This window comes from Bradyrhizobium sp. USDA 4341 (assembly GCF_054063755.1).
This window is the reverse complement of the sequence record NZ_JBSSGO010000002.1, coordinates 4,722,010-4,777,085: the sequence shown is the minus strand read 5'-3', so window position 1 is coordinate 4,777,085 and position 55,076 is coordinate 4,722,010. Positions and strand designations below refer to the sequence as shown.

At 64.9% G+C, this 55,076-nt stretch carries 55 protein-coding genes (1 of these 55 running past the window's edge); 31 read left to right on the top strand and 24 right to left on the bottom strand.

The window, feature by feature from the left end; all coding sequences use genetic code 11:
• Positions 1-1,126 carry the 3' portion of an amidase gene (locus ACVIGB_RS28685; RefSeq protein ID WP_456720123.1) on the top strand. The gene continues 287 nt to the left of window position 1, outside the view, so only the last 1,126 of its 1,413 coding nucleotides appear in the window; its start codon lies off the left edge, out of view; the stop codon is at positions 1,124-1,126.
• Positions 1,123-2,100, top strand: a complete 978-nt coding sequence (locus tag ACVIGB_RS28680; protein ID WP_456720124.1) for an ABC transporter ATP-binding protein — start codon at positions 1,123-1,125, stop codon at positions 2,098-2,100. The genes ACVIGB_RS28685 and ACVIGB_RS28680 overlap by 4 nt, the downstream gene beginning before the upstream one ends.
• Before the next feature lie 208 nt (positions 2,101-2,308).
• On the opposite strand, the gene ACVIGB_RS28675 is transcribed toward ACVIGB_RS28680, so the two are convergent.
• A complete protein-coding gene (locus ACVIGB_RS28675; RefSeq protein ID WP_456720125.1) occupies positions 2,309-3,217 on the bottom strand; it encodes a LysR substrate-binding domain-containing protein in 909 nt (302 codons plus the stop codon).
• A gap of 112 nt (positions 3,218-3,329) precedes the next feature.
• On the opposite strand from ACVIGB_RS28675, the gene ACVIGB_RS28670 reads away from it, so the two are divergent.
• From ACVIGB_RS28670 to ACVIGB_RS28660, 3 genes are all read left to right on the top strand, one after another.
• Positions 3,330-4,124 carry an acyl-CoA thioesterase domain-containing protein gene (locus ACVIGB_RS28670; protein ID WP_456720126.1) on the top strand — a complete coding sequence of 265 codons (795 nt, stop codon included), beginning with the start codon at positions 3,330-3,332 and terminating at the stop codon, positions 4,122-4,124.
• Between the two features lie 149 nt (positions 4,125-4,273).
• Entirely contained in the window at positions 4,274-6,025 is a 1,752-nt protein-coding gene (locus tag ACVIGB_RS28665) for a type I secretion system permease/ATPase (RefSeq protein WP_092119651.1), read from the top strand.
• Positions 6,022-7,344 carry an HlyD family type I secretion periplasmic adaptor subunit gene (locus ACVIGB_RS28660; RefSeq protein WP_456720127.1) on the top strand — a complete coding sequence of 441 codons (1,323 nt, stop codon included), beginning with the start codon at positions 6,022-6,024 and terminating at the stop codon, positions 7,342-7,344. Before ACVIGB_RS28665 ends, ACVIGB_RS28660 begins: the two co-directional genes overlap by 4 nt.
• Before the next feature lie 316 nt (positions 7,345-7,660).
• Here the strand turns inward: ACVIGB_RS28660 and ACVIGB_RS28655 are convergent, their stop codons facing one another.
• The gene (locus ACVIGB_RS28655; RefSeq protein WP_207834716.1) at positions 7,661-8,137 is read right to left on the bottom strand and encodes a CinA family protein; all 477 of its coding nucleotides are present in this window, start codon (positions 8,135-8,137) and stop codon (positions 7,661-7,663) included.
• A 173-nt stretch (positions 8,138-8,310) separates the two neighbouring features.
• On the opposite strand from ACVIGB_RS28655, the gene ACVIGB_RS28650 reads away from it, so the two are divergent.
• From ACVIGB_RS28650 to ACVIGB_RS28640, 3 genes are read left to right on the top strand one after another with little or no spacing between them, the layout of a single operon-like run.
• Positions 8,311-9,387 (top strand): amidohydrolase family protein, encoded by a 1,077-nt coding sequence (locus ACVIGB_RS28650; protein WP_456720128.1) that lies wholly within the window; start codon positions 8,311-8,313, stop codon positions 9,385-9,387.
• Complete coding sequence (locus ACVIGB_RS28645) at positions 9,384-10,493, top strand: amidohydrolase family protein (RefSeq protein WP_456720129.1); 1,110 nt, start codon at positions 9,384-9,386, stop codon at positions 10,491-10,493. The genes ACVIGB_RS28650 and ACVIGB_RS28645 overlap by 4 nt, the downstream gene beginning before the upstream one ends.
• Complete coding sequence (locus ACVIGB_RS28640) at positions 10,493-10,906, top strand: Rieske (2Fe-2S) protein (RefSeq protein ID WP_016846808.1); 414 nt, start codon at positions 10,493-10,495, stop codon at positions 10,904-10,906. Before ACVIGB_RS28645 ends, ACVIGB_RS28640 begins: the two co-directional genes overlap by 1 nt.
• A 147-nt stretch (positions 10,907-11,053) precedes the next feature.
• On the opposite strand, the gene tcuB is transcribed toward ACVIGB_RS28640, so the two are convergent.
• The 4 genes from tcuB to ACVIGB_RS28620 all read right to left on the bottom strand — a co-directional run bounded on the left by tcuB (position 11,054) and on the right by ACVIGB_RS28620 (position 16,173).
• Complete coding sequence (gene tcuB / locus ACVIGB_RS28635; protein ID WP_456725055.1) at positions 11,054-12,157, bottom strand: tricarballylate utilization 4Fe-4S protein TcuB; 1,104 nt, start codon at positions 12,155-12,157, stop codon at positions 11,054-11,056.
• 16 nt (positions 12,158-12,173) lie between these two features.
• Positions 12,174-13,574: an FAD-dependent tricarballylate dehydrogenase TcuA gene (gene tcuA / locus ACVIGB_RS28630; RefSeq protein WP_456720130.1), complete on the bottom strand. Its 1,401-nt coding sequence runs from the start codon at positions 13,572-13,574 to the stop codon at positions 12,174-12,176.
• Between the two features lie 132 nt (positions 13,575-13,706).
• Complete coding sequence (tcuC, locus tag ACVIGB_RS28625; RefSeq protein WP_456720131.1) at positions 13,707-15,035, bottom strand: tricarballylate/proton symporter TcuC; 1,329 nt, start codon at positions 15,033-15,035, stop codon at positions 13,707-13,709.
• Between the two features lie 241 nt (positions 15,036-15,276).
• On the bottom strand, positions 15,277-16,173 hold the full coding sequence (locus tag ACVIGB_RS28620; RefSeq protein ID WP_456720132.1) for a transcriptional regulator GcvA: 897 nt from the start codon (positions 16,171-16,173) through the stop codon (positions 15,277-15,279).
• A gap of 118 nt (positions 16,174-16,291) precedes the next feature.
• Here ACVIGB_RS28620 and ACVIGB_RS28615 point away from each other — a divergent pair, with 118 nt between their 5' ends.
• Positions 16,292-16,495: a DUF1127 domain-containing protein gene (locus tag ACVIGB_RS28615; protein ID WP_207834731.1), complete on the top strand. Its 204-nt coding sequence runs from the start codon at positions 16,292-16,294 to the stop codon at positions 16,493-16,495.
• A gap of 69 nt (positions 16,496-16,564) precedes the next feature.
• Positions 16,565-17,188 (top strand): N-acetyltransferase family protein, encoded by a 624-nt coding sequence (locus tag ACVIGB_RS28610; RefSeq protein WP_456720133.1) that lies wholly within the window; start codon positions 16,565-16,567, stop codon positions 17,186-17,188.
• Positions 17,189-17,504: 316 nt separating this feature from the next.
• On the opposite strand, the gene ACVIGB_RS28605 is transcribed toward ACVIGB_RS28610, so the two are convergent.
• Together ACVIGB_RS28605 and ACVIGB_RS28600 are read right to left on the bottom strand one after the other, a co-directional pair.
• Positions 17,505-18,335: an enoyl-CoA hydratase gene (locus ACVIGB_RS28605; protein WP_092126296.1), complete on the bottom strand. Its 831-nt coding sequence runs from the start codon at positions 18,333-18,335 to the stop codon at positions 17,505-17,507.
• Between the two features lie 161 nt (positions 18,336-18,496).
• Positions 18,497-19,198 carry an SDR family NAD(P)-dependent oxidoreductase gene (locus ACVIGB_RS28600; RefSeq protein ID WP_456720134.1) on the bottom strand — a complete coding sequence of 234 codons (702 nt, stop codon included), beginning with the start codon at positions 19,196-19,198 and terminating at the stop codon, positions 18,497-18,499.
• 71 nt (positions 19,199-19,269) lie between these two features.
• Between ACVIGB_RS28600 and ACVIGB_RS28595 the strand changes: the two genes are divergently transcribed.
• Both ACVIGB_RS28595 and ACVIGB_RS28590 read left to right on the top strand, forming a co-directional pair.
• Positions 19,270-21,051 carry an acyl-CoA dehydrogenase family protein gene (locus ACVIGB_RS28595; protein ID WP_456725056.1) on the top strand — a complete coding sequence of 594 codons (1,782 nt, stop codon included), beginning with the start codon at positions 19,270-19,272 and terminating at the stop codon, positions 21,049-21,051.
• 195 nt (positions 21,052-21,246) lie between these two features.
• Positions 21,247-22,335 carry a Zn-dependent alcohol dehydrogenase gene (locus ACVIGB_RS28590; protein WP_176528693.1) on the top strand — a complete coding sequence of 363 codons (1,089 nt, stop codon included), beginning with the start codon at positions 21,247-21,249 and terminating at the stop codon, positions 22,333-22,335.
• A 139-nt stretch (positions 22,336-22,474) separates the two neighbouring features.
• On the opposite strand, the gene ACVIGB_RS28585 is transcribed toward ACVIGB_RS28590, so the two are convergent.
• The 4 genes from ACVIGB_RS28585 to mbfA form a co-directional block, all read right to left on the bottom strand.
• Positions 22,475-22,828 carry a nuclear transport factor 2 family protein gene (locus ACVIGB_RS28585; RefSeq protein ID WP_092119613.1) on the bottom strand — a complete coding sequence of 118 codons (354 nt, stop codon included), beginning with the start codon at positions 22,826-22,828 and terminating at the stop codon, positions 22,475-22,477.
• Between the two features lie 117 nt (positions 22,829-22,945).
• A complete protein-coding gene (locus tag ACVIGB_RS28580) occupies positions 22,946-24,418 on the bottom strand; it encodes an amidase (RefSeq protein WP_456720135.1) in 1,473 nt (490 codons plus the stop codon).
• Positions 24,419-24,579: 161 nt separating this feature from the next.
• Positions 24,580-25,419, bottom strand: a complete 840-nt coding sequence (locus tag ACVIGB_RS28575; RefSeq protein WP_456720136.1) for a hypothetical protein — start codon at positions 25,417-25,419, stop codon at positions 24,580-24,582.
• A 44-nt stretch (positions 25,420-25,463) separates the two neighbouring features.
• Complete coding sequence (gene mbfA, locus ACVIGB_RS28570; RefSeq protein WP_456720137.1) at positions 25,464-26,435, bottom strand: iron exporter MbfA; 972 nt, start codon at positions 26,433-26,435, stop codon at positions 25,464-25,466.
• Positions 26,436-26,600: 165 nt separating this feature from the next.
• Here mbfA and ACVIGB_RS28565 point away from each other — a divergent pair, with 165 nt between their 5' ends.
• Positions 26,601-27,323 carry a hypothetical protein gene (locus ACVIGB_RS28565; RefSeq protein ID WP_176528698.1) on the top strand — a complete coding sequence of 241 codons (723 nt, stop codon included), beginning with the start codon at positions 26,601-26,603 and terminating at the stop codon, positions 27,321-27,323.
• 78 nt (positions 27,324-27,401) lie between these two features.
• Here ACVIGB_RS28565 and ACVIGB_RS28560 read toward each other — a convergent pair whose 3' ends face one another.
• Both ACVIGB_RS28560 and ACVIGB_RS28555 read right to left on the bottom strand, forming a co-directional pair.
• Complete coding sequence (locus ACVIGB_RS28560; RefSeq protein WP_456720138.1) at positions 27,402-27,770, bottom strand: hypothetical protein; 369 nt, start codon at positions 27,768-27,770, stop codon at positions 27,402-27,404.
• Positions 27,771-27,982: 212 nt separating this feature from the next.
• Positions 27,983-29,128 carry an alpha/beta fold hydrolase gene (locus ACVIGB_RS28555; RefSeq protein ID WP_456725057.1) on the bottom strand — a complete coding sequence of 382 codons (1,146 nt, stop codon included), beginning with the start codon at positions 29,126-29,128 and terminating at the stop codon, positions 27,983-27,985.
• A 104-nt stretch (positions 29,129-29,232) separates the two neighbouring features.
• On the opposite strand from ACVIGB_RS28555, the gene ACVIGB_RS28550 reads away from it, so the two are divergent.
• On the top strand, positions 29,233-29,739 hold the full coding sequence (locus ACVIGB_RS28550) for a hypothetical protein (protein WP_456720139.1): 507 nt from the start codon (positions 29,233-29,235) through the stop codon (positions 29,737-29,739).
• A gap of 88 nt (positions 29,740-29,827) precedes the next feature.
• On the opposite strand, the gene ACVIGB_RS28545 is transcribed toward ACVIGB_RS28550, so the two are convergent.
• Both ACVIGB_RS28545 and ACVIGB_RS28540 read right to left on the bottom strand, forming a co-directional pair.
• A complete protein-coding gene (locus ACVIGB_RS28545) occupies positions 29,828-31,372 on the bottom strand; it encodes an acyl-CoA synthetase (protein WP_456720140.1) in 1,545 nt (514 codons plus the stop codon).
• A gap of 200 nt (positions 31,373-31,572) precedes the next feature.
• The gene (locus tag ACVIGB_RS28540; protein WP_456720141.1) at positions 31,573-32,745 is read right to left on the bottom strand and encodes an acetyl-CoA C-acetyltransferase; all 1,173 of its coding nucleotides are present in this window, start codon (positions 32,743-32,745) and stop codon (positions 31,573-31,575) included.
• A gap of 186 nt (positions 32,746-32,931) precedes the next feature.
• On the opposite strand from ACVIGB_RS28540, the gene ACVIGB_RS28535 reads away from it, so the two are divergent.
• From ACVIGB_RS28535 to ACVIGB_RS28495, 9 genes are all read left to right on the top strand, one after another.
• Positions 32,932-33,594, top strand: coding sequence for a TetR family transcriptional regulator (locus ACVIGB_RS28535; protein ID WP_092119591.1), 663 nt, complete (start codon positions 32,932-32,934; stop codon positions 33,592-33,594).
• A gap of 96 nt (positions 33,595-33,690) precedes the next feature.
• Positions 33,691-34,449, top strand: a complete 759-nt coding sequence (locus tag ACVIGB_RS28530) for an SDR family NAD(P)-dependent oxidoreductase (RefSeq protein ID WP_066513200.1) — start codon at positions 33,691-33,693, stop codon at positions 34,447-34,449.
• Positions 34,450-34,630: 181 nt separating this feature from the next.
• Positions 34,631-35,437 (top strand): enoyl-CoA hydratase/isomerase family protein, encoded by an 807-nt coding sequence (locus ACVIGB_RS28525; protein WP_456720142.1) that lies wholly within the window; start codon positions 34,631-34,633, stop codon positions 35,435-35,437.
• A 41-nt stretch (positions 35,438-35,478) separates the two neighbouring features.
• On the top strand, positions 35,479-37,344 hold the full coding sequence (locus ACVIGB_RS28520) for an AMP-binding protein (protein WP_456720143.1): 1,866 nt from the start codon (positions 35,479-35,481) through the stop codon (positions 37,342-37,344).
• A gap of 168 nt (positions 37,345-37,512) precedes the next feature.
• A complete protein-coding gene (locus ACVIGB_RS28515) occupies positions 37,513-38,640 on the top strand; it encodes an acyl-CoA dehydrogenase family protein (protein WP_456720144.1) in 1,128 nt (375 codons plus the stop codon).
• A gap of 119 nt (positions 38,641-38,759) precedes the next feature.
• Positions 38,760-40,007: an acyl-CoA dehydrogenase gene (locus tag ACVIGB_RS28510; RefSeq protein WP_456749244.1), complete on the top strand. Its 1,248-nt coding sequence runs from the start codon at positions 38,760-38,762 to the stop codon at positions 40,005-40,007.
• A gap of 28 nt (positions 40,008-40,035) precedes the next feature.
• Entirely contained in the window at positions 40,036-41,280 is a 1,245-nt protein-coding gene (locus ACVIGB_RS28505; protein WP_456720145.1) for an acyl-CoA dehydrogenase, read from the top strand.
• Between the two features lie 2 nt (positions 41,281-41,282).
• Positions 41,283-41,993, top strand: a complete 711-nt coding sequence (locus ACVIGB_RS28500) for a nitroreductase (RefSeq protein ID WP_456720146.1) — start codon at positions 41,283-41,285, stop codon at positions 41,991-41,993.
• Positions 41,994-42,071: 78 nt separating this feature from the next.
• Entirely contained in the window at positions 42,072-42,482 is a 411-nt protein-coding gene (locus tag ACVIGB_RS28495) for a hypothetical protein (protein WP_456720147.1), read from the top strand.
• Between the two features lie 15 nt (positions 42,483-42,497).
• On the opposite strand, the gene ACVIGB_RS28490 is transcribed toward ACVIGB_RS28495, so the two are convergent.
• Complete coding sequence (locus tag ACVIGB_RS28490) at positions 42,498-43,502, bottom strand: helix-turn-helix transcriptional regulator (protein WP_456720148.1); 1,005 nt, start codon at positions 43,500-43,502, stop codon at positions 42,498-42,500.
• Positions 43,503-43,585: 83 nt separating this feature from the next.
• Here ACVIGB_RS28490 and ACVIGB_RS28485 point away from each other — a divergent pair, with 83 nt between their 5' ends.
• Together ACVIGB_RS28485 and ACVIGB_RS28480 are read left to right on the top strand one after the other, a co-directional pair.
• Positions 43,586-44,239, top strand: coding sequence for a glutathione S-transferase family protein (locus ACVIGB_RS28485; protein ID WP_456720149.1), 654 nt, complete (start codon positions 43,586-43,588; stop codon positions 44,237-44,239).
• Positions 44,240-44,253: 14 nt separating this feature from the next.
• Entirely contained in the window at positions 44,254-44,688 is a 435-nt protein-coding gene (locus tag ACVIGB_RS28480) for a DUF6157 family protein (RefSeq protein ID WP_456749243.1), read from the top strand.
• Positions 44,689-44,851: 163 nt separating this feature from the next.
• On the opposite strand, the gene ACVIGB_RS28475 is transcribed toward ACVIGB_RS28480, so the two are convergent.
• The 3 genes from ACVIGB_RS28475 to ACVIGB_RS28465 form a co-directional block, all read right to left on the bottom strand.
• Positions 44,852-45,949 carry an ISAs1 family transposase gene (locus ACVIGB_RS28475; protein ID WP_456718630.1) on the bottom strand — a complete coding sequence of 366 codons (1,098 nt, stop codon included), beginning with the start codon at positions 45,947-45,949 and terminating at the stop codon, positions 44,852-44,854.
• 265 nt (positions 45,950-46,214) lie between these two features.
• Complete coding sequence (locus ACVIGB_RS28470; RefSeq protein ID WP_092126288.1) at positions 46,215-47,000, bottom strand: enoyl-CoA hydratase/isomerase family protein; 786 nt, start codon at positions 46,998-47,000, stop codon at positions 46,215-46,217.
• A gap of 11 nt (positions 47,001-47,011) precedes the next feature.
• Entirely contained in the window at positions 47,012-48,124 is a 1,113-nt protein-coding gene (locus ACVIGB_RS28465) for a cyclic nucleotide-gated ion channel (protein ID WP_456720151.1), read from the bottom strand.
• Between the two features lie 317 nt (positions 48,125-48,441).
• Here ACVIGB_RS28465 and ACVIGB_RS28460 point away from each other — a divergent pair, with 317 nt between their 5' ends.
• Together ACVIGB_RS28460 and ACVIGB_RS28455 are read left to right on the top strand one after the other, a co-directional pair.
• Positions 48,442-49,110, top strand: coding sequence for a Crp/Fnr family transcriptional regulator (locus ACVIGB_RS28460; RefSeq protein WP_176528717.1), 669 nt, complete (start codon positions 48,442-48,444; stop codon positions 49,108-49,110).
• Positions 49,107-50,009 (top strand): DUF6537 domain-containing protein, encoded by a 903-nt coding sequence (locus ACVIGB_RS28455; protein WP_456720152.1) that lies wholly within the window; start codon positions 49,107-49,109, stop codon positions 50,007-50,009. Before ACVIGB_RS28460 ends, ACVIGB_RS28455 begins: the two co-directional genes overlap by 4 nt.
• A gap of 116 nt (positions 50,010-50,125) precedes the next feature.
• Here the strand turns inward: ACVIGB_RS28455 and ACVIGB_RS28450 are convergent, their stop codons facing one another.
• Genes ACVIGB_RS28450 through ACVIGB_RS28440 form a run of 3 tightly spaced genes read right to left on the bottom strand, consistent with a single transcriptional unit; the run spans position 50,126 to position 50,836 of the window.
• Positions 50,126-50,347, bottom strand: coding sequence for a hypothetical protein (locus ACVIGB_RS28450; RefSeq protein ID WP_456720153.1), 222 nt, complete (start codon positions 50,345-50,347; stop codon positions 50,126-50,128).
• A gap of 47 nt (positions 50,348-50,394) precedes the next feature.
• Entirely contained in the window at positions 50,395-50,610 is a 216-nt protein-coding gene (locus ACVIGB_RS28445; RefSeq protein WP_092119549.1) for a hypothetical protein, read from the bottom strand.
• 34 nt (positions 50,611-50,644) lie between these two features.
• Entirely contained in the window at positions 50,645-50,836 is a 192-nt protein-coding gene (locus ACVIGB_RS28440) for a hypothetical protein (RefSeq protein ID WP_456720154.1), read from the bottom strand.
• 60 nt (positions 50,837-50,896) lie between these two features.
• Here ACVIGB_RS28440 and ACVIGB_RS28435 point away from each other — a divergent pair, with 60 nt between their 5' ends.
• The 4 genes from ACVIGB_RS28435 to ACVIGB_RS28420 all read left to right on the top strand — a co-directional run bounded on the left by ACVIGB_RS28435 (position 50,897) and on the right by ACVIGB_RS28420 (position 53,078).
• Positions 50,897-51,310, top strand: a complete 414-nt coding sequence (locus ACVIGB_RS28435) for a hypothetical protein (protein ID WP_456720155.1) — start codon at positions 50,897-50,899, stop codon at positions 51,308-51,310.
• A 100-nt stretch (positions 51,311-51,410) separates the two neighbouring features.
• Positions 51,411-51,773 carry a PRC-barrel domain-containing protein gene (locus ACVIGB_RS28430; protein WP_092119543.1) on the top strand — a complete coding sequence of 121 codons (363 nt, stop codon included), beginning with the start codon at positions 51,411-51,413 and terminating at the stop codon, positions 51,771-51,773.
• Between the two features lie 202 nt (positions 51,774-51,975).
• Positions 51,976-52,734 (top strand): Crp/Fnr family transcriptional regulator, encoded by a 759-nt coding sequence (locus tag ACVIGB_RS28425; RefSeq protein WP_456720156.1) that lies wholly within the window; start codon positions 51,976-51,978, stop codon positions 52,732-52,734.
• Between the two features lie 101 nt (positions 52,735-52,835).
• Positions 52,836-53,078, top strand: coding sequence for a hypothetical protein (locus ACVIGB_RS28420; protein ID WP_176528724.1), 243 nt, complete (start codon positions 52,836-52,838; stop codon positions 53,076-53,078).
• 324 nt (positions 53,079-53,402) lie between these two features.
• Here ACVIGB_RS28420 and ACVIGB_RS28415 read toward each other — a convergent pair whose 3' ends face one another.
• Positions 53,403-54,803 (bottom strand): TAXI family TRAP transporter solute-binding subunit, encoded by a 1,401-nt coding sequence (locus ACVIGB_RS28415; RefSeq protein WP_456720157.1) that lies wholly within the window; start codon positions 54,801-54,803, stop codon positions 53,403-53,405.
• Positions 54,804-55,076: the final 273 nt, after the last annotated feature.

Sequence of the window (55,076 nt, the reverse complement as noted above, 5' to 3'; positions counted from 1 at the left end):
GATCCGCCGTGACTTCGTGCCGAAGACGACCGCGACGGCATTGCAGCGGCTGAAGGATGCCGGGCAGGTCCGGCTCGGTTCGCTGCAGATGGTCGAGTTCGCCTATGGGCCGACCGGCCACAACGTGCATTACGGCGCGGTGCGCAATCCCTGGAACGTCGCGCACATCACCGGCGGCTCGTCGTCGGGTTCGGGCTCGGCGGTCGCCGCGCGGCTCACCTTTGCCGCGCTGGGTTCCGACACCGGCGGCTCGGTGCGCATGCCCGCGCATTTCTGCGGCGTCACCGGCCTCAAGACGACGGTCGGCCGCGTCAGCCGCGCCGGCGCGATGCCGCTGTCGCAGTCGCTCGATACCGTCGGTCCGCTGGCGCAAACCGCGGAGGACTGCGCGCTGCTGCTCGGCCTGATGGCCGGCGCCGACCCTGAGGATCTGACGGCGTCGACGCAGCCGGTGCCCGATTATCTGGCCGCGACAAGACAGTCGCTGAAGGGTCTCAAGATCGGCGTGCCGACGGCGTTCTATGTCGACGACCTCGATCCCGAGGTCGCGCACATCCTCGACGAGACGGTGGCCACCTTGAAAAAAGAGGGCGCCGAGATCGTCAAGGTCGAGCTGCCCGATCAGCGCCAGCTCAGCGCCGCGTCGCAACTCGTGCTCGCGGCCGAGGCCGCGGCCTACCACAAACGCTGGATGATCGAGCGGCCGCAGGATTACGGCGCACAGGTCCTGATGCGGCTGCAGAACGGCCTCACCATTCCCGCGGTCACCTATCTCGAGGCGATGCGCTGGCGTGGCCCCGCGCTCGCCGCGCACAACGCGGCGGTCAGCGGTGTCGATGCGGTGATCGCGCCGTCGGCCCCGGTGCCGGCACCGACGATCGCCGAGAGCGACGTCGGCAACGGTCCGGGCGCGGAGGCGGTGATCCAGCGGCTGACGCGGTTCACCCGCCCGGTCAACTATCTCGGCCTGCCGTCGCTCTCGATCCCCTCGGGCTTCACCAAGGCGGGTCTGCCGGTCGGCATGCAGCTGATCGGCCGCTCCTTCGAGGAAGCGGTGTTGCTCCGGGTCGGCGCCGCCTTCCAGCGCGCGACCGACTTCCACGCCAGGGTCCCCAAGCTCGCATGACCAGTCTCGTCGAGATCAACAACCTCAACATCCGCTTCACCGGAGATCGCACGGTCCATGCCGTGAACGATCTCAGCCTACAGCTCGGTGAGGGCGAGGTGTTGGGGCTGCTCGGCGAGTCCGGCTCGGGCAAGAGCGTGACGCTGCGCGCGCTGATGCGGCTGTTGCCGAGGAAGCGCACGCAGATCTCCGGCAGCGTCAAGGTACTCGGCCGGGACGTGCTGGCGATGGATGACGAGGCGCTGTCCGCGTTCCGCGGCCAGACCGTCTCGATGATCTTCCAGGAGCCTGCGCTGGCGCTCGATCCGGTCTACGCCATCGGCCGCCAGATCGCGGAGACGGTGATGCGCCACGAGGGCAAGAGCGAGCGCGACGCCACGGCACGCGCGCTCGAGATGCTCGAAGTGGTGCGGATCCCCTCCGCAAGACGAAGGCTCGACTCCTATCCGCACGAGATGTCGGGCGGCATGCGCCAGCGTGCGATGATCGCGCTGGCGCTGGCCTGCAAGCCGAAGATCCTGCTCGCGGACGAGCCGACCACGGCGCTCGACGCCACCGTGCAGATCCAGATCCTGCTGCTGCTGCGCGAGCTGCAGCGCGAATTCGGGATGTCGGTCATCTTCGTCACCCACGACATCGGCGTCGCCATCGAGATCTGCGACCGGGTCGCGGTGATGTATGCCGGTCAGATCGTGGAGCAGGGCGCCCTGCGCGATATCGTACGCACGCCGGTTCATCCCTATGCGAAGGGCTTGCTGGCCTCGACCATTCACGGCGCGATGCGCGGTCAGCGGCTCGAGACCATTCCGGGCACGCCGCCCTCGCTCGATCGCGCGCCGGCCAGTTGCTCGTTTGCGCCGCGCTGCAAGTTCGCCGAGCCGCGCTGCAGCGAACAATTGCCGCCCAGCGTGCAAACCGCGCCCGGGCATCTGGCGCGCTGCGTTCTCGCAGAACCGGCAGTCGCCGCGATCTAAAACGCGAAGCTTTTTGGCTGAATTAGTCGGACCGCAGACTCGTTTCGCCTCTCCCGCTTGCGGGGGAGGCCGACGCGCGTAGCGCGGCGGGTGGGGGTTCTCTCCACGATATGGCTCGCGGATAGACCCCACCCCAGCCCTCCCCCGCAAGCGGGAGAGGGAGCGCAACGTCTTTGCGGTCGCAGGTTCGACCTGGCTTCATCACACTTTAGCTCGCCCGCGCCACCGCGTCGGCGATCCAGCGCCGCACCGCCGCGATCCGCCGGTCCCGCGCCTGCTCGGTGCGGGAGACCAGGTAGATCGTCTCGTGATGCGCGGCCTCGAACGCAAACGGCGCCACCAGCCGCTTGCCGAAGCCCGGCCGCGCCTTGATCAGGGGCGCCATTGCGAGCGCCACGCCGAGCCCGTGTTCGGCGGCCTCCAGCATCGCCGGCACGCTGTCGAGCCACAGATGCCCGCGCGGGGCGAGATGCGGCAGCCCGGCCTCCTTCAGCCAGGCCGGCCATGCCCGCGGTTGCGTCGTGACATGGATCAGCACCTCGCGGGACAGGTCCGCAGGGCTCAGAAGCCCCGCCTTGACCAGCGCCGGCGTGCAGACCGGCAATCCCTTGACCTGGACCAGCGGCTCGACCTTCAGCCCGGCGGCATGTTCCCGCCCGTAGCGGATCGCGACATCGACGCGCGAGCCGTTGAAATCGGCATATTGGTGCGTGGCCTCGATCCGCAGCGTCAGTTGCGGATAACTCCGCTTGAACTCCGGCAGCGCCGGCAGCAGCACGGCGCTGGTGAAGAACGGCAGTGAGCTGATCCACAGCTCGCTACTGGTCTCGCCGCGTTGCCGCAGCATGTCGCGGCTTGCTTCCTGCAGCGTCGCCAACGCGGCCGACACCTTTGCAAGGTAGCGTTCGCCGTCCGCGGTCAGCCGCACCGAGCGCGCGCCGCGGATGAACAGCTTGGCGCCGAACTGCTGCTCCAGTCCGCGGATCTGATGGCTGATCGCCGACGGGCTCAGCGACAGGTCGCGCGCGGCGCGGCGGAAGCTGAGCTGGGTTGCCGCGCGCTCGAAGGCGAGCAGCGCCGGCAGCGGTGGGATGGCCCGTGGATCCGGGGCATCCAATGGGTGAATCCTGTTCACCTGAAGTGATGAATGGCCTTTTGTCATGTCCGCTATTCTTGGATCAGATTGCTCCCACGCTCAATCCTGCTCATCTCAGGAGATCGCATCCGCCTTGGCCATCTTCGAACCGCTCGCCACGCCGCATCACTGGAAGCCCGCCGCGCTGGCGGCGGGGCCGTTCGCTGGCCTCCAGGGCGGAGCGGTCGCAAGTCTCTTGACCGCCGAGGTCGAGGCGATGGCAGGTCCGCGCAACTGGGGCACCGCGATATCGGCGTCGGCCTGGTTCCTGCGGCCGACGCCGATGGCGGAATTGCGCACGCAAGTCGCCGTCGTGACCGAGGGCGGCCGGGTCAGCGTCGTCGACAACACGCTGTGGCCGGCCGGCGAGGAGCAGCCCTGTGCGACGGTGCGCGTGACACTGTCGCGCGAACGTGCGGTCGAGGTCCCCGGCTTTCACGGCAGCGCAGCCGCCCCGGTGGATCCCACGCGCTTTCCGTTGCACAGCCCGCACGCGGTCCATGGCCGCAGTTGGTTCATGGACGCGATGGAGGCCCGTGCCGGCGGCGACGTCGCCTGGTTTCGCATGCATCATAGCGTGACGGCGGATGCCGGCCCGCTGGCGCGCGTGCTCGGTCCCGCCGACTGGACCCACGGCATCGTGCGTCCGGTGCAGAACGTGGTGGCCGACCCCAATCCGAACCTTGCGGTGCAGCTGTTCAGGCCGCCACGGAGCGCGTGGATCGGTATTCGCGCCGAGGCCCGCTGGCGCCCGGAGGCCGGGCTTGGCGTCGGCAGCGGGGTATTGCTCGATGTGGATGGCGAGATCGGCCGGGTCTCAATGTCGGTCATTCTCGTGCCCTTTCCAAGAAGCGCACCCGCCTCAAGCCCGGGTTCCGCGGCCGATTAACGCAAATTATTCCGTCAACTGTCTGTAGAGTCACAAAAATAGGCCGCGAACCATGCTTTGGTTGGCGCGACTTGAAATGGACGGTGGTCGCAAACGTCTATACAACGTGGTGATCACGTAACTCTTTTGATTTGCAGAGATCGGTTTTTATGGCAGTCGCGCCCGCTGTCCGGCGTTCCGAACTGGCTGAGGCGCTGCGCGCATGCCGCAGTGCCTTCATCGGCGTTGGCCTTATCAGCTGCATGATCAACCTGCTCTATCTGACAGGCTCGATGTTCATGCTGCAGGTCTACGACCGCGTGCTGCCGAGCCGCAGCGTTCCGACCCTGGTCGGCCTCGTCGTCATTGCCGCGGTCCTCTACATGGCCCAGGGCGTGCTCGATCTGTTGCGCGGACGGATCCTCGGCCGCGTCGGCACCTCGCTCGACGAAGCGCTCAATGCGCGGGTGTTCGACACCATCGTGCGGCTGCCGCTGATGGCCGGCAACCGCAGCGAGGGCCTGCAGCCGCTGCGCGACCTCGACAATGTGCGCTCCTTCCTCGGCAGCATGGGTCCCGGGGCGTTCTTCGACCTGCCCTGGCTGCCGTTCTACATGTTGATCTGCTTCGCGTTCCATTGGCTGCTCGGCGTCACGGCGCTGGTCGGCGCCGTCATCCTGGTCACGCTGACGTTGATCACCGAATACATGTCGCGCACGCCGGCCAGGGAAGCGATGTCGCTCGCGGCGCGGCGCAACGATCTCGCCGCTTCCAGCCGCCGCAACGCCGAAGTGCTCGTGGCGATGGGCATGGCCGGGCGGATGAACAAGCGCTGGAACGAAGCCAACGAGGAGTATCTGTCCGGCAACCAGCGTGCGAGCGACGTGAGCGGCGGGCTCGGTGCGGTCGCCAAGGTGCTGCGCATGATGCTGCAGTCCGCCGTGCTCGCGGTCGGTGCCTATCTCGTGATCCACCAGGAGGCCACCGGCGGCATCATCATCGCCGGTTCGATCCTGAGCGCGCGGGCGCTCGCGCCGGTCGATCTCGCGATCGCGCATTGGAAGAGCTTCGTCGCCGCGCGGCAGAGCTGGCAGCGCCTCAACCGCCTGCTGCAGCAGATTCCGGCGCGGCCGGAGCAGACGCTGCTGCAGGCGCCGCAGAAGAAACTCTCGGTCGAGGCGGTGACCATGGTTGCGCCGGGCGACCAGCGCCCCATCGTGCAGGATGTCACCTTCGCCGTCGAAGCCGGCAGCGGCGTCGGCGTGATCGGCCCGAGCGGTTCTGGCAAGTCGTCGCTGATCCGGGCGCTGGTCGGCGTCTGGGTGCCGGCGCGCGGCAAGGTACGGCTCGACGGTGCCGCGCTGGATCAGTGGTCGTCGGACCAACTCGGCCGCCATGTCGGCTATTTGCCGCAGGACGTCGAATTGTTCGCCGGCACGGTCGCGCAGAACATCTGCCGGTTCGATCCCGACGCCAAGTCCGACGGCATCATCGCGGCGGCCAAGGAGGCCGGCGTGCATGAGATGATCATCAAGATGCGCGAGGGCTACGACACCCAGGTCGGCGAGCAGGGCACCGCGCTTTCCGCAGGTCAAGCGCAGCGCGTCGCGCTGGCGCGCGCGCTCTACGGCAATCCGTTCCTGATCGTGCTGGACGAGCCGAACTCCAATCTCGACAGCGAAGGCGACGAGGCGCTGACCCGCGCGGTGCGTGGCGCCCGCGAGCGCGGCGCCGTTGTCATCGTGGTCGCACACCGGCCGATCGGCATCGAGGGCGTCGACCAGCTGCTGGTGCTCAAGGACGGCCGCATGCAGACCTTCGGGCCGAAGGAGACCGTGCTCGCGCAGGTGCTGCAGCGCGTCGCGCCGCCGGCGCCCACGCCGATCAAGATCGTCGCCGATGCGGGGGCGACCAAGTCATGAGCGACCGCATGACCGATCAGCCGCGCGACGCACATGCTTCGATCAGAAAGCACCTCGTGGTCGGCCTCGTCGTGGTCCTGGTGCTGGGCGGCGGCGTCGGCGGCTGGGCCGCGACGGTGCCGATCTCGGGCGCGCTGATCGCGCCGGGCTCGGTGGTGGTCGATACCAACGTCAAGAAGGTGCAGCATCCGACCGGCGGCGTGGTCGGCGAAATCCTGGCGCGCGACGGCGACACGGTCAAGGCGGGCGATGTCGTCGTGCGTCTCGACGAGACCGTCGTGAAGGCGAGCCTTGCGATCGTGGTCAAGACGCTGAACGGTCTCTATGCGCGTGCGGCCCGGCTGCAGGCCGAGCAGCAGGGCCTCGACAAGATCGCGTTTCCGCCGCAGCTCACCGAGCAGGCGAAGGATCCCGACGTCCGCGATATCATGGCGAGCGAAACCAAGCTGTTCGAGGTCCGGGTTAACGGCCGCGCCGGCCAGAAGGCGCAGCTGCGCGAACGCGTCACCCAGCTCAACGAGGAAATCGCCGGCCTGCAGGCGCAGGAAACCTCCAAGGACAAGGAGATCGCGCTGGTGCAGCAGGAGCTGGTCGGCGTCCGCCAGCTGTATGAGCAGCATCTGGTGCAGCTCACCCGCCTTACCACGCTGGAGCGCGACGCGGCACGGCTCTCCGGCGAGCGCGCGCAGTACATTGCCTCGCGCGCCCAGGCCAAGGGCAAGATCACCGAGACCGAGCTGCAGATCATCCAGGTCGACAAGGACATGCTGTCGGAAGTCTCGAAGGACCTGCGCGAGGCCAACGACAAGATCGGCGAGTTCGTCGAGCGCAAGGTGACCGCCGAAGACCAGCTCCGCCGCATCGACATCCGCGCCCCGCAGGACGGCGTGGTGCTGCAATCGACCGTCCACACGGTCGGCGGCGTCATCACCGCGGGCGACGCCATCATGATGATCGTACCGAGGGCCGATGATTTGTCGGTCGAGGCCAAGGTCAATCCACAGGACATCGACAAGCTCCAGGTCGGACAGAAGACCGTGCTGCGGCTCTCCGCCTTCAACCAGCGCACCACGCCGGAGCTGAACGGCGTCGTCACCCGCGTCTCAGCCGACGTCAACACCGACCAGCGCACCGGGCAGAGCTACTACACGATCCGCGTCTCGATGCCGCCGGAACAAGTCGCGCGCCTCGGCAGCGAGGTGAAGATCATCCCCGGCATGCCGGTGGAAGCCTTCGTCCAGACCGGCGACCGCACCATGATGTCCTACCTGATGAAGCCGCTGAGCGACCAGTTCATGCGCTCGTTCCGCGAGAAGTGAGTTTTTCGCAGAAGCTCTCGTAGCCCGGATGAAGCCAACGGGTCGCGCGAACGCGCGCCCGATGACAGGCTGCGCGAAATCCGGGAACGGTCGCGCGGCAGATACAGTTGCCCCGGATTGCGCTTCGCTCCACCCGGGCTACTGCTCTTCGTTAGATTGCAAGCTCCTTCCCCATGTCGTCCCTGCGAAAGCAGGGACCCATAACCACCGTCGATCATTGCTGCGCACGGCTGCGGCCCAGCGTTCTTTAACGCCGGCAGTCGTGGTTATGGGTCCCGGGTCGCGCTTCGCTTGCCCGGGACGACACCGGGGGCAATCACAGATTCTTCAAGAGCAGCTCCAGCGCCGCCTTCGCGAACGCCTGCATGTTGGCCTGCCGGTCGCCGCTGGCGGTTTCCAGCGTGATCACCTGTTGCCGGGGACCTGCGACCGCCATGCAGCTATGGCCGGCGGCATCGCCGTAGCGGTTGCCGGTCGGGCCGGCGGCGCCGGTTTCCGACAATCCCCAATCGGTCGAGAGGCGCTCGCGGATCTGGCGCGCCAGCAATTGCGCGTAGGGTTCCGACGACGAGCGGAGGCCGCGCATGGCGTCGTCGGGAATGTCCATCAAGGCGCGCCGTGCATCGCGGGTGTAGATCACGCCGCCGCCGAGGAAATAGGCCGATGCGCCGGGCACTGCGAGCAGCGATGCCGAGATCAGTCCGCCGGTGGACGATTCCGCGACCGCAATCGTCTGCTTGTTCGCGATCAGCTTCGCGGCGACCTGTTCGGCGATGGATATGAGTGCGTTCATCGGCGCTCTTTCTCGTTGCTTGCCATGAAAATCCCGTGGGGCGTTCTGCCTTCCTAGCACACCACACCGGCCCCTGCCGAGTTGCGGACCGCAGCCCGGCCTGATTGAATATCGGACAAGAACCAAGCGGCGCCCGACAAGTTGTTGTGAGAGCGTGCGCCGAAGGAAACACCATGACGTCGCCGATAGCGCGTGGCGTGGATTGCGATCTGCATCCCGCCGTGCCTCACCTCACCAGCTTGCTGCCGTATATGAACGACTACTGGCGCGACCAGGTGACGACGCGCGGCATGACCGACCTGATCTCGCAATCCTATCCGACCAATTCGCCGATCGCCTCGCGGCCGGACTGGCGTCCCGCCCAGGGCAAGCCGGGTTCGAGCCTTGCCGACATGCAGCGCCAGGCGCTCGACAGGTTCGGCACGGCCACCGGCATCTGCAATCCGCTCTATGGCGTGCAGATGGTGTTCTCCGAGGACATGGCCGATGCCTTCTGCCGCGCGCTGAACGACTGGCTGGTCAAGGAATGGCTCGACAAGGACGATCGCCTGCGCGGCTCGATCGTGATCCCCGTGCAAAGCATCGAGAAGGCGGTCGCCGAAATCGAGCGCTGTGCGCAGGACAAGCGCTTCGTGCAGGTGCTGATGCTCGTGATGGGCGACATGCCGCTCGGCAAGCGTCACTATTGGCCGATCTACGCCGCGGCCGAACGGCTCGGCCTGCCGATCGGCATCCATGCCGGCAGCAACTATCACAACCCGCCGACCTCGGTCGGCTGGGGCTCCTATCATATCGAGGACTATGTCGCGCAGGCGCAGGCGTTCCAGACCCAGCTCACCAGCCTGATCGTCGAGGGCGTGTTCGCGCGTCATCCGAACCTGAAAATGGTGATGCTGGAGTCCGGCTTCACCTGGCTGCCGCCGTTCCTGTGGCGGCTTCACAAGTTCTGGCGCGGCGTACGCATGGAGACGCCGTGGGTTGACCGCGCGCCGCTGCAGATTGTGCGTAGCAACATCCGTTTCTCGCTGCAGCCGGTCGACGCGCCGCCGGACGGCGACACCCTGAACCGGCTGTTCGACCATATGCAGTCGGACGAATTGATCCTATTCTCGACCGACTACCCGCATTGGCAGTTCGACGGTGACGAGGTGCTGCCGAAGGGGCTGTCGCAGGATCTGGTCCGCAAGATCATGATCGACAATCCGCACGCGACCTATCCGCGCTTGCAGGTGAAGGAGACGACGCCATGAACATCCAGATTCGGGAACGTCCCGACGCGGCTGCGTCAACTGGCATCAAGACCGCGATCGCCGATTGCGACATCCATCCCGCACGCGCGACCAAGGACGAGCTGCATCCTTATCTGGCCAAGCGCTGGCACAGCCATCTCGAAACCTTCGGCGTCCATCCCTATCAGGGCATGATGGAAGGCCCGCCCTATCCGAAGGCGCAGCCCAATGCCTCGCGCCGCGATGCCTATCCGCCGGAAGGCGGCCCGCAGGGCTCGTCGCTGTCCTTCATGCAGAAGCAGCATCTCGATCCCAACAATGTCGCGCTCGGCGTGCTCAACCCGCTCAACACCGGGCAGGGCATCCGCAACCAGGATCTCGCCGCCGCGATCTGCGCGGCGATCAACGACTGGCAGATCGAGAAATGGACCAGCAAGGACTCGCGCCTCAAGGGCTCGGTCGTCGTCGCCAATGAGGACGGCGTGTCGGCCGCGGCCGAAATTCGCAGGCGCGCAGGCGATACGAATTTCGTCCAGGTGCTGCTGCTGAGCCGCAATGTCGAGCCGCTCGGCCAGCGCCGTTACTGGCCGATCTATGAGGCGGCGCAGGAGGCCGGTCTTCCGATCGGCGTGCACGCCTTCGGCTTCGGCGGCAACCCGATCACCGCGTCGGGCTGGCCGAGCTATTACATCGAGGAGATGGTCGGGCATTCGCAATGCCAGCAGACCGCGCTGGCGAGCCTCGTGCTCGAGGGCGTGTTCGAGCGCTTCCCGAAACTGAAGATGGTGATGGTCGAGGCCGGGTTCGGTTGGGCGCCGTCGCTGGCCTGGCGGCTCGACAAGGTGTTTGCGCGGCTGCACGCCGAGGTGCCGCATCTGAAGCGCAAGCCGTCGGAGTATATCCGCGATCACATCTGGTGGACGACGCAGCCGATGGAGGATCCGGAGAGCCGCGACCATCTGTTCCAGACCATCGAGTGGATCGGTTGGGACAAGCTGTTGTTCGCGACCGATTACCCGCACTGGGATTACGACGAACCGTCGCGCGTGCTGCCGGCGGGCGTCAGCGACGCCAATCGCCAGGCATTCTATCTCGACAATGCGAAGCAGCTGTACGGCGTCTCCTGATGGCAAGGCATGTAATCGCTCCGGTGGATGAGCTGCCGCCGGGGTCGCGAAAATTCCTCGAGATCGACGGACGGCCGATTGCTGTCTTCAACGTCAAGGGCGAGTTCTTCGGCCTGTTGAACCGCTGCCCGCATCAGGGCGCGGCGCTGTGCGAGGGGCCGCTGATCGGGCTCGCCTCGTCGTCGGACCCCGGCGAGATCGAATACACCAAGCTCGGTGAGATCCTGCGCTGTCCCTGGCACGGCTGGGAGTTCGATATCCGCACCGGCCAGTCCTATTGCGACCCGCGCCGCTTCCGCGTGCGCGCCTATCCCGTCAGCGTCGAGCCGGGCACCAATGTGGTGAAGGGGCCGTATGTCGCCGAGACCATCAAGGTCGCGGTGGAAAGCGACTACGTGGTGGTGGATTTGTAGTATCCGCCGCGCTGGCGCCACGCGGGAGGCCCGTAGGGTGGGTTAGCCGCGTACCTCAACGAGCGAAGGCGGAAGGCGTAACCCACCATCTTCTGCGCGGCACGAAGTCGGTGGGTTACGCTTCGCTAACCCACCCTACATCCTTACTCATTCCGCCATCATCTGCCGTTCGCGCGCGTAGCGCACCAGCGCGACGAAGCGGTAGATGCCGTGCACGAATTTACCGTAGGGCATGGTGATGAACAGCGCGAACACCACGCCGAGATGCAGCGCCAGCAGCGGACCCATCGCGGCGCTCTCGCGCCACAGCAGCAAGGCAAGGCCGGTGACGCTGGTCAGGAACAGCATCAGGATGAATGCGGTGTCCATGCCCATCTGCTGCTCGTCGACCAGCACGCGGTCGCGTTTCCATTTCTCCGACAAGAGCCCGATCGGGCCGACCACGAGGCCGATGCCGCCGAGCGTGCCGAGCACGACCGGCAGGTCCCACCACGCATAGGGCGCTTCGCGCGCCAGCAAATAATGGTACAGCGTGCCGACACAGGTCGCGGCGAAGCACAGCATGAAGCCGTAGAAGGTGAAGTGGTGATACAGCTTGCGGCGGTCGGTCGGATGATCGTCCTCGTTGAAGCAGCCGACGCCGCCACCGTCGAGATAGCGCAACTCGCCGGCGTCGCGGACCGCCTGCAACAGCGCTTTCGCGTCGGTCGTCATGCCGACCGGCTCGCCGATATCGCGCCAAAACGCGCGCACGCCCATCACCAGCGCGAGGATGGCGTAGAGCAAAGCGGCGCCGAACAGCAGCGCCATCGTATTGTGCGGCATCAGTTTGTAGAACGCGCCGGGCCCGGTGTGGATGCCGGTGAGCACGCCGCGGTCGTTGATCGCGGCGAAGCCGAAGATGAAGGCGGCGACGCTGAGCGCTGCGATCAGGCTGATGACGAGGCCGTTGCGTGCAAACGCGCCGGCAAATGCGCGCGGCCAGGCATAGGCGGCATAGGACTCGGCGCGTGCCACCGCGAGCGTCTTCGGCACATTGACGTTGAATTCGTGCGGCGGCGAGAACTGGCAGTCGGTGTAGCAGGCGCCGCAGGCGTGGCAGAGATTGGCGAGATAGTTGAGATCGCCGTCGGAGAAGGCGCGGCGCATCTCCATCGCGGGAAACACCGCGCACAGGCCCTCGCAATAGCGGCAGGAATTGCACACCGTCATCAGACGGTCGGCTTCCTGCAAGATCCTCGTCCCGTGCATCGCGCCAGTCCCGTCCTCAGTTTCGCGCATTCTTCGCCGCTTCCCGCCCGGCGACGCGGCCGAACACGCTGCCGATGGTCATGCCGATGCCGGCGGCGTAGCCCTTGCCGAGCACGTTGCCGGCCATGATCTCGCCGGCGGCGAACATGTTGGCGGACGGCTTGCCGTCCTTCATCAGCATCCGCGACTGCTTGTTCACGCGGGTGCCGAGATAGGTGAAGGTGATGCCGGGCCGCACCGGATAGGCGAGATAGGGCGGCGTCTCGATCTTGCGCGCCCAATGCGTCTTCGCCGGCGTGATGCCTTGGGTAGCGCAGTCGTCGAGGATGGTGTGGTCAAATGTGCCGGGCTGCACCGCGGCGTTGAACTCGGTGATGGTCTTTTCCAGCGCTGACGCATCGAGCTCGAGCTCACCGGCGAGCTCGGCAATCGTTGCGCCCGCGATCGGCGGAAACAGCGTCGGCATGAAGCTCGTCACGACGGTCGAGTCGAAGATGATGTAGGCGATCTGGTCCGGCTGCGCGGCAACCAGGCGGCCCCAGATCGCATAGCGCTTCGGCCAGATGTCCTCGCCTTCGTCGTAGAACCGCTCGGCATGCTTGTTGACGACGATGCCGAACACGACCGAGTCGTGGCGGGTGATGATGCCGCCGTCGAATTTCGGCGCACGGGCATCGATCGCCACCGCATGGCACTGGGTGGGATCGCCGATCTCCTGCACGCCCTTCGCGAGCAGCATCTTCAGGATCGTGCCGCGGTTATAGGGCGTGCCGCGGATCAGGAAATTGTCGGCGGCCTCGCCCCAATATTCCTTCAGCCATTCGATATTGGCCTCGAAGCCGCCGGCCGCCGCAACCAGCGTCGAGGCGCGCACCTCGGTCCTGCCACCGACCGGCTGCTTCAGCTGCGCCGAGAGGAACATGCCGTCCTCGATCTTGAGATCGATCACCTCGGCGTTGTAGAGGACGTCGACGCCGAGCTCCTCGGCGGTGCGATAGAGCGCGTTCAGCATCGCGCGGCCGCCGCCGAGGAAGAACGAGTTCGTGCGGCCAAGGCTGAGCGTGCCGCCGAGCGAAGGCTGCCAGCGCACGCCCTGTTCGACGATCCAGTTCAGGATGTCCTTGGACTCGTGGATCATGAAGCGGGCCAGTTCCTCGTCGGTCTGGCCGCCGGTCACCAGCAGCAAATCCTTCCAGAACTCCTCCTCGGTGTAGGGTCCGGTGAGGATCTCGGTCGCCGCGTCATGGGCGCAGCGCATGTTGCGGGTGTGGCGGGTGTTGCCGCCGCGGTAGAATTTCGGGGCGCCTTCCAGCACCAGCACGGAGGCGCCTGCGCGCCGTGCGCTGATCGCAGCGCAAAGCGCGGCGTTGCCGCCGCCGATCACCAGCACGTCGAACCTGCGCGTCAGATCAACCATGCGCTCTTGTTATCGTTGTTGGCATGGAAAGCAACAGGGGCAGGCGAATGAGCATGATCCGGAAAAGTGTGTAGCGGTTTTCCGAAAGATCATGCTCAAATCAAGAAGTCTGCCCCAATTGCATGCACAGGATCAGGCCGCAACCGTTTCGCGCTGCTCGATGGTCTGGCCGCCACGATAGACGATCAGCGCGGCGATGATGCCGAGAACAGCGCCGAACATCAGCCAATAGGCCGGCGAGGCCTTGTCCTGACCGGTCATGGCGATCAGCTTGGTCGCGACAAACGGGGTCGACGTGCCGAATATGCCCGCCGCCAACGCGAACGCGATCGAGAAGCAGGTGGTGCGGACATGCGCCGGCACGATCTCGACCAGGCATCCCAGCATCGTGCCGCTGTAGACGCCAAAGTAGAACGAGAACATCATCTGCACGACCAGCAGTTTTCCGAGCGTGGGCTCATGCGAGAGCCACGACAGTGCCGGGTAGGCGGTCACGAATGACAGGCTCGCGATCGCGATCAGCACCGGCTTACGGCCGATCCGATCGGACAGCGCGCCGCCGACCGGATTCCAGATGAAATTCGTCACCGCAACGAGCAAGGTCACCAGCAGTGTCCCGGAGGCCGAAAGGTGCAGCTCCTTGCCGAAGCCGGGTGCATACACGGTGATGAAATAGAACGTCGTGGTGGTCAGAACCGCGATCATCATGCCCAGGATGACGATGCGCCAGTTCTCCAGCGCCGAGGCGAACACTTCGCTTGGCGTCGGATGCTTCTTCATGGCCAGGAAGGCCGGCGTTTCCTCGAGCGAACGCCGCAACATGAAGATCACGGGAATGATGAGGCATCCAATGAAGAACGGGATGCGCCATTTGGCGACGCCGCCGCCGATCGCATCCAGGAAGGTGTCGCCCGGAATCGCCTCCCTCAGGACGAAGCCGATCACGGCCGCAACAAAGATGGCGACCTGCTGGCTGGAGGATTGAAACGAGGTGTAGAATCCCCGATTGCCGGGCGTCGCGATCTCGGAAAGATAAACGGAGACGCCGCCCAGCTCGACGCCGGCGGAGAAGCCCTGGATCAGCCGGCCAATCAGCACGATGATCGTTGCGGCAATGCCGATCGATGCGTAGGACGGGCAGAAGGCAATCACCACCGTGCCCAGCGCCATCAGCGCGAGCGTCACGATCAGGCCCTGGCGGCGGCCGATGCGATCGATGTAGGAGCCGAGCACGACCGCACCCACGGGACGCATCAGCGCGCCAAGCCAGAACACGCCATACGCATTGAGCAGCGCCGCGGTCTCATTCTGGGCGGGGAAGAACGCCTTCGCGATGTCCTGCGCATAGAAGCCGAACAGGAAGAAGTCGAATTGCTCGAGGAAATTGCCGCTGGTCGCGCGCAGGATGGCGCCGAGACGCGACTTGATCTGCGGGACTTGTGATGAACTCGACTGCGACATAACGCCCTTTCCTCCCCGTGACAAAACGGCCGGCGCAAATTGTGTCGCCGGCCAAGGCAGTTAACTGCCATATGCGGCAATTTGGCACGGCTGTCCGGCGCGACCAACCCGAAATCGCGCCGCCGCTATGGGAAAAAAGCCGTAGGTGGGAATTTGATGAGAGCGTTTTCGAGCGAAGTGGACACCGGTTCGCGTGAAGAAAACGCGTCAGAACAATAATCTCCGTGCGGCGTGCGCCGCATCAAGGCGCTGTATGCGCCGCGGCGAGCCAGGATCGGAATGCAGAGAGCTTTGGTGAATCGGCGCGTCCCTGCGGCGTGACCAGATAGAAGCCGGCGTCGGCGGGCAGCGCGATCTTGAAGGGAACCACGAGGCGGCCCTTGGCGATGTCGTCCTGCACATAGGAGGTGCGGCCCATCGCGATGCCGATGCCGTCGATCGCGGCCTGGATCGTCACGAACAGCAGGTCGAAGGTCACTCCCGGCTGCTTCGAGATGTCGGTCGGCAGTCCGGCTGCGGTCAGCCACAGCCGCCAGTCATCGCTATTGGCGTTGCTGGTGTGCAGCAGCACATGGTCCCTGAGGTCTTCGGGGCATTTCAGCGGCCTGGTTCCATCCAGCAGCGACGGGCTGCACACCGGAAACAGCTCGTCCGCCATCAGCCAGTCCGCGCGCAGGCCCGCCCATTGGCCGCGGCCATAGCGGATCGCCGCGTCGACCTTGTCGCGCTGGAAGTCGACCAGGCTGGTCGAGGTGGTGATGCGGACATCGATGCCGGAATGCGCCTCCTGGAATGCCGACAGCCGCGGCAGCAGCCATTTGGCGGCGAGCGATGCCAGCGTCGAGACGGTGAGCACGTGATCGTCGTCCCGGCGTAGCAGGCGGTCGGTCGCGAGCCTGAGGTCATTGAAGGCCGCGCGGACGCCGGGAAGGTATTCGGCGGCCTCCGGCGTCAGGCTCAACGAGCGGTTCTGGCGGACGAACAGACGAACGCCGAGCTCTTCCTCGAGGCGCCGGATCTGATGGCTGATCGCGGTCTGTGTCACGTTCAATTCGGACGCCGCGACCGTGAAGCTCATGTGCCGCGCGGCGGCCTCGAATGCCCTGAGCCCGTTCAGCGAAGGCAGGCGGCTGGTCATGTCAGGGTGGTCTCCAGATGCATGACTTTAATTCATGCGAAGCGGTACAAAGTGTCGTTTGTGAACAGGCCGGACAGCTCCGATATTGCTGCCAACAGGTTACCGATAGGAGCCGCAGATGTCCATTTTCACCCATGAATCGATGACAAATCATCATACGCCGGGCCTGTTGAACCAGGTCGGCGAGACGCTGCACGTCTGGTGGGATCGCTACGAGCGCCGCCGCGAGTTGTCGCAGTGGACCGAGCGCGACCTGCACGACATCGGCATGTCCCGCAGCGACATCGTTTTCGAGACCGACAAGCCGTTCTGGCGGGCCTAATGGGCCGCCGTCGCCGGCGCCGCCTCGATCGAGGGGCGCCGGCCAATTCCTTCACCCGAGGAGCGTGTCATGACTGCGCTGCATCTCGACGATCTCAAGCAATACTCTGATGTGCTGCGCGCCAAGAACGGCAGCGAGATCAAGGTGCGCTTCGTCGAGCCGCGCGACCGTGAAGAGCTGCAGGCTTACATCCGGTCGCTCTCCGCCGGGTCCCGTTACAACCGCTTCCTGGGTGCACTAAGCGAGCTGCCAAAGATGGAGCTCGAGCGTTTCATTCACGTCGGCGAGGCAGACCGGTTCACGGTGGTCGCGACGATGGTGGTCGATGGATTTGAGACCATCGTTGGCGAAGCCCGCTATGCCTTCCATGCCGATACGGCGAGCGTCGAGTTCGGCTTGTCGATCGATGACCGGTGGCAGGGCCACGGCATTGGCAAGGCGCTGCTGAAGAATCTCGAATGCCGCGCGGCGTCTTTCGGAGCCGAGCGCATCTTCGGCGACACGCTGCGGTCCAACGCTACGATGATCGGTCTCGCCCGCAAGTCCGGCTATGCCTTCACTGCGAGCCCCGGCGATTGCAAGCTGGTGCGCTTTGCGAAAGAGATCTACGTCGAACCACAAGACATTCCCTGTGCCAGCTGGCGGCTTGCCGCCACTTCCCGCTCGGCCACGATGTCCTCGCTTGCGGTTTGACTGACTAGGCCCGGTTCTGGCCCCTCCAGAACCGGGCCCTTTTCTTTTTTGCTTGCTCGGAACCTGTAGCCCGCATGGAGCGAAGCGCAATCCGGGGTCGGTCTTACCGCAGAGAAGCTTATCCCGGATTTCGCTGCGCTCCATCCGGGCTACGTTCTTCAACCAGAGTTGCCGGGTCACCTCCCCTTGAAAAGGGGAGGTCGCTTTGCTCGTCAGAGCAAAGCGGGTGGGGATCCGCTCTCTCCACGAGCGACGGTGCGTGTGGCTGGACCCCCATCCCGACCTTCCCCCTTTCAGGGGGAAGGAGAAGACGGGCCTAGTTGCCCCTAAACACCGGCTTGCGCTTCTCGATGAAGGCCTGCACCGCCTCCTTGTGATCGGCCGTCGTGGTCAGGCGGATCAGCCGCTCGGCCTCGTGGTCGCGCGCGGTGGCGAAGTCGAACTGCAGCGCCTCGTCGAGATTGTCCTTCATGTAGCGCAGTGCCAGGGTCGGGCCTTCGGCCATCGACTTCGCCAGCGCGAACGCCTCGTCCTGCAGCGTTTCGTCCGGCACTACGCGGTTGACGAGGCCGATCTGCTCGCATCTTGCGGCATCGACCTTCTCGGACGTGAACATCAGCTCGCGGGCGCGCGAGGTGCCGACCAGGCGCGTCAACAGCCAGGCCATGCCGTAGTCGCCGCTCAGCGCCACGCGCAGATAACCGGTCGAGATGAAGGCGGATTGCGCTGCGATCCGGATGTCGCAGGCCATCGCGATCGCAAGGCCCGCGCCCACCGCCGGGCCGGGCAGCGCGGCAATGGTCGGCTTGCGCACCGAGGCCAGCGCACCGGTCAACAGGCGCTGGCGCTCCTGCAGGTCGGCGACCTTGTCCTCATAGGACATTTCGAGCTTCTTTGGATCGCGATTGGCGCCCATGCCCTTGACGTTGCCGCCGGCGCAGAACGCCTTGCCGGCGCCGGTGACGAGCAGCACGCCGACCTCGGGGTTCTCGCCGCAGGTCCGGATCATCGTGCGTAGCGCCGGCGTCAGCGTGTCCGACAGCGAGTTGCGGGCGTCCGGGCGGTTCAGCGTGATGACGGCCACGCGGTCGCGGATCACGCAGAGCAGTTCGTCGGTGCCGGTCTCGATCTTGATTTCAGCGGTCATGGTTCCTCCGGAGGCAATCGTTGCCGTCATTGCGAGGCGCGCTACGCCGAAGCAATCCATTTCGCCGCTTGTGGTGGCATGGATTGCTTCGCTCCGCTCGCAATGACGGATGCGGCGGACTAGGTGGCGCAAGTTACCCCGCTTGCATGATCTCCGTCATCTCAAAACTTCTCAACCCATGGCCGCAATTCCAGCTCCCAGGTCCAGGCGCTGCGCGGCTGCTGCAGCACGTTCCAGTAGCTCAACGCGATCGCGTCGGGATCGAGCATCGAATCCGGGCGGTCGGCCGGCTCGGCGCGCGCGGCGCTGCGGATGCCGCCGTCGATCACGAAATGCGCGACGTGGATGCCCTGCGGCGACAATTCGCGCGCCATGCTCTGCGCCAGCCCGCGCAATGCGAACTTGCCCATCGCGAACGGCGCCGATTGCGCATAGCCCTTGACGCTGGCGGAGGCGCCGGTGAACAGGATCGCGCCCTTCTTGTTGGGCAGCATGCGCTTCGCCGCTTCCTGAGCCACCAGGAAACCGCCGAACGCCGAGACTGCGATCGCCTGCTCGACCTCGGAGGGGACGAGTTCAACGAAGGGACCGCGCGAGCGCCCGGAGGCGTTATAGACCACGAGGTCCGGTGTTCCGATCTCGCGCTCGACCAAGCCGAACAGACGTTCGACGTCCTCGGTCTTGGTGGCGTCGCAGGCATAGGCGCGCGCGCCGGTTTCCGTGCAGAGCGCACCGAGCTTCTCGATGCTGCGCGCGCCCAGCGCCACGCGAATTCCCTCCCGCGAAAATAGCCGCGTCAGCGAGGCGCTGAGGCCCTCGCCGGCGCCGACGATCAGGGCGATCTTGTACTTCGGAATATCCATTGGGCTTTCCTTTGCTCGGCCGGAGGAGGATAGTCGTGCCCAAACAAATGAGCACCGCAACCGGGAATTCAATGCAGCCGCACAAGCAGGATCTGAAAACGTCGTCCGCCAGCCAGCCGGGCCTGTTGGCGCCCGATACGACGGGAATGAATTTCTACCGGGCCGATCCCGCGCTGACCGATCTTCTGAAACTGCATCTGCCCGAGGCGTTGTTCCGCCACATCGAGCCGCATCTCGACCGGCTCGGCGGATTGGCCGGTGGCACTCTCGACGAATGCGCGCGGCTTGCCGACCGGCATACGCCGGTGCTGCACCAGCGCGACAAGTTCGGCCGCGACGTGCAACACATCGAATATCATCCGGCCTATCGCGAGATCGAGAAGGCCGCGTTCGGCGAGTTCGGCATTCACGCGCTGTCGATCCGCAAGGGCATCATGGGCTGGCCCGACAAATATCCTGTGGTGGCCAAGCACGCGTTTACCTTCCTGTTCAACCAGACCGAATTCGGCATGGGTTGCCCGATCAACGTCACCGATGGTTGTGCAAAGCTGCTGGCGAATTTCGGCAGCGAGGCGTTGAAGGCGAAATATCTCGACGGCCTGACCCAGACCGACATGAGCAAGCTGACGCAGGGCGGCCAGTTCATGACCGAAAAAGAAGGCGGCTCCGACGTCGGCACGCTGACCACACGCGCGGTGCAGGACGGCGACCACTGGCGGCTCTATGGCGAGAAGTGGTTCTGCTCGAACGCCGATGCCAAGGTGGTGATGCTGCTGGCGCGCCCCGAAGGCGCAGGGCCGGGCACAAGCGGCGTCGGCCTGTTCCTGATGCCGCGTTTCCTCGACGACGGCTCGCAGAACCACTACCGGATCGTGCGCCTCAAGGACAAGCTCGGCACCCGTTCGATGGCCTCGGGCGAGATCAAGCTCGACGGTGCGATCGCTTACGCCGTCGGCAAGCTCGACCGTGGCTTCGTGCAGATGGCCGAGATGGTGAACTCGTCGCGGCTCTCCAACGGCGTGAAGTCGACCGCGCTGATGCGCCGTGCCTGGCACGACGCGATCACGGTCGCGAAGGGCCGCGTGGTGTTCGGCCAACGGATCATCGACCTGCCGCTGGCGCGGCGCCAGCTGATGAAGATCATGCTGCCGACCGAGCAGGCGCTGTCGATGAGCTTCCTGACCGCCGACGCGCTCGACCGCGCCGAGGCCGGCAGCCAGGATGCCGCGGCGCTGCTCCGCATCCTGACGCCGACCCTGAAATTCCGCGCCACCCGCGACGCCCGCAAGGTCTGCGGCGACGCGATGGAGATGCGCGGCGGCATCGGCTACATCGAGGAATTCGTCACGCCGCGGCTGCTGCGCGATGCGCATCTCGGCTCGATCTGGGAGGGCACCGGCAACATCGTCGCGATCGATGCGCTGAAGCGCGCGGTCGGGCGCCATGGCGCCGACAATGCGCTCGCCGCCGATCTGCATGCGCGGCTCGATGACAGCCCGAACGTGCCGCAAGCCTGGCGCAGCCGGCTGCGCGATCTCAGCGATCGTGCAATCGGGTTTGCGCGCGAGGTCGCTGGCCGCATCGAGAATGAGGGCGATGCGCGGCGCGCCACCAGCCTGCTCTATCACGTCGCAAGCGCCGTAGCGCTGGCTTGGGAGGGCGGACGTATCCACGAGATGCGCGGCGACGCGCGCCGGCTGCTGCTGTCGCGGATGGTGGTCGATCACCGCGTGACGCCGGGCGATCCGTTCCGGCTTACGGAAAATACCGTTCCGCGCAGGATGACCGAGCACCTGCTCGGCGATCGCGCCGTCGGCATGGCCGAGGTTGGCGAATTGCTGTCAGCAGCGTAGGCTCGCCGTGGCCGCTCGCGCAGTCTCACCTCTCCCATCGGGAGAGGTCGGATCGCGCCAGCGATCCGGGTGAGGGGTTGCGCTCTATCGATAGACCTGAACCCCTCACCCGGACCGCATCTTCGATGCGCTCCGACCTCTCCCGTTGGGAGAGGTGGAGAGCGTGCGCAACAAAAAACATGAGAGGAAATTCCGATGAAGGCCGCCGTCTTGCATGAAGTCAATCAGCCGCTGGTGATCGAGGATGTCAGCGTGCCCAATCCGGGGCCGCGCGAGGTCCTGATCCGCACCGCGGTCGCGGGTCTCTGCCATTCCGACCTGCACTTCATGGAAGGGCTTTATCCGCATCCGCTGCCGGCGGTGCTCGGCCATGAATCGGCCGGCGTGGTCGAGAAGGTCGGCTCCGACGTCAATTACGTGAAGCCGGGCGATCACGTCGTCACGTGCCTGTCGGTGTTCTGCGGCACCTGCGACAATTGCACCACCGGCCGCACCGTGCTGTGCACCGACACCACGGTGAAGATGCTGCCCGGGGCCTCCAACCGCCTGTCGTGGGGCAGGAAGGAGAAGCTCAACCAGTTCCTCAATCTGTCGTCGTTCGCCGAGCAAATGCTGGTGCACGAGAACGCGATCGTGAAGATCAAGAAGGAGATGCCGCTCGATCTCGCCGCGCTGATCGGGTGCGGCGTCATCACCGGCTATGGCGCTGTGGTCAACACTGCGAAGGTGACCGCCGGCGAGACCGTGGCTGTGATCGGCTGCGGCGGCGTCGGCATGGCCGCGATCAACGGCGCGCAGATCGCCGGCGCCGGCCGCATCATCGCGATCGACACCAATCCGGCCAAGCTGCAGCTCGCGACCAAGCTCGGGGCCACCGACATCGTCGATCCCGCGCGCGGCGACGTGGTCCAGCAGGTGCGCGAACTCACCGGCGGCGGCGTGCAGCACTCCTTCGAGGTGCTCGGCCGCAAGGAGACCGCCGAGCAGGCCTTCGCCATGCTGGCGGCAGGCGGCACCGCGACCATCGTCGGCATGATCCCGTTCGGCCAGAAGATCGAGCTGCACGGCTTCGACTTCCTGCGCGAGCGCCGCATTCAAGGTTCGTCGATGGGGTCGAACCACTTCCGCGTCGACATGCCGCGCCTCGTCGACTTCTACATGCGCGGCAAGCTGCATCTCGAGGACTGGATCTCGGCCAAGCTGAAGCTCAGCGAGATCAACGAGGGTTTTGCCAACATGAAAGCCGGCAAGACGCTGCGCAGCGTGATCATGTTCGACAGCTGAGGTCGTGTCGTCCCGGCGCAGGCCGGGACCCATACGCCGCGGCGGAAGTCGTGTGAGAATCAACTGCGGCCGCGGAGTACTGGATGCCCCGCATGAAGCGGGGCATGACAGTGGAGGGGTGGCGCTGCGAACGTCGTGCTCATCGCGCGACGTGCGCGGACACCGCGAGCCATTTCCCGTTCTGCCGCGCCCAGCAATCGGTGTAGCGGCCGTGCGCGGGCTCACCGTCCGCGCCGGTGTAGCTGGTCTGGGCGTGGATGATCGCGAAATCGCCGAGGATGCGGATCTTGACGTGCTCGGCCTTCAGTCCCTTGATCTTCACGGGGATCGCCGTCTGCTTCAGGAAGGCGGCGCGATCAACGAGGCTCTTGTCGGGATTGGTGCAGTAGAAGTCCTGCGCCAGGATTTCATCGAAGCGTTTGACGTCGCAGTTCTGAACCGAGTCGACATAATCCTTGTTGAGCTTCGTTAGCTCTTCGAGGTCCTTGCTCATTGGTATCCTCCCGGTTTTATTTTGTCGTCATTGCGAGGAGCGGAGCGACGAAGCAATCCATCGTTCCGCGCGTGTCGATATATGGATTGCTTCGCTTCGCTCGCAATGACGGTTTCGCTAATCGTCGAACATCTTCGGCGGCACGAAGCCGCCGAACTCGCGCTCGATCAGCTCGGCGAGCTTCAGCGGCGTGCGGTCTTCCAGCATGGGACCGACGATCTGCACGCCGACCGGCAGTCCGTCGGGCGCAAAGCCGGTCGGGATCGCGGTGGAGGGCAGGCCGGGCAGGGTGGCGATGCCTGGCCAGGCGAGCTGGTCGGTGTAGACGTGCGGCTCACCGTCGATCAGAATTCGCCGCTGCTCCTGGTCCGGCGAATGATCGTGCGGATAGGCCGGCGTCGGCATGATCGGGCAGATCACGGCGTCGAACGATTTGAACAGCTCGCGCCATTGCGCGCGCAACCGCGCGCGGGCATACGTCGCCTGCACCCAGTCGCGATGGCTGAGCGCGATGCCGCGCAGCCGCTCGGCATGTAGGCTGTTATCGACGGCCGGCAGCGCGGCCGCCGCCGCGCAGGCTCCGGCATAGACCTCCGGCGGGAAGCTCGCGGCGAGGAACGACAGCAGCATCCGCATATAGAGCCGCGAGGACGCCGCGAAATCGGGCAGCAGCGGGCTCGAACGCGATATCTTCGCGCCGGCCTTGTCGAGATTGCTGGCGAGCTTGTCGATGCTGCCGCGAACCGCCCTGTCGGTCGGCAGCACCGGATCGGTGTCGATGACGAGGATGCGGAAATCCCTCAGGCTCGTGTGGCGCGCCGCGGGCAGCTCGAGACGATAGGCCTTACCGGTATCGAGCGGATCGGGCCCGGCCATCACGTCGAGCACGAGGGCAAGGTCGGCCGCGCCGCGTGCCATTGGGCCGATCACCGCAAGGTCGCGCTCATAGATCAGCGGCGGCGCCGGCGGCGCGGTGTGGCCGCGCGACGCCAGCAGATCGAAGGTCGGCTTGTGCGCATAGATGCCGCAGTGGAATCCTGGCACGCGCAGCGAGCCGCCGATGTCGGAGCCGAGCGACAATGCGCCGTAGCCCGCGGCAAGCGCCGCCGACGATCCGCCGGAGGAGCCGCCCGGCGTGCGGCCGAGGTCGTAAGGGTTGTTGGTGGTGCCGTAGATCTCGTTGTAGCTCTGCCAGTCGGCGAGGGCGACCGGCACGTTGGTCTTGCCGAGGATGACGCCGCCGGCGTCCTTCACCCGCGTGATCGAGAGCGCGTCTTCCGCCGGCACGAAGTCCTTTTGCGGCAGGAAGCCCCAGGTCGTCGGCAATCCCGCGACGTTGAAGGATTCCTTCACCGTCATGGGAATGCCGAGCAGCGGCTTGTGCTCGCCGCGCGCGATCGCGGCATCGGCAGCGCGGGCAGCAGCGAGGCCCCGCTCGAAATCGCGCACGCAAACCGCGTTGACCTTGCCGTCATGGCGCTCGATGCGGCCGATCGCGTCTTCCGCGAGTTCGACGGCCGAGACCTGCTTGTTGCGCAGCGCCTCCGACAGTTCGACGGCGGTCTTGAAACTGTATTGCGATTTGGCCACGGCGTGCTCCCTGATTTTGGCGGCGATCATGCGCAGAATGGAGCGGGCGGGCAAGACCGGCTTGATCGCAATTGCGCTGGCGCGCCGCGTCGGCGTCACACATCGCCTAACGCGATCGTGATCATCGGGCTCTGCCTGATGCCGGGGAGGCCGACGCGCGCCTAGTAAGGCGTGCTGCGCGCCGACAGATGCGCCATTGGATTGATGGGGCCGCTCGCGCTGGCGCGCTCGCTGCTCTCCTTGGTCCCGGGCACCGGGAAGGCGTATCCGATGATGGTCTTGACGACGAGCCGGTCGGATGCCCGCGTCAGGCCGTAGCCGACGCCGAAGTCGATGTCGACGTCGCCCACCTTGAAGTCGGTCACCGCGAACAGCGTGTGCTGCTGCTCGGCGAGCGGGCTGAAGTCGCCGATCTTGCCGAAATCGGCGTAGTATTCGAGGCCGACATACACATCGTCCTTCAGCTTGCGCGCCACGCGCGCGGCAGGCGCGAAATCCGCCTCGCCATATTTGCCGAAACCGACGTCGACAATCGGGTTGACGATGAATTCATAGTCCGCGTTGCGCATGCCGATGATCGGCCGGATCTCCAGGCCCCAGCGGGTCTGCGCGAATTTCGGCATCTGGTAGCTCAGCTCGAAATTGATGCCGTAGAACAGATTGCGCTTGTCGGCGTTCGGCGAGACGAACAGCGTGCGCAGCTTGAATGCGTCGGACAGGAATTGCCGGTCCTGCACGGCGAACGGCAGATAGAGCCCGAGCTCCCACCAATCCGTCATGCCATAGGCAAATTCCGGCGTGCCGTTGAGGCTGCCGTTGGAGGGAAAGCCGCCCGGGAAGGGCGGATCCTTCTGGCCGATGCCGACATAGTTGAGATGCTGCTGGATGGTGAACTGGCCGACCGCCGCGATGCCGGCATTGTAGACCTGGATCTCGTCGGTCGCCTGCGCACGGCTGCTGCATCCGACCGCGGCGAGCGCAATCAGCGCTGCGCCGGCCATATCTCGACATCGGCGCCGGGATCGCATCGGGAGACCTCGCCGTCCTACGCCGCGCCGATCAATATGCCGACCGCGAGCACGATCGCGCCGCCCAGCACGATCTGGAACACCGCCTGCAGGAACGGCGTGTCCATGTAGCGCGAGCGGATGAAGGCGATCGCCCACAACTCGAAGAACACCACGATCCCGGCAATCGCGGTCGCGATCCAGAATGCATTCGGCCAGGCGTCGGGCACCAGATAGGGAATGGTGTGGCCGAGACCTCCGAGCGTCGTCATCAATCCGCAGGTGATGCCGCGCAGCCAGGGCGAGCCGCGGCCGGTCAGGGAGCCGTCGTCGGACAGCGCTTCGGCAAAGCCCATGCTGATGCCGGCGCCGATCGAGGCGGCGAGGCCGACCAGAAAGGTCTGCCAGTTGTGATGGGTGGCGAAGGCTGCGGCGAACAGTGGCGCCAAGGTCGAGACCGAGCCATCCATCAATCCGGCGAGGCCCGGCTGCACATATTGCAGCACGAACATCCGCCGCCGCGTGCGGTCTTCCTCTGCGCGCACATCGGGCTTGAGGATGTCGCCGGTCAGCTTGACCGCGAGTTTCTCGTGGCCCTTCTCCTCTTCGGCGAGATCGCCGAGCAGCCGGCGTACGCCGGTATCCTCAGCCCTTTCTGCCGCCTTGGCATAGAAGCGCTCGGCCTCCAGTTCCATGGTCTCGACTTCCTTGCGGATGGTGTCGAGCGGCAGGTTCTTGGTCAGCCAGATCGGGCGTCGGCGCAGAAAGCCTTTGACGTCCTCGCGCCGGATCGGCGGCAGATGCGGGCCGAAGCGCTGCTCGTAGGTTTCCAGCAGACGGTGGCGATGGCCGCGCTCTTCCTCCGCCATCTCCTCGAAAATCTTTGCGGTATCTGGATAACGTTCGGTGAGGTCCTCGGCGAAGGACATGTAGATGCGGCTGTCCTCCTCCTCGGAGGCAATCGCGACCGCCAGCACCTCGCGCTCGGTCAAATCGGCGAAATTCTTCACGGCAACGCCTTGTTTACAGAGTTTAGAATTAGAATAATTCCAATATTTGCTCGTCAGGCCGAGGTCAATCCCGGATGGGTGCGTCTCTGCCCGTTCGTGATCAAGATCAGGGGAACTAGGCTGTGCTACGTCCGTTCGAGTTCCTGCTGTTCACGAGAGGATGCCATGGACACCGTCAAATTCCGCCTGAACGATGCGCGACTGGCGCCGCGGCGGACGAAACTCGAGATTCCGGGCTGGGCCGGCAACCGTGAGCCGCGCAGCGATGGTTCGCGCGAGCAGGTCTGGCATTGCGTGCCGTTCTCGGAAGGCGCGCAATACGGGATCGAGCTGTTCTATCCCTATGATTTCGAGCTGCACGTCACCACGAAGGACGGAAGGCTACAACTCGACGCCGATTGGGGTGAGCCGCCGGACAGCGGCGTGCAGTGGCCGCCGTTCCGGAATTTCGGCGACGCGTTCTACACCTATCAGATATTGCTCGATCTCAAGGTCGAGAAGGGCATGGCGATCCGTACCGAACCGCATCCGCGCTTCTACACCGATCGCTCCGACACCGTGCCGATCGCCGTTCCGGCGCTCGTGCGCAATTGGTGGCCGATGATGTTCTTCACGGTGTTCAAAGCGCCGGCGGAAGGGCGCACTCACATTTTCCGGCCGAACGAGCCGTTCGCCCAGATCATCGTGATTCCCGAGGAAGCGAACTTTCAGCTCGAGCAGATGGGCGAGGAGGAGGCCGCCGAACGCGAATTGCAGGCGCGCCGCATCTACAACAATCGGCCCAAACTGGCCGCCGGAACGGAATGGACGTCGTCATCGGACACGGTGTTCGACGGCACATATCGCCATCTGCACCGCGCCGCAAAGGAGAAGGCGCGCAACGATTGAGCGAGATGCCGCATCATAGTTGACAAAACAACGGGGCCCGCGGGCCCCGTTGTGGTATCGCCGATCGGTCGCCTTGGCTCAGTAATCGCGACGGTAGAAGCTGTGATGATGATGGTGGTGATGATGGTGATGGTGGTAGCGCCGATAGCGCGGCACCACGATGACCGGGCGCTCGTAGTAGCCGCGGCGATAGTAGCCGTGATGATGGTGGTGGTGGTGATGGTGGTAGTAGTACTGTGCAAGCTGCACGTTCTCGCGGACCGGAGCGGGCGCAGCCTCGTCGAGCGCCTGCAGCTTTGCGGAGGCGTTCGAGATCGGCTCCAGCAGGTCCGCGTATGAGTTCGCCTGCAGAACGTCGGCCGGGTTCGGCCCAGGCGCAGCTTCGGCGGCACCGACCGCGCCGAACGCGGCCACCGCTCCCAGAAGTCCAGCGATTTTCCTATCCATCTTTACTCTCCTCAAAAAGTCGCCGGACCGAGCGCCGGTTTCTAGCAACGCCAATCATTGCCCAATGTTTCGTGAACCGCGCATTAACGCCCTGTGACGGGATCGTGGCGGCAGGCATCCGCATCTGACGCGGGGCGGATGCCTGCTCGCGCGAAGAAAACCTGCCAAAACAAGAATCTCGAGCGACTGATTCGATCAGAACCGAAGTGGCTCTAGCTTGCGCGATCGAGGAACTGCAGCAGCAGCCGGCTCACTTCGCCCGGCTGCTCCTGCTGCACCCAGTGGCCGGCGCCGTCGACCAGATGGCAGCCGATCATTTTGGTACAGGCCTTGGTCTGCATCGTCTCGAACACGCCGGGCCGCTGATAGGTGCCCCAATCCTGCTTGCCAGAGATGAACGCAGACGGCTGGTCGATGGTGCGGCCGCTCCAGGTCTGCAATTCCGCCGTGAACGCGCCTGACGTCCCGCAGCGATACCATTGCAGCCCGCCCTGGAACCCGGTGCGTTCATACTCCGCGCTGTAATAGGCGAGGTCGCGGTCGGGCAGCCAATTGTTGGCGGTGATCGCCTCGTGCGACGGCATCTCCTCGGCGACCGTCGCGGCCATGTCCTTGGCGAGGTCCATCACATAGTAGGTCGGCAGTTTGGCCAGCTCCCCCGCCGACCAGGATTGCAGCGGATACGGCTTGTTGTCTTTCCAGTCCGCGCTCTTGTGATGGTAGTAGGCGCGCAGGAAGTCGTGCACGCCCTGCGGCGCGCGATGCATGTCGGCATTGGCCTGATACGTCGAATAGTACCATTGGTAGTGCTTGCGCGGACGCGGCAGCGCCGCCAGCTCGCGATGCACGGGGTCCTCGCTCGCGCGTTTCGCGGGCTCACTTGCGGTGTTGAACGGCAGCGACGGCGTTCCTCCGAACGGCGCGCTCATCATGACGACAGCGCGGAACACGTCGGGGCGGATCAGCGCGCACCATGCCGCGACCGACGAGCCGAAATCATGCCCGATCACGGCATCGACGTGCGTGTAGCCGAACGCCGCCACCAGCCCGAGCGCATCGCGCACCAGATTGGGCAGGCGAAATGATGTGAGGTCGCCGTCATACTCCGCGCTCCAGCCTGTGGTGCGGCCATAGCCGCGCTGGTCCGGCGCGACCACGTGATAGCCGGCCGCGGCAAGCCCGGGCATCACCTTGCGCCAGGAAAACGCCAGCTCCGGAAAGCCGTGCAGCAGCAACAGGCAGGGCCGGCCGGCTGTTTCGAAACCCGCCTCCAGCACATGCATCCGCAGGCCGTTGATCCCGTCGACATAACGCGAGCGGATGGTGGCGGGGAGCGGGACGTCGGGGAGCGTTTCCATCGTGCAGATCACCTGTTGGGCATCGCCGCAGAACCAGCGCATTTTGCTGTATGCTGGCGGTCATTGATTCACGATAGCAACTTTGGCCACGGGATGCATACCGCATGCGCCACGCGAGGATTGCAGAGCTGCCCGGCTGGATGTCGCGTCTCGGCCTGATGATCGTAGCCGCCGGCTTGGTGCTGATGCCTGCGGTCCGTGCGGCCGACATCAAGGAACTCACCGAAAAATTGCCGCGCGCCTATATTGGCGAATTCCTGTGGGATGGGGACAACACGGTGCAGAACGTCGTCATCACCTTCGACAAGGTGCAGGCCTTGAACGAGCAGAACGCGGAAGCGCGTGGTTGCGGTTCATATGAAGTCGGTCGTCACGTGACCAGGATCGGTGTGCAGATGTTCATCCGGCTGTCCGATCTCGAGGTCGAGATCTTTGAACAGTCGCCCGATGGCAACGGGGCGTTCGAGACCGACGGCAGCCATCGCGGCAAGCTGTCGGAAGATTTTCAGCAGATCGACGCGCAATGGACCAGCACGGCATCGGGCAAGCACGGCCAACTGCATCTGCGCGCCGCGTCGTCGGTGGCGTGCGGACCGGCAGAGGATTTGTAGGTCTGCACCACAGGGGCGGGCAGACTGCGGCGTGTCTTTTACACGCCGGTGTGTCCTTAGCCCTCCCCTTTCAGGGGTGGGTGAGAATTCACGCCTTGGCGGGAGCCTTCGGCCAGTACCTGTCACGCAGATGACGCTTCACCAGCTTGCCGGTCGGGGTACGCGGCAGCTCTTGCTCGAAGTCGATGCTCTTCGGGCATTTGATCGGCGACAGATGCTGGCGGCAGAACGCGATCAGCTCGGCCTCGAGCTCCTTGCCGGCCCTGGCGATGTCGTGCGGCTGCACCACGGCCTTGACCTCTTCGCCCATCTCCTCGTTCGGCACGCCGAACACCGCGACGTCGGAGACCGCCGGATGCGTGATCAGCACGTCCTCGGTCTCCTGCGGGTAGATGTTCACGCCGCCGGAGATGATCATGTAGCTCTTGCGGTCAGTGAGGTAGAGGAAGCCCTCTTCGTCGAGATAGCCGACGTCGCCGAGCGTCGACCAGCCCTTGGCGTTGTAGGCCTTCTTCGTCTTCTCGGGATCGTTGTGATAGGTGAACGCGGGCGCATCGGCGAAATAGACCTGGCCGATCTGGCCGGTCGGCGCCTCCTCGTCGTTCTCGTCCAGGATCTTGACCTTGCCGACCACGGCGCGGCCGACGGTGCCGCGATGGGTCAGCCATTGCTGCGAGGTCGACACCGTGACGCCGTTGCCCTCGGAGCCGGCGTAATACTCGATCAGGATCGGTCCCCACCATTCGATCATCTTCGCCTTGACGTCGGCCGGGCAGGGCGCCGCGGCGTGGATCGCGCCCTTCAGCGATGAGACCTTGTAGCGGGCGCGGACCTCGTCGGGCAGCTTCAGCATGCGTACGAACATGGTCGGCACCAGCTGCGATTGCGTCACCTTGTGCTTCTCGACCTGCTTCAGAAATTCCTCGGCGTCGAAATGCTCCATGATGACGGAGGTGCCGCCCAGCACCGTTGCCATCATGTTGAAGCGCAGGGGGGCCGCGTGATAGAGCGGCGCCGGCGACAGATAGATGCTGTCGGCATTCATGCCGCACATGTCGGCGGTGAGAATCCGCAGGAACGGGCTCGGCACGTCAATCCGGTTGCCCTCGAACTCCCTCTTGATGCCCTTGGGCCGGCCGGTGGTGCCGGAGGAATACAGCATGTCGTAGCCGGCGACCTCGTCGGCAACCGGCGTGGTCGGCTGCACGGCGGCCTCCTTGTCATAGGAGCGAAAGCCCGGGGCCGGCTCGTCCATCATGTAGAACAGCGGCTCGCCCGGCTCGCCCTTGATCAGGCCCTTCACCTTGTCGGCGCATTGCGGCGTGGTGACGAACACCTTCGCTCCGCAATCCCTAATGATGTAGGCGATCTCCTCTTCGGTCAGGTAGCGGCTGATCGCCGTGTAATAAAGCCCCGAGCGCTGTGCGGCCCAGCAGATCTCCATGAAGGCGAGGCGGTTTTCCATCAGGAGCGCGATGTGGTCGCCGGCCTTCAGGCCGAGCGAGCGGAACAGATGCGCGCCCTGGTTGGAGAGCTCGTCGAGTTCGCGATAGGTGATCGCCTTGCCGGACGCCGCCATCTGGTAGGCGATCTTGTTCGGATGGTTGCGCGCGTGGATGGACGGGTGGGTCAAAGACGTTTCCTCAGGTGATGCGTCGTCCCGGCGCAGGCCGGGACCCATAACCACCGTTCTATGTTGTTGAAATGAGTTGGGGCCGCGGCCCGGCATAACCACATGCACCGGTGGTTATGGGTCCCGGCTTCCGCCGGGACGACACCTTTTGTGTGGCCGCTTGTACGGCTTGTGTAGCCGCCGATGCGGTTCTTCCTGTTCTACAGCCGCTCGACGATCGTCACGTTCGCCATGCCGCCGCCTTCGCACATGGTCTGGAGGCCGTAGCGCTTGTTGCGCTGCTTCAGGGCGTGCAGCAGCGTCGTCATCAGCTTGGTGCCGGAGCCGCCGAGCGGATGGCCGAGCGCGATCGCGCCGCCATTGACGTTGATCCGGGCCGGATCGGCGCCGGTGGTCTTCAGCCACGCGGTCGGTACCGAGGCGAAGGCCTCGTTGACCTCGAACAGGTCGATGTCGTCGATTGTCATGCCGGCCTTCTGCAGCGCGCGCTGGGTTGCCGGCAGCGGCGCTTCCAGCATGATCACAGGGTCGCCGCCCATCATGGTGAGGTGATGGATGCGCGCCATCGGCTTGACGCCGAGCGCCTTGAGGCCTTTCTCGTTGACGACCATCACGCCGGAGGCGCCGTCGCAGATCTGGCTGGCGCTGGCCGCGGTCAGCTTGCCGTTCTCGGCGATCAGCTTGACGCCCTTGATGCCGTCGAGGCTGGCGTCGAAGCGGATGCCTTCGTCGATGTGGTGGGTGTCGGTCGAGCCGTCGGCGCGGGTGATTGTCACCGGCACGATCTCGTCCTTGAAGTGGCCGGCCTGCGTGGCCGCGATCGCGCGCTGATGGCTGTTGTAGGAGTATTCGTCGAGCTCGTCCTTCGACAGGCCGTACTTCTCGGCCATCATTTCCGCGCCGGTGAACTGGCTGAAGACGATGTTCGGATACTTCGCCTCGATGCCCGGGCTCTTGTAGTGGCCGAAGCCGTTCTTGGCGGGCAGCGAGGAGGCGAGGCCCATCGGCACGCGAGTCATCGATTCCACGCCGGCGGCGATCACGCAGTCCATGGTGCCGCTCATCACGGCCTGCGCCGCGAAGTGCAGCGCCTGCTGCGAGGAGCCGCACTGGCGGTCGATCGAGGTCGCGGGCACGCTCTCCGGCAGCTTCGAGGCCATCACCGCGTTGCGGGCGACGTTGTTGGACTGCTCGCCGGCCTGCATCACGCAGCCCATGATCACGTCCTCGACCTGCGCCGGGTCGGCACCGGATCGTTCGACCAGCGCATCGAGCACGGTCGCGGCCAGATCGGCCGGATGCCAACCGGAAAGACGCCCTCCCTTGCGGCCGCCGGCGGTGCGGGCGGCGGCGACGATATATGCCTCGGGCATGTCTGATCTCCCTGATGTTTCTGGATTGGGCGGTTTCAAAGTTGGGCCGGATTTAAGGGGCGGCTCAGCATTTAGTCAATCAATCAATTAACTCTTGAGTGCAGCCCCGCCATGGGCTTATGTGCGGCCTCGATTTACCGGCGAGCCAAGAAACAGCCGGGGACACAGAGCGGGACCAGAGCGCAGTTGAATACCAGCGTACCGACGAAACTTCCGGCCGGCAAAAATGCCACTGCCGACAAGCTATTGGTCGCAGCCAGCGAGCTGATGATCGAGCGCGCCTCGATCGAGGTTTCGCTGTCCGACATCGCCCAGAAGTCGGGCGTCAACGCCGCGCTCGTGAAATATCATTTCGGCAACAAGGACGGGCTGTTGCTGGCGCTGCTCGCGCGCGACGCCGCCACCGAGATCTCGCAGCTCGAATATCTCCTGGCGCAGCCGATCACGCCGTCCGCGAAACTGCGGCTGCATATCGGCGGCATCATTCGTGCCTATCACCAGTTCCCCTATATGAACCGGCTGATCCATTATCTCCTGCACGAGAGCTCGACTGCTGCCGCGAACGAGGTGTCGAAATTCTTCGTCGCGCCGCTTTTGGATTTTCACCGCCGGCTGCTCGCCGAGGGCATCAAGGCCGGCGAATTCCGCAAGATCGATCCGGTGCTGTTCTACACCAGCCTGATCGGCGCCTGCGATCACCTGTTCTTCGGCCGCCACGCGATGTCGCGCGCGGTCGGCGTCGGTCCGGTCACCGACGAGGTCTGCCGCGAATACATCAGGCACATGGAAGCCTTGATCTTCGGCGGCGTGCTGGAAGCGAAGGAAGCGCGGATGGCGAATAGCGAGTAGCAGATTGGGAGAGGTCATCTCTTCCACTCGCTATTCGCTGCTCGCCATTCGCCATAACAAGTCTAGAGAAGAAACGCCCAAGGAAAGGTTGTTCCCATGCAGTTGAAAGACGTTGCCGTTCTCATCACCGGCGGTGGCTCCGGCCTCGGTGCCGCGACCGCGCGCGCCATGGCCGCCAAGGGCGCCAAGATCGGCGTGATCGACCAGAACAAGGAAAACGCCGAGAAGGTCGCCGCCGAAGTGAAGGGCGTTGCCCTGCATGCCGACGTCACTGACGAGGAAGCGATCAAGGCGGCGATCGCCAAAGCCGAGGCCGCGCACGGCATCGCGCGCGTGCTGATGAACTGCGCCGGCATTGGCGGCTCGCAGCGCATCGTCGGGAAGGACGGCGTCTATCCGCTGGCGAAGTTCGTCCGTATCATCAACGTCAATCTGATCGGCACCTTCAACGTGCTGCGCCTGTTCGCCGAGCGGCTGGCGACCGAGGCTCCGATCGGCGAGGAGCGCGGCGTCGCGATCAACACCGCGTCGGTCGCGGCTTATGAAGGCCAGATCGGCCAGATCGCCTATTCGGCCTCGAAGGGCGGTGTCGTCGGTCTCACGCTGCCGGCCGCGCGCGACCTCGCCAGCCTGAAGATCCGCGTCAACACCATCGCGCCCGGCCTGTTCCTGACGCCCCTGCTGATGGGTCTCAACGAGGAAGCCCGCAAGAGCCTGGGCGCCCAGGTGCCGCATCCGGCCCGCCTCGGCGATGCCTCGGAATACGGCAACCTCGCGGTTCACATCGTCGAGAACCCGATGCTCAATGGCGAAACCATCCGCCTCGACGGCGCCATCCGCATGGCGCCGCGCTAACGGCGAATTCCGCCGTCGTCCCTGCCTTGCGCGCAATTGCGCGCTGGAGCAGGGACCCATACTCCGCGGCGTCTGTAACAGGCAAGCCTGGCAGACGTCGCGCAAAACAACAAAAGCCTGTGGTTATGGGTCCCGGCTCGCGCTTCGCTTGGCCGGGACGACGGTCGGGAGGACCATGCGCGTGTCTCAACCGCTGCTGATCGAACATCACGACGGAACAGATTGGGTCACGCTCAATCGTCCCGAAAGCCTCAACGCGCTCGATCCGGCGATGATCGATGCACTCAATAGCTACTTCCAGGGCCTGCAGCGCAATCGTGACACCCGAATCGTGGTGCTGAAGGGCGCCGGCGCGAATTTCTGCGCCGGGCTTGACCTCAAGCATGCGATGGCGCGCCGCGGCGGGCAGACCGAGCCGCCTGGCGTCACCGAGTCGCTAGACTCGCAGCGCCGCATTGCCGACATCGTGATGCTGATGCGGCGCTGTCCGCAGCCGATCATCGCGCTGGTGCAGGGCGCCGCTGCCGGCGGCGGCTTCGCACTGGCGCTCGCGGCCGACATCCGCATCGCGGCGAAGAACGCGCGGATGAACTGCGCCTTCATCAAGCTCGGCCTCGGCGGTTGCGACATCGGCACCAGCTACTTCCTGCCGCGCCTCGTCGGCGTGTCGGTCGCCTCCGAATTGATTCTCACCGGGCGTTTCATCCATGCCGACCGTGCGCTTGCGGTTGGCCTGGTGTCCGAGGTGGTCGAGGCTGCCGATCTCGACGCTGCGGCCAATCCTTATGTCGACGCGATGATGACGGCCTCGCCGGTCGGTCTCCGCCTGTCGAAGGAATGCATCAACATGAGCGTCGATGCGGGATCGATCGAGGCCGTGATCGCGATGGAAGATCGCAATCAGGTGCTGTGCAGCCGCTCGGAAGATTTCCAGGAGGGCATCAAGGCCTTTCTCGAGAAACGAAAGCCTGTCTATATCAGGCGCTGAGAACAGATCCTCAAAAGGACGAGAATTCCGGGAGACGCAAAATGGATGGAGACGCGGCGATGCTGACCAAGCCTGCCTTTCGCAAGGTGGACTGGCTCGCACGTGACATCGCGGTCGAGCGGCGCGCTGACGGTACCGTCGTGCTGAAGTCGCGGATCCCGTTGCAGGCTTACGAGACCCACATCCCGGCCTATCTCGCCAAATGGGCGGCGCAGGCGCCGGAGCGGATCTGGCTGGCGCAACGCGGCGGCCCCGACCGGCAATGGCGCAAGGTCTCCTATGGTGAAGCCAAGCGCACCGTTGATGCGCTGACGCAGGGCCTGCTCGATCTCGGCATTGGCGATGGCCGGCCCGTCGCGATCCTGTCCGGCAATTCGATCGAGCACGCGCTGATGACGCAGGCCGCGATGCAGGCACGGCTGCCGGCCGCGCCGGTGTCGCCGGCCTATTCGCTGATGAGCCAGGATCACCTCAAGCTCAAATATCTGTTCAATCTGATCAAGCCCGCCGTCGTGATGGTGCAGGACGGCCCGACCTTCGAGAAGGCGCTGAAGGCGATCGATCTCACCGGCATGACGGTCATTCACGTCCTGCGTCCCTGCGAGGGGATCAAGAGCACCGCCTTTGCCGAGCTCGCAGCAACACCGGTGACCGCCGATGTCGGCGCGTCGATTGCGAAGATCACGCCCGACACCGTCGGCAAGCTGCTGTTCACCTCGGGCTCGACCGGCATGCCCAAGGCCGTCATCAACACCCAGCAGATGATGTGCGCCAATGCGGCGATGATGATGCAGGTGCGCCCGCGGGAAACGGCCGGCCCGATTCCGACCGTGCTCGACTGGATGCCGTGGAATCACACCATGGGCGGCAATGCCGCGTTCAATCCGGTGCTGGTCGACGGCGGCACGCTCTACATCGACGACGGCCGGCCGATGCCGGGCCAGCTCGAGGAGACCATCAGGAACCTGCGCGAGGTGTCGCCCACCTATTACGCCAACGTGCCGGCGGGCTATGCCGCACTCGCAGCCGCGATGGAGAAGGACGAAGCGCTGTGCCGGAGCTTCTTCAAGAACCTCTCGATCATGGCCTATGGTGGCGCGCGGCTGCCCGACGATCTCTATGACCGTATGCAGGCGCTGGCGGTGAAGACATCAGGCGAGCGCATCGTGTTCTACACCGGCTGGGGTTCGACCGAGACCGCGCCGACCTCGACCGGCACCTATTGGGACACCGAGCGCGTCGGCCTGATCGGCCTGCCGTTCCCCGGCGTCGAGCTGAAGATGGTGCCGTGCGGCTCGAAATACGAATTGCGACTGCGTGGCGTCAACGTCACGCCGGGCTATTTCGGCCAGCCGGATCTCACGGCCAAGATGTTCGACGAGGAAGGCTTCTACTGCATCGGCGACGCCGGCGTGTTCGTGGATCCCGAGGACCCGCTGCAGGGCATCATCTTTGCCGGCCGCGTGGTCGAGGACTTCAAGCTGACCACCGGCACCTTCGTCCATGTCGGCTCGCTGCGCACCGATGCGATATCAGCCGCGACGCCGGTCGTGCATGACGCACTGGTGGCGGGGCAGGACCGCGAGTTCATCGGCCTGTTGTGCTGGCCGAACCTGCATGCCTGCCGCCAGCTGGTCGGCAATGCGGATGCGACCTATGAGGACGTGATCCGGCATCCCGAGGTGGTCGCCTGTCTCAGGAAAGGCTTGCAGGCGCACAATGCATCTTGCACCGGCAGCAGCATGCGCATCGCGCGTGCGATGCTGATGGTCGAGCCGCCGTCGATCGACGGCAACGAGCTCACCGACAAGGGCTACATCAACCAGCGCGCCGGCCTCGAACGCCGCGCTGCGCTGGTGGAGAAGCTCTACGCCGGCAAGCCCGGTGATGAGGTGATCGTGCTGTGATGAGGCTGATGCTCTCTCCATTCGTCATTCCGGGATGCGCCCACTTGGGCGCAGGCCCGGAATCCATCAAGCCACATCATCTGTGGCTCAATGGATTCCGGGCTCGCGCTTCGCGCGCCCCGGAATGACGGCCAATTGAAGCGACAAGAACCAAGAAAGGTAGCCGCCATGAATTTCGATTTCTCCGACGAACAGAAGCAGATGCGCGACGAGGCGCGGAAGTACCTCGCCGAGCAGTGCCCGCCGAAGGCCGTGCGCGAGGTGCTCGACGGCAAGGCGCCCTACGACAAGGCGCTGTGGAAGGGCCTCGCCGAGATGGGCTTTCTCGGCGTCGCGATTCCGGAGCAGTTCGGCGGCGCGGGTGCCGGCCATCTCGAGCTCTGCGTGATCGCGGAAGAAATGGGCCGCGCGCTGGCGCCGGTGCCGTTCTCCTCCACCGTGTATCTTGCTGCCGAGGCGATCCTGATCGCAGGCAGTGACGCGCAGAAGCAGAAATGGCTGCCGAAGATCGCCTCCGGCGATGCCATCGGCACGCTGGCGCTGTTCGAGGGCAAGGGCAACCCGTCGCCGAAGGCCATCAACGTCACGGCCAATGGCGGCGTGCTCAATGGCGTCAAGAAGCCGGTTGCTGATGGTGCGATCGCCGATTTCGCCGTGGTGGCCGCGCGCACCGGTTCGAGTGGACGTGAGTCTGATATTTCCTTGTTCATCGTTGATCTCAAGGCCGGCGGTGTCGAGGTCAAGTCGCTGACCAACATTGACCTCACCCGCGGCCAGGCCGAGATCACCTTCAAGGACGCGAAAGCCGAGCCGCTCGGCGCGGCCGGCGAGGGCTGGAGCGTCATCACCCAGGTGCTGGATCGCGCAGCCGTGTTGATGGCGTTCGAGCAGGTCGGCGGCGCCGACCGCGCGCTGGAGATGGGCCGCGACTATGCGCTCGACCGCATCGCGTTCGGTCGTCCGATCGGCTCGTTCCAGGCGGTCAAGCACATGCTGGCCGACATGTATGTGTCGGCGACGCTGGCGCGCTCGAACTGCTACTACGGCGCCTGGGCGCTCTCGACCAATGCCGGCGAATTGCCGGAAGCGGCCGCCGCCGCGCGCATCAGCGCGACGCAGGCGTTCCAGCACTGCGCCAAGAACAACATCCAGGTCCATGGCGGCATGGGCTTCACCTGGGAGTTCGACTGCCACATGTACTACCGCCGCGCCAATGCGGTGGCGCTCGGCCTCGGCAGCCTGTCCTATTGGGAAGACGCCCTGATCGACCGCATGCGCAAGAAGAACGCGGCGTAAGGATTGGTAACTTGTAGGATGGGTAGAGCGCAGCGAAACCCATCATGACGCGGGTGGTCCAAGAGATGGGTTTCGCTTCGCTCTACCCATCCTACGACACCGGCGAAGGATGACAGACCATGAATTTCGACGACACCCCGCAGGAGGCCGCATTCCGCGCCGAGGCGAAAGCGTGGATAACGGCCAATGCGCCGAAGCAATATGAGGAGGAGCTGCGCAAGGCCTCGCTCGGCCGCGTCCAGCTCAAGGGCGCCAACATTCTCGAGGTCGCCAAGGCCTGGCAGAAGAAGAAGGCCGATGCCGGCTGGTCCTGCCTGCACTGGCCGAAGGAGTATGGCGGCCGCGGCTCGTCGCCGATCGAGCGCGTGATCTGGCAGCAGGAGGAGGGCCCGTTCGGCCGCCTCAGCTCGATGTTCATCATCGGCCACGGCATGTGCGGCCCGACCATGATGGCGTTCGCCGGCGAGGAGCAGAAGCGCAAATATCTGCCGCCGCTCGCCTCCGGCGAGAAGATCTGGTGCCAGCTGTTCTCCGAGCCGGCCGGCGGCTCCGACGTCGCAGGCCTGCGCACCCGCGCCGAGAAGCAGGGTGACGAATGGGTGATCAACGGCCAGAAGATCTGGACCTCGGGCGCGCATTACTCCGATTACGGGATCCTCTTGACCCGCACCGATCCCAATGTCGCAAAGCACAAGGGCCTCACCATGTTCTTCCTGGACATGAAGAGCCCGGGCGTCGAGGTCAGGCCGATCAAGCAGGCGAGCGGCGCCTCCGACTTCAACGAGGTCTATTTCACCGACGTGCGCATTCCCGACTCGCAACGGCTCGGCAATGTCAATGACGGCTGGAACGTGTCGCTGACGACGCTGATGAACGAGCGCATGTCGATCGGCGCCGGCGTCGCGACCGGCTTCCCCGAGCTGTTCGACTTCTGCAACAGCCTGATGCTGGAGGATGGCCCGGCGATCGAGAACCGCGCGGTGCGCTCGAAGCTCGCGAGCTGGGCGGTGAAGGCGAGCGGGCTGAAATATACCAGCATGCGCGCGATCTCCGCGCTCTCCCGTGGCGAGCGTCCGGGGCCGGAGAACTCGATCGGCAAGCTGGTCGCCGGCTCGATGATCCAGGACGTCGCAACCTACGCACTCGATCTGCAGGGCGCCGCGGGTGCGCTCAACGGGCCCGAGGACGCCGAGGTCGCCGGCAAATTCCAGGCGATGCTGCTGCGTGCGCCGGGCACCCGCGTCGAGGGTGGCACCGACGAGATCATGCGCAATATCATTGCCGAGCGCGTGCTGGGCCTGCCCGGCGACATCAGGGTCGACAAGGACGTTCCCTTCAACAAGATCCCGACCAAGGGCCGCGCCTGAGCGCGCGGAAAATCAAAAGAGGTTCGCCATGAATTTCGATGACACCCCGCAGGAAGCCGAATTCCGCGCCGTTGCCCGCAACTGGATCGCGGCCAATGCGCCGAAGGAATTCGAGGAAGAACTCTCGAAGTCCTCGCTCGGCCGCATCAGGCTCGCCAAGCACGACATGGTCGAGGTCGGCAAGGCCTGGCAGAAGAAGAAGGCGGAGGGCGGCTGGGCCTGCCTGCACTGGCCGAAGGAATATGGCGGCCGCGGCGCCACCCCGATCGAGCGTGTGATCTGGCAGCAGGAAGAGGGCGTCTACGGCAAGCTGACCCAGCCGTTCCAGATCGGCGAGGGCATGTGCGGCCCGACCGTTATGGCCTGGGGCTCTGAAGACGCCAAGCGTCGCTATCTGCCGAAGCTCGCCTCCGGTGAGGAGATCTGGTGCCAGCTGTTCTCCGAGCCGTCGGCGGGCTCCGACGTCGCCGGCCTGCGCACCCGCGCCGAGAAGAAAGGCGACAATTGGGTCGTCAACGGCCAGAAGATCTGGACCTCCGGCGCGCATTACTCCGACTACGGCCTTCTGATCGCGCGCACCGATCCGAATGTGCCCAAGCACAAGGGCCTCACCATGTTCTTCCTCGACATGAAGAGCCCGGGCGTCGAGGTCAGGCCGATCAAGCAGGCCAACGGCATGCAGGAGTTCAACGAGGTCTATTTCACCGACGTCGTGATCCCGGACAGCCAGCGCTTAGGCGCCGTCGGCGAGGGCTGGAGCGTGTCGCTGACCACGCTGATGAACGAGCGCATGTCGATCGGATCGCGGCTAGCGACCGGTGTCCCTGAAATGTTCGAGTTCTGCTCCAATCTGATGCTGGAGGATGGCCTCGCGATCGACGATCCGGCGGTGCGCTCCAAGCTTGCGAGCTGGGCGGTGAAGGCAAGCGGGCTGAAATACACCAGCTACCGCGCGATCTCGGCGCTGTCGAAGGGCGAGCGGCCCGGTCCGGAGAATTCCATCGGCAAGCTCGTCTCCGGCCTGATGCTGCAGGACATCGCGACCTATGCGATGGACCTGGAGGGCGCGGCGGGCAGCCTCACCGGCACCGACGAGGAACAGGCCAACGGCCAGTTCCAGCAGATGCTACTGTCGTCGCCCTCGATGCGCATCGCCGGCGGCACCGACGAGATCCTCCGCAACATCATCGCCGAGCGCGTGCTCGGGCTGCCGGGCGACATCCGGGTCGACAAGGACGTGCCCTACAACAAGATCCCGACCAAGGGCCGCTGAGCATGGATGCCACCACCAAGCCGCGTTTCGCGGCCGAAGACCGTATCGGCGCGCTCGAGGAGCTGCTCAACGAGCGCTATTCGGTGCGTGCGTTCCAGCCGCGCGAGGTGCCGCGCGACGTCATCGAGCATATCCTGACGACCGGGCAGCGCACCGCATCGTGGTGCAACAGCCAGCCCTGGGAAGTCCTGATCGTGTCCGGCGAGGCCAAGGAGCGCTTTCGCAAGGCGATCTATGCCGAGGCTTCGCGCGGCCTTGGCGAGGACTACGACTTCACGCCGCCGCGCGAATATGTCGGGGTCTATCTGGAGCGCCGCCGCGAAAGCGGGTTCCAGCTTTACAATACGCTCGGCATCGCGCGCGGCGATAGGGCGGCCTACGCCAAGCAGGCGCTGGAGAACTACAATTTCTTCGGCGCGCCGCACATTGCCGTGATCCACACCAACGAGCCGCTCGGCATCTATGGTGCGATCGACTGCGGCGGCTATGTCTCGAACTTCATGCTGGCCGCGCAGGCGCTTGGGCTCGGCACCATCCCGCAGGCCGCGATCGCCCGCCATTCCGGCCTGATCCGCCGCCATTTCAACCTGGCCGACGACCGCCGGGTTGTCTGCGGTATCTCGTTCGGCTATGCGGATCATGCGCACAAGGTGAACAGCTACCGCACGTCGCGCGCAACTGTGGCGGATACTGTCACATTTGTGGATGTATAGTTTCCTCAAGGCGGGAAGGTCGGTTCACCCTCCCGCCGAGGACAAGAAGAAACGACAAGAAGAACGACTAGAACAACAATGGCGAATAACGCCTCCCTGGCGCCGGCGGAGATCAGCTGGCAACTGCACCGTCTGCCTGCGCTTGAGCGCGACGCGTTCATCGCCGCGCATTACCTGGGACAGCCCGTTGCCTGGAAGACCCGCTTCTTCGACGCGATCGACTGGGGCGCGGGCTCCGTGCTGCAGTTCAGCTTTCTGCAACGTGGCTGGCACCGCCATTCGCGGCTCGACAACCCGATCTATGCCTACATCGACATCGAGCAACATCCGGAAACACGCGGCCTGCGCCGCGGCCGGCGGATCGATCTCGAGGGCACGATCAAGGGCGTCGACTTCGTGACCGGGATTACGCTGACGCTGGACCGGTTCGAGATCCTGCCCGTCAACTTTCTCGACCGCTTCGTCATCAGCTCCGACAGCCGCTATTAACATGCGCCCAGCGGCTCAACCCTTGCGTCCCGCCACCGCGCGGCGCGGCGGGGCGTCCGCATAGCGCGCGGCCATCGCGCCCGCCAGCTCCGCCATCTTCTCGCGTAACTCCGCGGGCGCGATCACCTCGGCCTCGGCGCCGAGCCGCAGCAATTCGGAGGCGGCGTGCCACACCGTCTTGCCGACCGGCATGGTGGCGATCCGCCAGCCGTCGGCGTCGGCGGCTTCAGCAAGCCGCATCCGTGCCTTCACGTAAAGGTGGGCCAGAGCATCGAACAGTTGCAGCCCCAACGGCGACAGCCGCACCGTGGCCTCGTTCGGATGCAGCTCGGCCTCGAGCCGCGCGATCGAGGCGCGCCAATAGGTAGCGAGATCGAACTCCGCCGGCCGCGCGAACGGCGTCTCCAGTGCGGTGCAATCCAGCACCCGCGCGACGCGATAGGTGCGCACATTGCCGTCGACAAGGCCGGCGAGATACCAGCTGCCGCCCTTCAGCACGAGGCCGAGCGGCGCCACGCGCCGCCGCTTCTCGGCTTTCCAGCTCTGGTAGCGGATCTCGATCAGGGTCTCGCGCAGCACCGAGGCTGCAATGGCGCGCAGATGCTTCGGCTCCTCGGTCTCACCGAACCAGCCCGGCGCGTCGAGATGGAAGCGCTGCTGCATCCCTCTCGCGTTGGGGCGAAGATTCTCCGGCAGCGCCGCCATCAGCTTGGTCTGCGCCGCCGCCATCGCAGCATCGAGGCCGAGCGCGGCGGCGGGGCCGGGCAGCCCAGCCATGAACAGCGCCTCGGCCTCGCCCTGCGATAGCCCGTTCAGCCGCACCCGATAGCCGTCGAGCAGCCGGTAGCCGCCCTCGGCACCGCGGTCGGCATAGACGGGGACGCCGGCGGCCGAGAGCGCATCGATGTCGCGATAGATCGTGCGCACCGAGACCTCGCAGGCCTCGGCCAATTCAGGCGCGGTGACCTGTCCCCGCGCCTGCAGGGTGGTGAGGATGGAAAACAGCCGACTCGCGCGCATGGCCGATCATACCTGACACAAGATGTCAGGTATAGGCGGACATAAGGAGGCCACGCCCCCTGACGGCGCAAGGAGACCCGCTGATGACCACCGCTGCCCCCAACGATCGCGTCACGCTGTATTACTCGCCGCAGAGCCGCGCCACCGGCACCCGCGTGCTGCTGGAGGAGCTCGGCGCGCCCTATGATTTGCACGTCCTCAACATGAAGGCGGCCGAGCAGCGCAAGGACGCCTATCTCGCGATCAATCCGCTCGGCAAGGTGCCGGCGATCCGCCACCGTGACGCGCTGGTGACCGAGCAGGTCGCGATCTTCATCTATCTCGCCGATCTGTTTCCGCAGGCGGGCCTGACGCCCGCGCTGAACGACCCGCGCCGCGGCCCGTATCTGCGCTGGATCGCCTATTATGGCGCCTCGTTCGAGCCGGCGGTGATCGACCATTTCATGAACCGCGAGCCGGCGCCGATCACGCAGTCGCCCTATGCCGATTACGACACCATGCTGGGCGCGCTCGAGGCGCAGCTCGCAAAGGGGCCCTATCTGCTCGGCGAAGAGATCACGGCGGCCGACATCCTCTGGGGCATCGCGCTCAGCTGGACCATGATGTTCGGCATCGTGCCCAAAAGGGAAGTCTTCGTCCGCTATTCCGAACGCATCGCCGCGCGCCCGGCTTTCATCCGGATCTCGAAGGCCGACGACGAGATGGCGGCGCAGCATGCAGCAGCCGCCGGAGTGTGATACGGATCGTGTCGATGGCGAAACCGCTGTACAGCACCAACTGCTTCAACACCCTGATCCGCGTCGCCGAGGATTGCCCGGCGCAGTGCGGCGAGGAGCCGCAGCCGCGTGGCGGCCAGCCCACGGTCGCCGTGCTGCAATTCCGGATGATCGCAGGCGCGCCGTACAAATACACCTCCGACGACGTCGTGTTCGCGACCTCGTCGGCCGGCCGCGCGCTCGATGCGAAGGCGGCGAAGAAGGCGCGCAGCCTCGCCCGCGAGACGTTCTTCTCGCGCGGCCAGGCCTGCATGCGCGCCTCGCCGCTCGGCAAGCGGTTCGGCTGGGGCGTTCACGCCGACGCCGAGGGCCGCATAGCGATCTACGCCGTCGACAGCAAGCGCTACCAGGCGCTGGCCCGCGACCCGGAGATCGCGCAGACGCGCGCGATGCGGTCGAAGCGAGCGTGACGCTTTTTATCCTCCCCTGGAGGGGGAGGATCGACGCGAATGAAGTGAGCGGCGAGGTGGGGTGATCTCTCCACTCGGGCGCCGCTCGTGTTGAGAGATCACCCCACCCCGCTGCGCATTCCGCTTTGCTGCATGCGCAACGACCCTCCCCCTCCAGGCAGGGCTATCGCATGTGGCCGAGGAGTTCGAAGAGGAATGCATCGTTCCATCCGGCGCGCTTGAGCTTGCCGCGCAGGGAGACTGTCGTGTCCGGGTGGGCTTGGGCGACGTTGAGAGCCAGACGCCTGAGCACGGCCAGGTTGGCCGGTCCGTTGCCCTTGCGATTGCGGGCAAGGTCCTCGTCGAGGGTGACGTCGAGCGGCCAGTGCAGGCGATTTTCGATGCCCCAATGAGCACGGACGATGCGCAGGACCTCTTTGCGGCTGTAGGGGCGGCTCATCAGGAAGTAGCGCTCGACCGTGTCGTCCTGTCCCCGCTTGCTGGTGATGCGGGCGACAGCTTTGAGGCCCGGAAAGTCGTACTTCTTGGCCATGCCAGGAACCGATGCGACCAGCGCCACACGCTTCTCGTTGCGTCCATGTTCCGCATCGATGGTGGTCAGCGAGGTCTTGCCCTTGCGTTTGACGGCGCGGATTGCGGCTTTGGCATCCTCCAACAGAGCGGGCTGGTTCGCCTTCACCGCCAGCACGTAGTCACCGCCCCGTGCCACAATCGCTTCGGCCATCCCGCGGTGGCAATGCAGGGCATCGGCCGTGACCACGCAGCCCTTGAGTTGCAGAAGCGCAAGCAACTGCAGGGCACCGTCGGCTTCGTTGTTGTTCGGCGCCAGCACATTGGCGAGCGCCATGCGCGTCTGCTCCGCCCAGGCGGTCACCATCACCGGCGGCATGTGGCTCCTGCCGCGTTCGTAACCCCGCCGCAACGCCTTGCCGTCGAGCGCGATTACCCCGCGCGGCCGCTTGATCTTCGCGCCTTGCGCAAAGGCCGTCATAAAACGCCGGAACGCGACCTCGAACGCCTTCGGATCGAGCATCCGGAATACCCGGCTGAACGTGTCGTGGCTCGGCAGGCCATTCTTGAGCTCCAGCACATCCTGCCAAAGATAGGCCTTCATCCGGGCAAACAGCGCCATGTCGGTGCAACTCGTCGCCCCGCACAGCGTCGCCATCAGTGCGATGAACAAGATCTCGGTCAGGTCATGCAGCGCGTTGTCGGCCCGCGGGTCGGGCAAATCTTCAAAGCACTCGGCAAATCGTTGCATCGGCCGCTCCCTCTAGATCAGGAGCGACCTTCAGAATCTCTTTCTCCCGATTTGGCAACTACTTGCAGCCGCGCACGTGCGATTCCCCTGCCCCTCCAGGGGAGGGTGAGAGGAGACTTCTGCACGTCCCTGCCAGATCCGTCATCCTGAGGAGCGCGTAGCGCGTCTCGAAGGATGCACGGCCACAGTGGGGCCGTCGACCCTTCGAGACGCGCGCGGTGCGCGCTCCTCAGGGTGACGGTACCAATGACTGGGCGTGCTGCCTCTAAAACCTCGGTGGCCGCTTCTCGGCGAACGCCTTGATGCCTTCCTTGATCTCGTCGCCGCGCATGCTGTCGCGGTGGCGCTGGTCGGCGGCGGCCTCATCCAGCGCGCCGCGGGCGAATTCGTTGATTGCGCGCTTCATGCCGGCCATCGCCTTGGGCGCATTGCCGGCCAGGATCGTGGCGAGCTTGTCGACCTCCTCGTCGAGCAGGTCGAGCGACACCATGGCGGTGAGGTAGCCGATCCGCAGCATCTCCGGCGCCGTGATCTTCTGCGCGGTCAGGAACAGCATCTTGGCGTTGTCGACGCCGAGCCGTGTGACGTAGCGCCGGATGCCGCTCTTGTAGTAGTGCAGCCCGAGCCGCGCCGCCGGCATGAACATCTCCGCGGTATCGACGCCGATCCGGAAGTCGCAGGCGAGCGCGAGGTCGGTCGAGCCGCCATAGACGCCGCCATTGAGTCTGCAGATCGTCGGCACGCAGAGATCCTCGAGCCGGTTCACTACCACCTCGAACGCCGAGCCCGCACTCTGCTGCTCGCTCTCGCTCACCGCGCGCTCGGCCACCGAGTTGAGGTCGTAGCCGGCCGAGAATGCGCGGCCGGTTCCGGTCAGCACCAGCACGCGGATCGCGGGATCGGCCTCGATCCGGTCGAACAGCCTTATGAGGTCGCCGAGATCCTCGGCCTGCAGGCGGTTGAGATGCTTCGGCCGGTTGAGGCGGATCGTGGCGCGGGCGCCGGCAATTTCGAGCACGGGTCCGCTGGCGGTGTCGGCCGCGTCGGCCATCTTGGTCTCCATCATTGGTTCTCACGTTCGCGCCGCTTCGCCTCGGCGTCGATGGTCTCGGCGAGATCGGGATGCCTTGCCATCAACAGGCGGAAATCGACGAGGTCAAGCACCAACAGCCGGGTCACCTTGCTGGTCGAGACGCTGGCGCCCCGCTTGGCGTTGCCGAGCAGCGCCATCTCGCCGAAGAACGCGCCTTCGCCGAGCTTCACCTTGCGTCCGGGCAGGTCGACCTCCACCTCGCCGGCGGCGACGAAATACATGCAGTCGCCATTGGTGTCCTTGCGGATGATCATGGTGCGCGGCGGCAGGTCCATGGTCCGCAGCACCTGGGTGACGTCCGCGATCGCGGCCGGGCCGAGATGCGCGAAGAACGGCACCTTGCTCACGGTCTCCCAGGTTCTCAGAAAATTGTCGCGACGGGTTTCGGCGGCAAAGCCGGTCGCCAGAATACCGGTCCACAGCCCGAACACGCCGAGGCCCGAGATCATCACCATGGCAGCGACCATGCGGCCGAGCGGGGTGATCGGCACCACGTCGCCATAGCCTGTCGTGGTCAGCGTCACCACCGCCCACCACAGCGCCGCCGGCACGCTGCCGAAGGTCTGCGGCTGGACATCCCGCTCCAGGAAATATTCAGCGACCGAGGCCAGGAACACCACCATCAGGAAGATCACCAGCACACTGAGCAGCGGGCCGGATTCCACCACGAGCACCCGCCGTAGTTGGCGCAGGCCGGGAATGCCCGGCACCACCTTGAGCACCCAGAGCACGCCGAGCAGCCATGCGGTCTTCGGCTCGATGCCGCTGAGCAGGGCCAGCGGCACCGCCAGCGCGCCGACCGCATCGACGACACCTGCGCTGGACAGCGCGTAGAACCAGAGCTTGTCCTGCCGCCGCATGTGCCGCAGCCGCACCAGCCATTCGAACACGAAATAGGCAAGGCAGGCCCACAGCAGCGCATCGACCCAGTGCGGGGCCGCGTCATAGGCCGGCGTGACCGTCAGCAGCGTCATCATGGCGACACCGACCGTGACCGCGACATAGGCCGCCGTGGTCATGTTGCGGCCGGCGGTGGCGGAAATGAAGCGCGTCAAGGCCGGAAGGACGAGCGGCTTGGACATCGGAACGGAGCTTGCCTGTCGCTGAACTGCTGGAATTGAGGCCCCGCGAATGGCGGAGCCTGTGTCACAACGTGCCTCTCCCGGTTGAGGCCGTCAACGCGCAGGCGGTGGCGGGATGGTCGCGGCGAAAGTCCCAAATGTTGGACGAATGGCCTAACCATGTTGGCCCGTTTTTGCGCCCGCGAATGTGAGAAATCAGACAAATCGTCGCTTTTTCACCGTATATCAGGGATGCTGGTCACCGATGCGACCTCGGCCGGAATGAAGCGACTAATAAGGCGATCTTGTTCACTTCTTGAGAAATTGGTTGGTTTCCGATGGATACCTCACATCTCGCGGAGCACGCCGGCGCCGCCGGCAGTTTCTTCGCATCGATCTTCGTGGTCGCCACGCTGTCGATGCGGACCATGATCCCGTTGCGCGTCTTTGCCATCCTGACCAACATCATCCTGATCGCGACCGCCGTCCCGACCCATAATTACGCGACGCTGATTCTGCATGCCGTGCTGTTGCCGGTGAACACCTATCGGCTGCACCAGATGCTGCAGCTGGTCCGCAACGTGAAGAAATCGGTCAACAGCGATCTGTCGATGGATTGGCTCAGGCCGTTCACGACGGAGCGCAAATGCACCGCGGGCGAAGTCCTGTTCTACAAGGACGAGAAGGCCGACAGCATGTTCTACATTGTCAGTGGTCGCTTCCGCTTGGTCGAATCCGGCATCGAGCTGCCGGTCGGCGCCCTGGTCGGCGAGTTCGGCATGCTGTCGCCGTCGAACACGCGAACCCAGACGCTGGAGTGCGTCGAAACCGGCATGGTGCTGTCGGTGACCTATGACCAGGTCGAGCAGCTTTACGTTCAGAACCCGGCGTTCGGCTTCTACCTCCTGCGTCTGTTCAGCGCCCGCCTGTTCGAGAATATCTCGACGCTCGAGCAGCGGCTCGCGCAGCACGCCACCCCACAGGTCGCGGAGCCAAAACCTGCATGAGCCCCGCGACGAGTTCTGGAGGCGCCGCAGTGTCGGATGACGACAGTCTGCTGGCTTCGCTTCGTTACCTGTTTGCCGATATCATCGGCGATGAGGACGAGGGGCCGCCGGTGCTGCCCGACGCCTGCCCGGACCACCTCGGGCCCGCGGTCACCGCTGCCATCGATCTGTTGATCGCCTATCAAAGCACGAGCTACGCCCAGCTCTATATCGACCGGCTCAAGCGCTTCGTCGGCCGCCGTGGCGTTGACGACGCCTTGCTTGCCGAGATCGCGCGGCTGATGGCCGAGCGCATGGCCTATGAGGACGCGATCCGCATCGCGCAGCTCAAGCTCGGCGAAGTCTACGCGGCGGGTGGCCTTGCGCCGCGCTCGGCCGACGACGTCAAGAAGCTCCGCCTCGACGAGTTGATCGACGCCCTGCCGGAGATGGTCGCCGATCCGATCCTCGCCGTGCTCGACCAGTTCGGCTGGCGCCACCGCCGGGTCTCGATCCGCTTCAGCGCCAACACCCGCTTCAGCGTTCGCCGGCTCCGGATCGAGGCGGGCCTGAAGCGCTGGCGGCTGTTCTCGGGGCGCTACGCCAAGGAACGTATCTGGGTCGAGCGCTGGCTGCACATGATCGACCGCAGCCTGACCAAGCAGCCGGGCGCGGCCTCAGCGATTGTGCAGACCGCGACCATGATCCTGGGCTACGGCGATCCCTATCGCCAGGGCATCGCGGACTGGCACGTGATCATCGACGGACTGGTCAAGCCGACCTTCGACGGCGTGCTCGCGCTTCCCGATCTTGCCGCCGCCATCACCGAGGCCCGCGCCGCCATCATGCCCGATCCGCGGCAGGCGTCGCTGAAGCGCAAGATCGCCGAGATTCGCGCGCGGGTGCCCGTAACGTCCTAGCGCCAGGCTATCTACGTCATTGCGAGCGAAGCGAAGCAATCCATCGATCCGCGTATGGGGAGGGATGGATTGCTTCGTCGCTTTGCTCCTCGCAATGACGGGGAGGCGCTCGTAACCTACCGCTTAATATGCGGCGGCTCGTCGTAGCCGCGGCGGCTGGAATAGAACAGCAGGCTCATCAGGCCGACGCTGACCGCGACCAGCAGGGTGATCCCGATCGTGAACATGACGATGCCGTAGGTCGGCATCGGTGCATCGGGCACCATCAAGCCTTCGAACGCGTAGGCGCCGACGGCGGCCAGGATGACCAGCAGGCCGACGCTGATTGCAATGCGCATGCATAGCCGCCTCTGCCAAAGGCCGAGAGCGGGGCAGGTTGCAGCGGCTATTCCGCCGCGGCGGCGACTTTGGCCAGCGCCTGCTGCCCGGCTTCGGTCAGCTCGGGCAGCGTCGTCCTGCCGCTCCTGGCGCACTTGATGATGTATCGGGCAACGCGCTTGCGGGTGTCGTGTTCCTCGCCGTGCAGCGCATCGGCGCATACGCGATCGAGCGCAAAGTTCATGGCGGCGAGCGTACGTGAGTCAAATCTTTCCTCGATCATCGCGGCCCTCCCTGTGGACCGGTGTCCGGCGCGGCTATTTGCGGAGCGTCAGGCACTCGCTGACTTCCATCACCGTCTCGGTTTGTTTGGCTTTCTTCATTAGCATTTCGCGTTCTCGTCCCGGCGGCAGCTGGCGTGCCGCAAGGCGTGCATCTTCGGCAAATTTTTGCAGGCGGTCCTCGAACGATCCGGGGGGACGCGCCCTGTTGCGTTTCTTCTTGATCATGCCGCCTCCGAACTGGAACCAGCAATTTTTGGCATGTTGCCCGGAGGCCGTCGTTAACCCATGACATCGGGCGATTTGAAAATTGCGCTGAAAGGTCGCAAGAGCGACTTTGAGATCGCAGGAACGATTTTCGGCGCTATGCGTAACACCGATGCGTTCGCTGCTTTGCTCCCCGAAAAGCGGTGGACCACTCCGGTGACGGGCCTCGGCGAATTTTATCGCCGGGGCCCGCATAGCTTCAAGGGATATCAGCCAAGGAGTTTAGCAATGGCAGATTCCAATCACGGTATCGTCAAGGACGACATGGGTCAGGAGCAGCCGGCCGACAAGGAGCGCGCGCAGAGCGCTCACAAGACCGAGCCCCGAAAGCCACCGACGCGCGAAGCGACGCGTGATCCGAAACTGAACGACCCCGACAAGACGCCGGGCTCCGGCATGACCTCAGACGATCGCGGCGATCCTCCAACGGGCTGAACGAGCATTTCGCTGTGCAGCAACTGCGGCAATGCGGCAGGAACGACGGTCCAGCTCCGCCGTTGGCAGATCAGCTTTGGGACATCAATGGAGAATTGACATGGCAATGGACGAGAAAGAGGTCGGAAACCTGATCGGCAGCGACAAGGTCGAGGGCACCGCGGTCTACGGATCGGACGAGCGCAAGATCGGCTCGATCGAACGCGTGATGATCGACAAGCAGAGCGGACGGGTGTCCTACGCCGTGCTCGGCTTCGGCGGCCTCCTCGGGCTCGGCAACGACCATTATCCGCTGCCCTGGCAGTCGCTCAAATACGACACCAGGCTGGGCGGCTACGTCACCGGCGTGACTGAGAGCCAGCTGCGCGGCGCGCCGAAATACGGCAGCGAGCGAGACTGGAATTGGGCCGATATCGGCACCACACGCGCAGTGAATGATTACTACGGCGTGCCGCTCGTCTGAGCGGCGACGAATCCCCGAGGGTACCGCGCTTAAAGGGGCGGGGGCCCTCGGTGCTGAGTTGTACGACGCCAGAGGACGTAGCCGTTACGGCTTCTGGCGTCTGTACACTAGTGAACATACGTCAATAGCTGTGCAATGTAACATACGTTATTGAAATCGGCCCGGCGGTTACTCGATTAGATATCCGGGGAGACCAATGTCGTTGGCGTCGCTAGTCCGGAAATTGGAGCAGTTCGTACGGCTTTCGCCGGTAGACCACGCAATTCTCAATCGCGCCTCGACCGAGCGCGTCCGGCATTTCGGGCCGCGCGTCGACATCGTCCGTGAGGGCGAGAAGCCGAAGGACGTCCACCTGATCCTGTCCGGCTGGGCCTACCGCTACAAGCAGCTCGAGGACGGCCGCCGCCAGGTGGTGGCGTTCTTCCTGCCCGGCGATATCTGCGACGTGAACGTCTTCATCCTGCGCGAGATGGATCATTCGATCGGCACCATTACCGCGGTGTCGATCGCCGACCTCTCGCGCGAGTTCTTCGACAAGGTCGCAGCCGGGCATCCGCGCATCGTCACCGCATTCTGGTGGGAAACCTTGGTCAACGCGGCGATCCAGCGCGAATGGACCATGAGCCTCGGCCAGCGCACGGCGCTGGAGCGGATGGCCCATCTGCTTTGCGAGATATGGCTTCGGCTGCGCCTCGCTGGGCTGACCCAGGGCGACAGCTGTGACTTCCCGCTGACCCAGGGCGACCTCGCCGACGCCACCGGGCTCTCCAAGGTCCACGTCAACAGAACTTTGCAGGAGCTGCGCGCCGACGGCCTGATCGTGCTCAAGGGAAAGACCCTGGCTCTCCCCAATCTCGACCGGCTGATGCGGGCAGGGCTGTTCAACCCGAACTATCTGCATATGGACCATGAGGGGCGGCAGCTCGATGCGGTGGGGATGACTGACGCCGCGGCGGGGTGATCGGGCCGCCACCGGAGGCTGTGCCAAAATTCTCATTGGCAAAACGCGCCAGGGAAGCGTCATCTTCACCCGGCGTAAGGCTGGGGATCAGGTAAGGGCAGATGACCGAAACAGCGCGCGAATATATCGACTTTTGGGTGGAGAATAGCGTCCACGCAGCCGAGCAGTTTAGAACGCCGGGCGCGACGCAGGACGTCGAGGAATTGGTGCGACGGCTCATTGCCGGCGCCGGAGGGCAGGGCATCACGGAGGAGGCCATGCGGGACGAGGTTGGCGATATCGCCGACTACATCCGGGAAAAATTGAAGGCCGCCAACAAGGCCGAAAGCGGTCGGCAGCAGTAGTCGCAGCAGCCAAGCTGCATTCGAGCGAGATGCTTTTCCAGTGACGTCGTCGTGCGCCTTCTGTTCGAAAGAGAATGAGAGTCACGCCTCGCATGATTCACGTCGCGAGTTTGCAGAGAGTGAATCACAGGTAGTTCAACAGACGCAGTGTCGTCCTGGCGAAAGCCAGGACCCATTACCCCAAATCCCAATTGTTGCGCGGCGCTGGGGCCGCGATCCCGTTCAGCACCGAAAGCGGTGGTACTGGGTCCTGGCCTTCGCCAGGACGACAGCGGTGGATTTGGCGCGACCGCAGGGACGGGCGTGTATGTGGCGCAACCGCCTTCACCCGTTCGCGGTCTTCACCACCACGAGATTGTCATCGACTGCCGGCGGGTGGCGCTTGAGATGGTCGCGGCGCAGCGCGATCTCGTCGCGGACCAGCTCGTAGCCGAGCTTGAAGGTGTCGAGGCCGTCGCCGGAAACGGCGCCGTCGCGCAAGCCGATCACCGCGCCGCGCAGGATCGCCTCGAGCTCGTCCTGCAATTCGTCGAGATGTTCGGCGCAGGTGGTGTGCTCGACGCGCTCGCCGATGTCGAGGATCCGGCCCGCCAGTTCGCTGGCCTTCTCCGGCGCGACGCGGGTGATCTTGGTGTAGATCGCAGCGAAGATCGAGCCGATGATGCTGAGCGCGGCGGCGCCGAGATACATCACGTCGCTGTAGCGATCCATGAACGATTTGGTGTCGTCGTTGATGTATTCGGCCGCGCCCTGATGGGCGACGATGAAGGCGTCCTTGTCGGTCGCCGCCGGCTCGATCCTGGAGGCGAAGCCGTCGTCGAGCGCGAGCTCGGACTTGTTCTCATAGACGATGCGTGCGAGTTCGGCCGCCGTGGTCGTGGACATCGAGGATTGCGCGACCAGCAACCATTCCAGCCCGATGGTGTCGACGTCGTCGTCGGGGATCGCCGGCGAGGACGACAGCATGCCGGTCGAGACCGTCTCCTCCGAGATCGCCGGATATTTGCGCGCCAGCGCCTTGGCCTCGTCGATCGCGTTCAAGGTGAAGCCGCCGGCGCGCTTGGCATATTGCTCGTAGGTCTTGTCCTTGATGATCTTCGAGGCATGCTCGATCACGACCACGGCGGCAAAGCCGGAGGCGAACAGTTTGTCGAACGGCGTGTTCGGCGGCGCCTGCTGCACCCGCTGCGCCGCATCCGGGCTGTCGGAAATCTCGAGCGCGCTGCGGACGAAATTGACGCTGTTCTCGCCGTCGCCGACGACTGCGATCTTTCTCCTCTTCAGTTCGGTCAGCGACTTGATCTTCCTGCCGCCGGGGCTCAGCACCAGCACCACGTCATGCTCGAGGATCGCGATGGCGCGGGCGCGCGGCGGCACCTTTGCATCGGTGCGCAGGATCGCAAGCGTTGCGGCGCGGCGATCGAACTGCACCAGCGCCTTGGCGTTGTCGGGGTTCGGCGCGATCTTCAGCCGCAGCCGCGACGAATTGTTCTTCAGCACGGTGGCGAGGCGGGCGGCGAACTTGGCCTCCGGGCCGTTGGCATCGCCGACCGCAAACACCAGCGTTTCCGAATTGCGCAGCCAGACCCGGCCGCCGATCACGGTGATCGCGCTCAAGAACAGCGTCAGCATGGTGAAGATGATGATCTGCGCGCGGTTGCTCTTGGCGACCGGAGGGCTTGGCCGCGGCAACACTGGCGAAGGCGCGGAGGCTTCGGCACTCATGGCTGATCACCTGGCTCATCACCCGTCCGGGACGGCCCGTTGCCGCAACGGCGCGGCGCTGCCCGGTGAATCCGTAAATGACTATAAAAGAAAGAAAATTTCCTGTGCCGCCGACGATATACCTCCCCGGCGGGAATGCAAACCGGCCACCCGCCGTAACCTTAATCCCTGTTGACCTGCGCCGCGATGCCACATGACCATCGCCACTATCGACGTCCGAACCCAGATGTGATTTTCGGGGGACCGCAGGTGCATTCCGCCGCCGGAGATGTC

Bases quoted from the DNA above. Each gene is read 5' to 3' on its own strand.
- ACVIGB_RS28680 (WP_456720124.1), top strand. From the start codon at position 1,123: ATGACCAGTCTCGTCGAGATCAACAACCTCAACATCCGCTTCACCGGA.
- ACVIGB_RS28665 (WP_092119651.1), top strand. From the start codon at position 4,274: ATGGCAGTCGCGCCCGCTGTCCGGCGTTCCGAACTGGCTGAGGCGCTG.
- ACVIGB_RS28660 (WP_456720127.1), top strand. From the start codon at position 6,022: ATGAGCGACCGCATGACCGATCAGCCGCGCGACGCACATGCTTCGATC.
- ACVIGB_RS28655 (WP_207834716.1), bottom strand. From the start codon at position 8,137: ATGAACGCACTCATATCCATCGCCGAACAGGTCGCCGCGAAGCTGATC.
- ACVIGB_RS28650 (WP_456720128.1), top strand. From the start codon at position 8,311: ATGACGTCGCCGATAGCGCGTGGCGTGGATTGCGATCTGCATCCCGCC.
- ACVIGB_RS28645 (WP_456720129.1), top strand. From the start codon at position 9,384: ATGAACATCCAGATTCGGGAACGTCCCGACGCGGCTGCGTCAACTGGC.
- ACVIGB_RS28640 (WP_016846808.1), top strand. From the start codon at position 10,493: ATGGCAAGGCATGTAATCGCTCCGGTGGATGAGCTGCCGCCGGGGTCG.
- tcuB (WP_456725055.1), bottom strand. From the start codon at position 12,157: ATGCACGGGACGAGGATCTTGCAGGAAGCCGACCGTCTGATGACGGTG.
- tcuA (WP_456720130.1), bottom strand. From the start codon at position 13,574: ATGGTTGATCTGACGCGCAGGTTCGACGTGCTGGTGATCGGCGGCGGC.
- tcuC (WP_456720131.1), bottom strand. From the start codon at position 15,035: ATGTCGCAGTCGAGTTCATCACAAGTCCCGCAGATCAAGTCGCGTCTC.
- ACVIGB_RS28620 (WP_456720132.1), bottom strand. From the start codon at position 16,173: ATGACCAGCCGCCTGCCTTCGCTGAACGGGCTCAGGGCATTCGAGGCC.
- ACVIGB_RS28615 (WP_207834731.1), top strand. From the start codon at position 16,292: ATGTCCATTTTCACCCATGAATCGATGACAAATCATCATACGCCGGGC.
- ACVIGB_RS28610 (WP_456720133.1), top strand. From the start codon at position 16,565: ATGACTGCGCTGCATCTCGACGATCTCAAGCAATACTCTGATGTGCTG.
- ACVIGB_RS28605 (WP_092126296.1), bottom strand. From the start codon at position 18,335: ATGACCGCTGAAATCAAGATCGAGACCGGCACCGACGAACTGCTCTGC.
- ACVIGB_RS28600 (WP_456720134.1), bottom strand. From the start codon at position 19,198: ATGGATATTCCGAAGTACAAGATCGCCCTGATCGTCGGCGCCGGCGAG.
- ACVIGB_RS28595 (WP_456725056.1), top strand. From the start codon at position 19,270: ATGCAGCCGCACAAGCAGGATCTGAAAACGTCGTCCGCCAGCCAGCCG.
- ACVIGB_RS28590 (WP_176528693.1), top strand. From the start codon at position 21,247: ATGAAGGCCGCCGTCTTGCATGAAGTCAATCAGCCGCTGGTGATCGAG.
- ACVIGB_RS28585 (WP_092119613.1), bottom strand. From the start codon at position 22,828: ATGAGCAAGGACCTCGAAGAGCTAACGAAGCTCAACAAGGATTATGTC.
- ACVIGB_RS28575 (WP_456720136.1), bottom strand. From the start codon at position 25,419: ATGGCCGGCGCAGCGCTGATTGCGCTCGCCGCGGTCGGATGCAGCAGC.
- ACVIGB_RS28565 (WP_176528698.1), top strand. From the start codon at position 26,601: ATGGACACCGTCAAATTCCGCCTGAACGATGCGCGACTGGCGCCGCGG.
- ACVIGB_RS28560 (WP_456720138.1), bottom strand. From the start codon at position 27,770: ATGGATAGGAAAATCGCTGGACTTCTGGGAGCGGTGGCCGCGTTCGGC.
- ACVIGB_RS28555 (WP_456725057.1), bottom strand. From the start codon at position 29,128: ATGGAAACGCTCCCCGACGTCCCGCTCCCCGCCACCATCCGCTCGCGT.
- ACVIGB_RS28550 (WP_456720139.1), top strand. From the start codon at position 29,233: ATGCGCCACGCGAGGATTGCAGAGCTGCCCGGCTGGATGTCGCGTCTC.
- ACVIGB_RS28540 (WP_456720141.1), bottom strand. From the start codon at position 32,745: ATGCCCGAGGCATATATCGTCGCCGCCGCCCGCACCGCCGGCGGCCGC.
- ACVIGB_RS28530 (WP_066513200.1), top strand. From the start codon at position 33,691: ATGCAGTTGAAAGACGTTGCCGTTCTCATCACCGGCGGTGGCTCCGGC.
- ACVIGB_RS28520 (WP_456720143.1), top strand. From the start codon at position 35,479: ATGGATGGAGACGCGGCGATGCTGACCAAGCCTGCCTTTCGCAAGGTG.
- ACVIGB_RS28515 (WP_456720144.1), top strand. From the start codon at position 37,513: ATGAATTTCGATTTCTCCGACGAACAGAAGCAGATGCGCGACGAGGCG.
- ACVIGB_RS28510 (WP_456749244.1), top strand. From the start codon at position 38,760: ATGAATTTCGACGACACCCCGCAGGAGGCCGCATTCCGCGCCGAGGCG.
- ACVIGB_RS28505 (WP_456720145.1), top strand. From the start codon at position 40,036: ATGAATTTCGATGACACCCCGCAGGAAGCCGAATTCCGCGCCGTTGCC.
- ACVIGB_RS28500 (WP_456720146.1), top strand. From the start codon at position 41,283: ATGGATGCCACCACCAAGCCGCGTTTCGCGGCCGAAGACCGTATCGGC.
- ACVIGB_RS28495 (WP_456720147.1), top strand. From the start codon at position 42,072: ATGGCGAATAACGCCTCCCTGGCGCCGGCGGAGATCAGCTGGCAACTG.
- ACVIGB_RS28490 (WP_456720148.1), bottom strand. From the start codon at position 43,502: ATGCGCGCGAGTCGGCTGTTTTCCATCCTCACCACCCTGCAGGCGCGG.
- ACVIGB_RS28485 (WP_456720149.1), top strand. From the start codon at position 43,586: ATGACCACCGCTGCCCCCAACGATCGCGTCACGCTGTATTACTCGCCG.
- ACVIGB_RS28480 (WP_456749243.1), top strand. From the start codon at position 44,254: ATGGCGAAACCGCTGTACAGCACCAACTGCTTCAACACCCTGATCCGC.
- ACVIGB_RS28475 (WP_456718630.1), bottom strand. From the start codon at position 45,949: ATGCAACGATTTGCCGAGTGCTTTGAAGATTTGCCCGACCCGCGGGCC.
- ACVIGB_RS28470 (WP_092126288.1), bottom strand. From the start codon at position 47,000: ATGGCCGACGCGGCCGACACCGCCAGCGGACCCGTGCTCGAAATTGCC.
- ACVIGB_RS28465 (WP_456720151.1), bottom strand. From the start codon at position 48,124: ATGTCCAAGCCGCTCGTCCTTCCGGCCTTGACGCGCTTCATTTCCGCC.
- ACVIGB_RS28460 (WP_176528717.1), top strand. From the start codon at position 48,442: ATGGATACCTCACATCTCGCGGAGCACGCCGGCGCCGCCGGCAGTTTC.
- ACVIGB_RS28455 (WP_456720152.1), top strand. From the start codon at position 49,107: ATGAGCCCCGCGACGAGTTCTGGAGGCGCCGCAGTGTCGGATGACGAC.
- ACVIGB_RS28450 (WP_456720153.1), bottom strand. From the start codon at position 50,347: ATGCGCATTGCAATCAGCGTCGGCCTGCTGGTCATCCTGGCCGCCGTC.
- ACVIGB_RS28445 (WP_092119549.1), bottom strand. From the start codon at position 50,610: ATGATCGAGGAAAGATTTGACTCACGTACGCTCGCCGCCATGAACTTT.
- ACVIGB_RS28440 (WP_456720154.1), bottom strand. From the start codon at position 50,836: ATGATCAAGAAGAAACGCAACAGGGCGCGTCCCCCCGGATCGTTCGAG.
- ACVIGB_RS28435 (WP_456720155.1), top strand. From the start codon at position 50,897: ATGACATCGGGCGATTTGAAAATTGCGCTGAAAGGTCGCAAGAGCGAC.
- ACVIGB_RS28430 (WP_092119543.1), top strand. From the start codon at position 51,411: ATGGCAATGGACGAGAAAGAGGTCGGAAACCTGATCGGCAGCGACAAG.
- ACVIGB_RS28420 (WP_176528724.1), top strand. From the start codon at position 52,836: ATGACCGAAACAGCGCGCGAATATATCGACTTTTGGGTGGAGAATAGC.
- ACVIGB_RS28415 (WP_456720157.1), bottom strand. From the start codon at position 54,803: ATGAGTGCCGAAGCCTCCGCGCCTTCGCCAGTGTTGCCGCGGCCAAGC.